The sequence below is a fragment of the Thioclava electrotropha genome (assembly GCF_002085925.2).
GTDB lineage: Bacteria > Pseudomonadota > Alphaproteobacteria > Rhodobacterales > Rhodobacteraceae > Thioclava > Thioclava electrotropha.
Genome location: NZ_CP053562.1, coordinates 3,798,864 through 3,853,067, shown reverse-complemented (window position 1 = coordinate 3,853,067; position 54,204 = coordinate 3,798,864). Strand labels below are relative to the sequence as shown.

Genomic DNA, 54,204 nt, shown 5'->3' with positions numbered 1-54,204 from the left:
CATGGGCTGGGCTTCGCGCGGTCTGGGCAACCAGATCGACGAGGCGCTGAAAGCCTATCGTCGTAACGGCGACCTGACCCCGGTTCGCGAGGCGATGAAGATCGGCTATGGCGACGAGACCTACGGCGAGATCATCGAAGGTATGGATGACGAGGCGTTCATCGAGAGCGCCGAAGCCGTCCGCACCGGCGTTCCGATCGCGACCCCGGTCTTCGACGGTGCCAAAGAGGCCGACATCAACGACGCGCTCAAGCGTGCGGGCTTCAACGAATCCGGTCAGTCGATCGTGTTCGATGGCCGCACCGGCGAGCAGTTCGCGCGTCAGGTCACGGTGGGTGTGAAGTACTTCCTGAAGCTTCACCACCTCGTCGATGACAAGATGCACGCCCGTTCGACCGGTCCGTACTCGCTCGTCACGCAGCAGCCGCTGGGTGGTAAGGCGCAGTTCGGTGGTCAGCGTCTCGGGGAGATGGAGGTCTGGGCTCTGGAAGCTTACGGCGCCGCCTACACCCTGCAGGAGATGCTGACGGTGAAGTCGGATGACGTGGCAGGCCGGACGAAGGTCTACGAGTCGATCGTCAAGGGCGAGGACAACTTCGAAGCCGGCGTGCCGGAATCGTTCAACGTTCTCGTCAAAGAGGTCCGGGGCCTCGGCCTCAACATGGAACTCCTGGACGCGGAGGATGACGAGTGAGGGCGCAGGCCCTCCTCTAAGCCCTTCCGCCCTCATTCAAGGATTTACAGATGAACCAGGAACTGACCCAAAACCCGTTCAACCCGCTCGCGCAGCCGAAGGCGTTTGACGAGATCAAGATCTCGCTCGCCTCGCCGGAGCGGATCCTGAGCTGGTCCTTCGGTGAAATCAAAAAGCCGGAAACCATCAACTACCGTACGTTCAAGCCCGAGCGTGACGGTCTGTTCTGCGCACGCATCTTTGGCCCGATCAAAGACTACGAATGCCTGTGCGGCAAATATAAGCGCATGAAGTATCGCGGCGTCGTCTGCGAGAAATGCGGCGTCGAAGTCACCCTCCAGAAAGTGCGCCGCGAGCGTATGGGCCACATCGAACTGGCCTCGCCCGTCGCTCACATCTGGTTCCTCAAGTCGCTGCCCTCGCGCATCGGCCTGATGCTGGACATGACGCTGCGCGACCTCGAGCGTATCCTCTACTTCGAAAACTTCGTGGTGATCGAGCCGGGTCTGACCGACCTGCAATACGGTCAGCTGATGTCCGAAGAAGAGTATCTCGACGCGCAGGACACCTACGGCGCGGATGCCTTCACCGCCAATATCGGCGCTGAGGCTATCCGTGAAATGCTTGCTGGCATCGATCTCGAAGCCACGGCCGAGCAACTCCGCGAGGAGCTGAAGGAAGCCACGGGCGAGCTGAAGCCGAAGAAGATCATCAAGCGTCTGAAGATCGTCGAGTCGTTCCTCGAGTCGGGCAACCGTCCCGAGTGGATGGTGCTGACCGTGCTTCCGGTGATCCCGCCGGAACTGCGTCCGCTCGTCCCGCTCGACGGTGGCCGTTTCGCGACTTCGGATCTCAACGACCTCTATCGTCGTGTGATCAACCGGAACAACCGTCTGAAGCGTCTGATCGAGCTGCGTGCGCCCGACATCATCGTGCGCAACGAAAAGCGGATGCTGCAGGAATCGGTCGACGCACTGTTCGACAACGGCCGTCGCGGTCGCGTCATCACGGGCACCAACAAGCGCCCGCTGAAGTCGCTCTCGGACATGCTTAAAGGTAAGCAGGGTCGCTTCCGTCAGAACCTTCTGGGTAAGCGCGTCGACTTCTCGGGTCGTTCGGTCATCGTGACCGGCCCGGAACTCAAGCTGCACCAGTGCGGTCTGCCGAAGAAGATGGCGCTCGAACTCTTCAAGCCCTTCATCTACTCGCGCCTCGAGGCCAAAGGCCTGTCGAGCACCGTGAAACAGGCGAAGAAGCTGGTCGAGAAAGAGCGTCCCGAGGTGTGGGATATCCTCGACGAGGTCATCCGCGAGCACCCGGTTCTGCTGAACCGTGCGCCGACGCTTCACCGTCTGGGTATTCAGGCGTTCGAACCGATGCTGATCGAAGGCAAGGCGATCCAGCTGCACCCGCTCGTCTGTTCGGCGTTCAACGCTGACTTCGACGGTGACCAGATGGCCGTCCACGTTCCGCTCTCGCTGGAAGCCCAGCTGGAAGCGCGCGTGCTGATGATGTCGACGAACAACGTTCTGTCGCCCGCCAACGGCGCGCCGATCATCGTTCCTTCGCAGGATATGATTCTGGGTCTCTACTACGTGACCATGGAACGCGAAGGCATGAAGGGCGAAGGCATGTCCTTCTCCTCGGTCGAGGAAGTGGAGCACGCGCTCAACTCGGGCGAAGTGCATCTGCACGCCAAGATCACCGCGCGGATCAAGCAGATCGACGAAACCGGCAACGAGGTCTACGAGCGTTTCGAGACCACGCCCGGCCGTGTGCGCCTCGGCGCGCTGCTGCCGCTGAACGCGAAAGCGCCGTTCGAACTGGTGAACCGTCTTCTGCGTAAGAAAGACGTGCAGAACACGATCGACACCGTCTACCGTTATTGCGGTCAGAAAGAGTCGGTCATCTTCTGTGACCAGATCATGGGCATGGGCTTCAAGGAAGCGTTCAAGGCTGGCATCTCGTTCGGCAAGGACGACATGGTTATCCCCGACAACAAGTGGGATATCGTCGAAACCGTCCGCGACCAGGTCAAGGACTTCGAACAGCAATACATGGACGGTCTGATCACCCAGGGTGAGAAGTACAACAAGGTCGTCGATGCATGGTCGAAGTGTAACGACAAGGTCACCGACGCGATGATGAACACCATCTCCGCGCCGAAATACGACGAGAACGGTGCCGAGCAGGAACCGAACTCGGTCTACATGATGGCCCACTCGGGCGCTCGTGGCTCGGTGACGCAGATGAAGCAGCTGGGCGGCATGCGTGGCCTCATGGCCAAGCCGAACGGCGAGATCATCGAGACGCCGATCATCTCGAACTTCAAGGAAGGTCTGACCGTTCTTGAATACTTCAACTCGACCCACGGCGCCCGTAAGGGTCTGTCGGATACCGCACTGAAGACGGCGAACTCGGGTTACCTGACCCGTCGTCTGGTGGACGTCGCTCAGGACTGCATCGTGCGCACGCATGATTGCGGCACCGACCGCGCGATCACCGCGTCTGCGGCTGTGAATGACGGCGAAATCGTCGCTCCGATCTCGGAGCGCGTGCTGGGCCGTGTCGCGGCGGATGACGTGACGGTTCCGGGCGAGGACGAGGTGATCGTCCGCGCCGGCGAGCTGATCGACGAGCGCAAGGCCGACGCGATCGAGCAGGCGGGCGTGCAATCCGTCCGTATCCGCTCGGCGCTGACCTGTGAGGCCGAAGAGGGCGTTTGCGCGCTCTGCTACGGTCGCGACCTCGCACGCGGTACGCTGGTGAACCAGGGCGAAGCGGTGGGCATCATCGCGGCGCAGTCGATCGGTGAACCCGGTACGCAGCTGACGATGCGGACCTTCCACTTGGGCGGTGTTGCTCAGGGTGGCTCGCAGTCGTTCCTCGAGGCCAGCCAGGAAGGCAAGATCGAGTTCCGCAACGCCAACATCATCCTCAACGAGATGGGCGAGCAGATCGTCATGGGCCGGAACATGCAGCTCGTGATCGTGAACGATCAGGGTGAAGAGCTTGCCTCGCACAAGATCGGCTACGGCACCAAGGTCTTCGTGAAGGATGGCGAGGCAGTCGGTCGCGGCGACAAGCTGATCGAATGGGATCCCTACACCCTGCCGATCATCGCCGAGAAGCCCGGTAAGGTTCGCTTCGTCGACCTGATCTCGGGTATCTCCGTGCGCGAGGATACCGACGATGCGACCGGCATGACCCAGAAGATCGTGTCCGACTGGCGCGCTGCGCCCAAGGGCAACGAGCTGAAGCCGGAAGTTCTGATCCTCGGCGAGGATGGCGAGCCGGTCCGCAACGAAGCGGGCAACCCGGTGACCTATACCATGTCGGTGGACGCGATCCTCTCGGTGGAAGACGGTCAGGACGTGAAGGCGGGTGACGTCGTTGCGCGTATTCCGCGCGAAGGCGCGAAGACGAAGGACATCACCGGCGGTCTGCCGCGTGTGGCCGAACTCTTCGAAGCACGTCGTCCCAAGGATCACGCGATCATCGCCGAAATCGATGGCTATGTGCGCTTCGGCAAGGACTACAAGAACAAGCGTCGGATCGCGATCGATCCGCGTGATGATGGTCTGGAGCCGGCAGAGTACATGGTGCCGAAAGGCAAACACATCCCGGTGCAGGAAGGCGACTTCGTGCAGAAGGGTGACTACATCATGGACGGCAACCCGGCGCCGCATGACATCCTGCGCATCATGGGGATTGAGGCTCTGGCCGACTACCTCATCAACGAGGTACAGGACGTCTATCGACTGCAGGGCGTGAAGATCAACGACAAGCACATCGAGGTGATCGTTCGCCAGATGCTGCAGAAGATCGAGATCCTCGATTCCGGCGATACGACGCTTCTGAAAGGCGAGAATGTCGACAAGGCAGAGTTCGACGAGGAGAACGACAAGGTTGCAGCCCGTGGTGGGCGTCCGGCGCATGGCGAGCCCGTGCTGCTCGGCATCACCAAGGCCTCGCTGCAGACCCGGTCCTTCATCTCGGCGGCCTCCTTCCAGGAGACGACCCGCGTTCTCACCGAGGCTTCGGTGCAGGGCAAGCGCGACAAGCTCGTGGGCCTCAAGGAGAACGTCATCGTCGGCCGTCTGATCCCGGCGGGTACCGGTGGCGCGACCACCAAGGTCCGCAAGATCGCGACCGAGCGTGACTCCAAGGTCATCCAGCAGCGTCAGGCCGAGGCGGAAGCCGCGGCAGCGCTGGCGGCTCCGGCCGAGGCAGAGGCTGATTTCGGTCCGGTCGAGACGCCGGAAAGCCGCGATTGATCCACCTCCGGTTGGAGACGATCTGAAGCATCCCCCCGCGCGAGAGATCGCGCGGGGGTTTTTCTTTGCGCGAACCCGATCTCTGAGGCAGGGTAACGTCGAAAAGGCGAGAGCCTGTTTGCCGGAGGAGGGACCCCGATGATCCGCTTTGTCACCCCGTTCGCGCTGAGCGCGCTGATCGCCATGCCTGCCTTTGCGGGCGCCTATCAGGATGCGGAGGCGCAGCTGCGCAAGGCCTATGGCGACTACCGCGCGGCGCTGTTCCTGTCGAACCAGGGCAAGCAGCCGGAAACCAAGGCCGCGCTCGATCGCTTCGTCGGCGAGTGGCAGACGCTGTCCGACGCTTGGACCGCCGAGCCGCCGCCGCAATATGCCGATGACGCGGTTCTCGGCGCGACCTTCGACAAGGTCAGCGAGCTTGCGGCGAAGGCCGAGGAAGAGGTGGCCGCCGGGAACCTGCCCGAGGCGCATGAGACCCTCGAAGGGGTGCGCGACAGCATCGGCGATCTGCATATCCGCAATGGTATCGTGGGCTTCTCGGATCGGATGAACGCCTATCACGCGGAGATGGAAGAGGTGCTCGCGCGCGATTACGCCGGGATGGGCGGCGAGGGCGCACGCCAGTTGATCGCGGATGCCTCGCTGCTGAGCTACCTCGCGGCGCAGATCGTCAAGCATCCTGCGCTGGAGGCCGACACCGACATGGCCTATCAAAAGCTCGTGGACGGTTTCGCGGTCTCTGTTGCGTTCTTCTACGATGCGGCGATGGCGGGTGACATGGAACGTGCAATGGAGATGCGAAACGCCCTCAAGCCGAGCTATTCGAAGCTATTCGCGAAATTCGGCTGATCCGCCACAGGGACGCGGCTGCCCCGGGATGATCCGTTTACAAGACCGGGTGGCGGGTCTAATAGAGCCGCACCTTCGGCGCCATCCCGGCCCAGCGACAAGAGAGTTCCGGCACCCATGCCCGAGATTTCAATCGTGATCCCCGCGAAGAACGAAGCGCCGAACATCGCGGGGCTTCTCGACGAGATCGACACTGCCTGCGCGCCGGTCTGCGATTACGAGGTGATCGTGGTCGATGACGGCTCGGATGACGGGATGGACCAGATCCTGCGCGAGCGGATGAAGACGCATCCGAACCTGCGCCTGCTGCAGCACAAGAATGCGGCGGGTCAGCGGGCGTCGGGCGGTCAAAGCGCGGGCGTCCATTCAGGCGTTCGGGCCGCGAAGGGCAGCATCATCTGCACGCTGGACGGCGACGGTCAGAACCCGCCCTCCGAGCTTCCCGCCCTGATGGCGCCGCTGCGCGCGGCGAATTCCGAGAAGATCGGGCTGGTGGCGGGCCAACGCGTTGGGCGGCAGGACACGATGTCCAAGAAGCTGGCCTCAAAGGCGGCAAACAAGATCCGCGGCGCGATCCTGAAAGACGGCACCCGCGACACCGGCTGCGGCCTCAAGGCTTTCCGGCGCGAGGCGTTCCTCGCGCTGCCCTATTTCGACCATATGCACCGCTACCTCCCCGCGTTGTTCTCGCGCGACGGGTGGCAGGTGGCCCATGTCGACGTCGCTCACCGTTCGCGCGGCGGCGGCAGCTCGAATTACAACAACCTGCAGCGCGGTCTCGTCGGCATCGTCGACCTGATGGGCGTCGCGTGGCTTCTCCGTCGGCGCAAGAAAGCGCAGCCCGGCGAAGTGATGCGCGAGGAGTAACGCCTATGGACTGGCTGATGGATATGCTTCACGCGGATAGCGTTCTCGAGCTGTGGTGGGTCCTCTTCGGCCTGCTCGCGCAGCTCATGTTCACGGGGCGGTTTCTCGTCCAGTGGATCGCGTCCGAGCGCAAAGGCGAATCCGTGGTGCCGGTCGCATTCTGGTATTTCTCGCTCGCCGGCGGCGTGATGCTGCTGACCTATGCGCTCTATCGCAAAGACCCGGTCTTCGTTCTCGGCCAGTCGCTCGGCGTGTTCATCTACGGGCGCAATCTGTGGCTGATCCATGCCAAGCGTAAACGCGAAGCTTGAACGCAGGGTGGATCGGGACGGCTGGCTCGTCCCGGCCCTGATCGTCGTCGCCGCAGTCACCGCGCTGCGGCTGGTACTTCTTGCGTTCAACAAGACCGATCTCTTCGTCGATGAGGCGCAATACTGGCTCTGGGGCCAGCATCTCGATTTCGGCTATTACTCGAAACCGCCGCTGATCGGCTGGCTGCTGCGGGCGGTGACCGATCTGGCAGGCTCCGACGCGCCGTCCTGGGTGCGGATGCCGGGCGCTGTGCTGCACGGTATCACGGCGCTGGTGCTTGGCGCCTTGGGCGCCCGGATCGCGGGCCGTTCGGTCGCGATCTGGTCGGCGGCGATCTATGTCACGCTGCCCTTCGTCGCGGTCGGCTCGGTGCTGATCTCGACCGATACGGTAATGGCCCCGTTCTACGCGCTGAGCCTTTTGTTCCTGCATCGTACCGGCGAGAGCCGCCGCTGGTCGGACGCGCTCGCTGCGGGCGTGGCGGCGGGGCTAGCCTTCATGGCGAAATACGCCGCGATCTACCTGATCCCCGGTCTGGCGCTGGCAGCCCTTGTTGCGCCAGCGTGGCGGATCGGCTGGCGTAATATGGTGATTGCGGCGCTGGCCTTCGGACTGGTGATCGCGCCGAACGTGGTCTGGAACCTGAATAACGGGCTGACCACGGTCTCGCATACGATGGACAATGTCGGCTGGGTCCGCGAAGGGGCCGCGCTCAATTTCGGCTCGATGGCCGAGTTCGTCGCCTCGCAATTCGCGGTCTTCGGGCCGGTGACGATGGTGGCGCTGCTGATCGGCTATGCGGGCTGGGGCGATCCGGACAAGCGCGGGCTGGCGATGCTCTCGGTGCCGCCGCTGGTCGCGGTGACGATCGAGGCGCTGCTCGACCGCGCCTATGCCAATTGGGCGGTCGCGGCCTATTTCGCAGGGACGGTGCTGGCGGTGATCGTGCTGCGCGGCATCTGGCGCTGGATCGCGATCGTGATCAACGGTCTGATCGCGCTGTCGATCCCGCTGCTGACCGTTCTCGCGCCGTATCCGCAGAAGGATGGCGCGCCGCTTCTGAAGCGGTGGCTGGGGCAGGCCGATCTGAGCCGCCAGATCCTGACACTCGCGAAAGCGACCGACGTGCCGGTCTACACGGGCAATCGCGCGATCCTCGCCGATCTGTTCTATACCGGGCAGGATGCGGGCGTGACCGTCTACGCGCCGAAGCCTGTCGTGCGCGCCGACAGCTATTACGAGCAGATGTGGCCCTTGCCACAGGACTATTATGGTCGTTTGCTGGTGATCGCCAATAGCGCGCCCGATTGCGGCAGCGGTCCGGTTACCCCCGAGGCGCAGCTCGACGCGACGGGGACCTGGGCGGGCAAAGGCTATGCGGCTTATCTGGTGGAGGCGCGCTGTGTCCGTTCCGAAAATTGACATGATATTCGCGGGCCGCCTGTTGCTGGCGGCGTGGATCGGGGGCTTTCTGCTGTTCCGCTTCGTGCCGGAACTCGATCTCGGCGTCGCCGGGCTGTTCTACCGGGCAGGGGAGGGGTTCTCGGTGATCACCAATCCGCTCTGGGAGTGGCTGCGCCAGCGGATCTGGGATGTCTCGATCGTGCTGTTCCTCGTCTCGCTCGTGGCCTGGCCCTGGGCGGGGCTGCGCCATCGCACGGTGCTGCGCCTGCCGGCGCGGATCTGGGCCTTCGTCTGCCTGCTCTACCTGCTCGGCCCGATCGTGGTGGTGAACGGGGTCCTCAAGGCCAATTCGGGACGCGCGCGCCCGGCCGATGTCGATCTCTTCGGCGGCGCGCATCATTTCAGTCTTGCGGGCACCTTCACCGATCAATGCTCGCGGAACTGCTCGTTCGTATCGGGCGAGGTGGCGGCGGCGGTGGCGCTGGGGCTGCTGATCTGGCTCGGCGCGGAGCTGTCGCGGCTACGCCTCCCGCGCTGGGGATTGCTCTATCTGCGGGCCATCGGCGTCTTCGTCGCGGTCTTCATCATCGTGCAGCGGGTCGGCACCGGGCGGCACTTCCTGTCGGATACCTATTTCGCCGGGCTGGTGAGCCTTACGGTGGCCTGGCTGCTCTGGGGGATCCTCTTTGCGGGGTGGGGCGCGCAGCTCCTCGCACGGACCCGCCGCGAGAGTTGACAACCCAAACGACTCCCCCTATACGCCGCGCTACCTGACGGGCGAAGTCTGCCCGGAGGGTCGCCGATTTCTAGTGGTCATGATCCGGGCCTTCGCCCCGATCCTCTGGAATTCAACGCATTCGCCGCGGTCCTCGGGCCGGGGAGGAATGCGATTTGGCGTTTTCGCGAATCCGCGCGGAAACGCGTCGAGAAGTGGCGCCTCCGGAAACGGGGCGAGTATTGACAGCAGAACGGGGAACCGAATGCCGACGATCCAACAGCTGATCCGCAAACCGCGGCAGCCCAAGGTGAAGCGCTCTAAGTCGCAACACCTCCAAGAGTGCCCGCAAAAGCGTGGCGTTTGCACGCGCGTCTACACGACGACGCCGAAGAAACCGAACTCCGCTATGCGTAAGGTCGCCAAGGTGCGCCTGACGAATGGCTTCGAGGTCATTTCCTACATCCCGGGCGAAAAGCACAACCTCCAGGAGCACTCCGTTGTGCTCATCCGTGGCGGCCGTGTGAAAGACCTTCCGGGCGTTCGTTACCACATCCTGCGCGGTGTGCTCGATACGCAAGGTGTTAAAGACCGTCGTCAACGCCGTTCGAAATACGGCGCGAAGCGTCCGAAGTAAGGAGATCTCGAGATGTCTCGTCGTCACGCCGCTGAAAAGCGCGAAGTCCTGCCCGACGCCAAATATGGCGATCGCGTGCTGACCAAATTCATGAACAACCTGATGATCGACGGCAAGAAGTCCGCCGCCGAGAAAATCGTCTACAACGCGCTCAACCGCGTTGAGGGCAAGCTCAAGCGTGAGCCCATCGAGGTGTTCCACGAAGCCCTCGACAACGTGAAGCCTTCGGTCGAAGTGCGTTCGCGTCGTGTGGGTGGTGCCACCTACCAGGTTCCGGTCGAAGTGCGCCCGACCCGCCGCGAAGCGCTGGCTATCCGCTGGCTCATCGCTGCCGCCAAGTCCCGCAACGAGAACACCATGGAAGAGCGCCTCGCTGGCGAGCTTCTGGATGCGGTGAACTCGCGTGGTTCCGCGGTCAAGAAGCGCGAAGACACCCACAAGATGGCCGACGCGAACAAAGCGTTCAGCCATTATCGCTGGTAATAACGGAAGGACGCCACAATGGCTCGCGAATATCCCCTAAAGCGTTATCGCAACTTCGGGATCATGGCGCATATCGACGCTGGTAAAACCACGACGACCGAGCGCATCCTGTTCTACACCGGCAAGTCGCACAAGATCGGCGAAGTGCACGACGGTGCTGCTACCATGGACTGGATGGAGCAAGAGGCCGAGCGCGGCATCACCATCACCTCGGCAGCAACGACGACTTTCTGGCAGTGGCAGGAAGATCCGACCGCCGAAGGTACGGATGATACCAAGTTCCGTATGAACATCATCGACACCCCCGGCCACGTCGACTTCACCATCGAGGTGGAGCGTTCGCTGGCCGTGCTCGACGGCGCTGTTGCGCTGCTCGACGGGAACGCCGGTGTTGAGCCGCAGACCGAGACCGTGTGGCGTCAGGCTGACCGCTACAAGGTTCCGCGCCTCGTCTTCGTCAACAAGATGGACAAGATCGGCGCGGACTTCTTCAACTGCGTGAAGATGATCAAAGACCGCACCGGTGCGACCCCGGTTCCGGTGAACTTCCCGATCGGTGCCGAAGATCAACTCGAAGGCATCGTCGACCTGGTCACCATGGAAGAGTGGGTCTGGAAAGGCGAAGATTTGGGCGCTGCCTGGGTTCGTCAGCCGATCCGTGACGATCTGAAAGCGACTGCGGACGAATGGCGTTCGCACCTCATCGAGAACGCCGTCGAGCAAGACGACGACGCGATGATGGCCTATCTCGAAGGCGAAGAGCCCGATATCGCAACGCTGCGCAGCCTGATCCGTAAGGGCACGCTGTCGCTGTCCTTCGTTCCGGTTCTGGGTGGTTCGGCCTTCAAGAACAAGGGTGTCCAGCCGCTGCTCAACGCCGTGGTCGACTTCCTGCCCTCGCCGCTCGACGTGCCCGCCTACATGGGCTTCTCGCCGGACGACGAGACGGAAACCCGGAACATCGCGCGTCACGCCGATGACGAAGAGCCGCTCTCGGGTCTCGCCTTCAAGATCATGAACGACCCCTTCGTGGGCTCGCTCACCTTCACGCGCCTCTACTCGGGCACGATGAAGAAGGGCGACTCGATCCTGAACGCGACCAAAGGTCGTAAAGAGCGCATCGGTCGTATGATGATGATGCACTCGAACAACCGGACCGAGATCGAAGAAGCATATGCAGGCGACATCATCGCGCTGGCCGGTCTGAAAGAGACCACCACCGGTGACACGCTGTGCGACCCGAACAACCAGGTCGTTCTCGAAACGATGACCTTCCCTGATCCGGTGATCGAAATCGCCGTGGAGCCGAAGTCGAAAGCCGACCAGGAGAAGATGGGCCTCGCCCTTCAGCGCCTGGCAGCCGAAGACCCGTCCTTCCGCGTCGAGACCGATATCGAGTCGGGTCAGACCATCATGAAGGGCATGGGCGAACTTCACCTCGACATCCTGGTCGACCGCATGAAGCGCGAGTTCAAGGTTGAGGCGAATATCGGTGCTCCGCAGGTGGCCTATCGCGAGACGATCAGCCACGCGACCGAGATCGACTACACGCACAAGAAGCAGACCGGCGGTACCGGTCAGTTCGCGCGCGTCAAGCTCGAGATCACGCCGACCGAGCCGGGCGAAGGTTATTCGTTCGAGAGCCGCATCGTTGGTGGTGCTGTTCCGAAGGAATACATCCCGGGCGTCGAAAAGGGCATCAAGTCGGTCATGGACTCCGGTCCGCTGGCAGGCTTCCCGGTGATCGACTTCAAGGTTGCGCTGGTTGACGGTGCTTTCCACGACGTCGACTCCTCGGTGCTCGCCTTCGAAATCGCTTCGCGTGCCGCGATGCGTGAAGGTCTGCGCAAGGCTGGCGCGAAGCTGCTCGAGCCGATGATGAAAGTCGAAGTGGTGACCCCGGAAGAATATACCGGTGGCATCATTGGCGACCTGACCTCGCGTCGGGGCCAGGTGCAAGGTCAGGACACCCGCGGTAACGCGGTCGTCGTGAACGCCTTCGTGCCGCTCGCCAACATGTTCGGCTACATCAACAACCTGCGTTCGATGTCCTCGGGCCGTGCGGTCTTCACGATGCTCTTCAGCCATTACGAAGCCGTGCCGCAGAACATCTCGGACGAGATCCAGAAGAAATACGCGTAAGGGACGTGCGCCGGGGCAACCCGGCGCCTTTCCAATCCAACGCACTGACAGGAGGCCATCATGGCAAAGGAAAAGTTTGAACGTAACAAACCGCACGTCAACATCGGCACGATTGGCCACGTTGACCACGGCAAGACGACGCTGACGGCTGCGATCACGAAGTATTTCGGTGATTTCCGCGCGTATGACCAGATCGACGGCGCGCCGGAAGAGAAAGCCCGCGGCATCACGATCTCGACCGCGCACGTGGAGTACGAGACCGAGTCGCGTCACTACGCGCACGTCGACTGCCCCGGCCACGCCGACTACGTGAAGAACATGATCACGGGTGCAGCGCAGATGGACGGCGCGATCCTGGTTGTGAACGCAGCTGACGGCCCGATGCCGCAGACCCGCGAGCACATCCTGCTCGGCCGTCAGGTCGGCATCCCGGCGATGGTCGTGTACCTGAACAAGGTTGACCAGGTCGACGACGAAGAGCTGCTCGAGCTCGTGGAAATGGAAGTTCGCGAACTTCTGTCGTCCTACGACTTCCCCGGCGACGATATCCCGATCATCAAGGGTTCGGCTCTGGCCGCGATGGAAGGCCGTGATCCGGAAATCGGCGAGAACTCGATCCGCGCGCTGATGGAAGCTGTCGACAGCTACATCCCGACGCCGGAGCGCGCCGTGGATCAGCCCTTCCTGATGCCGATCGAAGACGTGTTCTCGATCTCGGGCCGTGGTACGGTTGTGACCGGCCGCGTCGAGCGTGGCGTGATCAACGTCGGCGACGAACTGGAAATCGTGGGTATCCGCGACACCTCGAAGACGACCTGCACGGGCGTCGAGATGTTCCGCAAGCTGCTGGACCGTGGTGAAGCTGGCGACAACATCGGCGCGCTGCTGCGCGGTGTGGACCGTGACGGCGTTGAGCGTGGTCAGGTTCTGTGTAAGCCGGGTTCGGTTAAGCCGCACACGAAGTTCGAGGCAGAAGCCTACATCCTCACCAAAGAGGAAGGTGGCCGTCACACCCCGTTCTTCGCGAACTACCGTCCGCAGTTCTACTTCCGCACGACGGACGTGACCGGCACCGTGACCCTTCCCGAGGGCACCGAGATGGTGATGCCGGGCGACAACCTGAAGTTCGAAGTCGAACTGATCGCTCCGATCGCGATGGAAGACGGTCTGCGCTTCGCAATCCGCGAAGGTGGCCGCACCGTCGGCGCCGGCGTCGTCTCCAAAATCATCGCGTGATCGATGGTTTCGGAGCCCTCTCCGGGGCCCCGAAAACGACAGTTGGAAAGAATTTGAATGGTGCGCCGAAAGGCGCGCCATTCGCTCTTGACAGACTCAGAGTGACGCCATAGAGGACGCGCCTGATCTGCCAAGATTTTCAGGTTCGATGCAGGCGCTACATTCGGTGCCGTCTGCCTCTCAACCTTCACGCCATGCGAAGAGGCATGACATATGACCGGCCAAAATATCCGCATCCGGCTCAAGGCGTTCGATTACCGCGTGCTGGACGCCAGCACCCAGGAAATCGTGAACACCGCGAAGCGCACGGGTGCTCAGGTTCGCGGGCCCATCCCGCTCCCGAACAAGATCGAGAAATTCACGGTTCTGCGTGGTCCGCACATCGACAAGAAGTCGCGCGACCAGTGGGAAATCCGGACGCACAAGCGTCTTCTCGACATCGTCGATCCGACCCCCCAGACCGTGGACGCGCTGATGAAGCTCGACCTCGCAGCGGGCGTCGACGTCGAGATCAAGGTGTAAGGAGGGCATTATGCTGCGGACTGGTGTTATCGCCAAGAAGCTGGGCATGACCCGGCTCTTCCTTGAGGACGGCAAGCAGGTTCCTGTGACCGTTCTCCAACTCGACAAGCTTCAGGTGGTGGCTCAGCGCACTTCCGAACTCGACGGCTACACCGCCGTTCAGCTCGGCGCTGGTGAAGCCAAGGCCAAGCGTACGACCGCCGCTCTGCGTGGTCACTTCGCGAAAGCCAATGTCGCCCCGAAGCGCAAAGTCGCGGAATTCCGCGTCGCTGAAGAAAACCTGATCGAAGTGGGCGAGGAAATCACCGCGAACCACTATTTCGAAGGTCAGTTCGTGGATATCGCGGGCACCTCGATCGGTAAGGGTTTCGCCGGTGCTATGAAGCGTCACAACTTCGGCGGTCTGCGCGCCACGCACGGTGTGTCGATCTCGCACCGCTCGCACGGTTCGACCGGTCAGTGTCAGGACCCGGGCAAAGTGTTCAAGGGCAAGAAGATGGCAGGTCACCTCGGTGCCGTGCGCGTCACGACCCAGAACCTTCAGGTCGTCAAGACCGATGCCGACCGTGGCCTGATCATGGTCAAGGGTTCGGTGCCGGGCGCCAAAGGTGGCTGGGTGACGGTCAAGGATGCGGTCAAGAAGCCGCTCTCCGAGAACATCATCTACCCCGCCGCGCTGAAGTCGGCTGCCGAAGCCGCTGCGAAAGCTGCTGAAGAAGCCGCTGCCGCTGCTGCTGCCGAGGCTGAAGCCGAAGCTCAGCGTCTCGCCGAGGAGCAGGCCGCTCAGGAAGCTGCTGCGCTGAAGGAAGCTGAAGAGTCGATCGAAGCCGACAAAGGCGAAGACGGCGGCGAAGCGCCCGAAGGAGACAAGCAATGAAACTCGATGTGATCAAGCTCGACGCCGGCAAAGCCGGTTCGATCGACCTCGCCGACGAGATCTTCGGGCTCGAGCCGCGTGCGGACATCCTGCATCGCGTCGTGCGCTGGCAGCGCGCGAAGGCTCAGCAGGGCACCCACTCGGTTCTCACCCGCTCGGAGGTCAGCTACTCGACCAAGAAGATCTACCGTCAGAAGGGCACCGGTGGCGCACGTCACGGCTCCCGCAAGGCGCCGATCTTCCGCAAGGGTGGTGTCTACAAGGGCCCGACCCCGCGCAGCCACGCTCATGACCTGCCCAAGAAGTTCCGGGCTCTGGGTCTGAAGCACGCGCTGTCGTCGAAAGCCGCCGCTGGCAAACTGATCGTCCTGGAGGACGCGCAGCTCGCCGAAGCCAAGACCAAGCTGCTGGCGAAAGCCGCCAAGGAGCTGGGCTGGAAAAAGGTGCTGGTGATCGACGGGGCCGAGGTGAACGAGAACTTCGCCCAAGCCGCGCGCAACATCGACGGCATCGATGTGCTGCCTTCGATGGGCGCCAACGTGTATGACATCCTCAAGCGTGACACGCTCGTGCTCACGAAGGCGGGTGTCGAAGCTCTGGAGGCTCGTCTGAAATGAGCGCGAAACCCGAACATTACGACGTGATCGTCAAGCCGATCATCACCGAAAAGGCCACCATGGCCTCGGAGAACGGCGCTGTTGTTTTCGAAGTTGCTAAAGACGCTTCGAAGCCGCAGATCAAAGAAGCTGTTGAGACTCTCTTCGGCGTCAAGGTGAAGGCGGTCAACACCACCATCACCAAAGGCAAGACCAAGCGCTTCCGGGGCACCCCCGGCCGTCGCTCGGACTTCAAGAAAGCCTACGTGACGCTGGAAGAAGGCAACACGATCGACGTCACCACCGGTCTGTAATCCGGTAGGACAGAGAAATTGAGAAGGCCCTCGCTGATGCGGGGGCCTTTTCGTTTGCCGTGTCGGGGGGGAGGGAGCGCTTGCCGCTCATGGAGTGCCCGGGCGGCCAGCCTGGGCAGCGCCAGCGCCTCACTTCTCGCGCAGGTAGCTCTCCGAGACATAGCCGCGCAGGTTGCGGGCGACGTCGAGCGAGACGTTGCACCAGCGGGTATTGCCGCTGCGCTCGCAGCTGCGCACATGGACGAGCGCGCCGTTCGGAAGCCCCAGGATCACCTTGTAGCCGGTGCCGGGGCCTGCGCGCAGTTTCAGCATGTCCTCGCCTTTCACCCCGGCGACCTCATAGGTGCCGCGCCATGCGTCGGCGAGGGTGGGGGTGGCGAGGGTCGCTGCCGCGCAAAGCGCGGCTGCAAGGAGGATTGCTCGGGTTGGACGCATTGGTTGCTCCTGTTATGTCTTCTGCCTCGAGAGCCATTTTGCCCGCCCGGACGACGAAGCGCCAGTTGCTTGGTCCGTCGCGCGCAAAAACAGGCCAAGCCTATAGACTCACCCCCGCATCCCTGCTACATCGCGCCAGTCTCGCGGCCTCGGATTCGTTCCGGGGCCCGTGATTTTTGAATTCGGGGACCTTCGGGGCCCTATACACACAGACAGGCGGGGCAACTCGCCGCAAACCAACGGAAGACAGAAAGCATGGCACTCAAGTCGTATAAGCCGACGACGCCGGGCCAGCGTGGGCTGGTTCTGATCGACCGTTCGGAGCTTTGGAAAGGCCGTCCGGTCAAAGCCCTCACGCAGGGTTTGACCAAGTCGGGTGGCCGGAACAACACCGGGCGGATCACGATGTGGCACAAGGGTGGTGGCGCGAAGCGTCTCTACCGCATCGTCGATTTCAAGCGTCGCAAGTTCGATGTTCAAGGCACCGTCGAGCGGATCGAATACGATCCGAACCGGACCGCCTTCATCGCGCTGATCAACTATGAAGATGGTGAGCAGGCCTACATCCTCGCACCCCAGCGTCTCGCTGTCGGTGACAAGGTCGTTTCGGGCTCGCGTCACGACGTCAAGCCGGGCAACGCGATGCCGTTCTCGGGCATGCCGATCGGTACCATCGTCCACAACGTCGAACTGAAGCCCGGCAAGGGTGGCCAGATCGCACGCGCCGCGGGCACCTACGCCCAATTCGTCGGCCGTGACGGTGGCTACGCTCAGCTGCGTCTTTCGTCGGGCGAACTGCGCCTCGTGCGTCAGGAATGCATGGCGACCATCGGTGCCGTGTCGAACGCCGACCACTCGAACCAGAACCTCGGTAAAGCCGGTCGTAAGCGCCACATGGGCGTCCGTCCGACCGTCCGCGGTGTCGCGATGAACCCGATCGACCACCCGCACGGTGGTGGTGAAGGTCGTACCTCGGGTGGCCGTCATCCGGTTACGCCGTGGGGCAAGCCCACCAAGGGCAAGCGCACGCGCGTCAACAAGAAGACGGACCAGTATATCCTGCGTTCGCGTCACGCGAAGAAGAAGGGTCGCTAACATATGTCTCGTTCTGTTTGGAAAGGCCCCTTCGTTGATGCCTACCTGCTGAAAAAAGCAGAGAAGGCTCGCGAGTCGGGCAAAGGCGACGTCATCAAGATCTGGTCGCGTCGCTCCACCATCCTGCCGCAATTCGTTGGTCTGACCTTTGGGGTCTACAACGGCCACAAGCACATCCCGGTGAACGTCACCGAGGAAATGATCGGTCAGAAGTTCGGTGAATATTCGCCGACCCGCACCTATTACGGGCATGCGGCCGACAAAAAAGCCAAGAGGAAGTAATCGTCATGGGTAAGGAAAAGAATCCGCGCCGCGTGGCGGAGAACGAAGCGATGGCGAAGACCCGCATGCTTCGCACCTCGCCGCAGAAACTGAACCTCGTCGCCGCGATGATCCGTGGCAAGAAGGTCGACAAGGCCCTTTCGGACCTGACCTTCTCGAAGAAGCGCATCGCGCTCGACGTGAAGAAGTGCCTTCAGTCGGCAATCGCCAACGCTGAGAACAACCACGGCCTGGACGTGGACGAGCTCGTCGTGGCGGAAGCCTGGGTTGGCAAGAACCTGGTGATGAAGCGTGGCCGTCCGCGGGCACGTGGTCGCTTCGGCAAGATCATGAAGCCGTTCTCGGAAATCACCATCAAGGTGCGTCAGGTTGAGGAGCAAGCGTAATGGGTCAGAAGGTTAATCCGATCGGCATGCGCCTCCAGGTCAACCGCACCTGGGATAGCCGCTGGTATGCCGACAGCAAAGACTACGGCGACCTGCTGCTCGAGGACATCAAGATCCGCGAGTTCATCCACGAGGAAGCCAAGCAGGCCGGCATCAGCCGTGTCATCATCGAGCGTCCGCACAAGAAGTGCCGTGTGACCATTCACGCAGCACGTCCGGGCGTCATCATCGGCAAGAAGGGCGCTGACATCGAAGCGCTCCGCAAGAAGCTGGCGAACTTCACCGACAGCGAGCTGCACCTGAACATCGTCGAAGTCCGCAAGCCGGAACTCGATGCGCAGCTCGTCGCCGAGTCGATCGCACAGCAGCTCGAGCGTCGTGTCTCGTTCCGTCGCGCCATGAAGCGCTCGGTGCAGAACGCGATGCGTATGGGTGGTCTTGGTATCCGTGTGAACGTCGCTGGCCGTCTGGGCGGCGCCGAGATCGCACGTACCGAGTGGTATCGCGAAGGTCGCGTTCCGCTGCACACCCTGCGTGCCGATATCGACTATGCGCTGTCCGAAGCGTCGACCCCCTACGGGATCATCGGCGTGAAGGTCTGGATCTTCAAAGGCGAGATCATGGAACATGATCCGCAAGCTCGTGACCGCAAGCACGCTGAAGCCCAAGAGGGCCCGGCACCGCGCGGCCCGCGTCGCGATCGCTGAGGGAGTAGATAGTTATGCTGCAACCGAAACGGACGAAGTTCCGCAAGATGCACAAAGGCCGGATTCACGGTGAAGCCAAAGGTGGTTTCGACCTGAACTTCGGTCACTTCGGCCTCAAGGCAGAGGCGCCCGAGCGCGTTACCGCCCGTCAGATCGAAGCTGCGCGTCGTGCGATCACCCGCCACATGAAGCGTCAAGGCCGTGTCTGGATCCGGATCTTCCCGGATACCCCGATCACCGCGAAACCCACCGAAGTCCGTATGGGTAAAGGTAAGGGTTCGGTCGACCGTTGGGCCGCCAAGGTCAAGCCCGGCCGCGTGATGTTCGAGATCGACGGCGTCAACGAAGAGACCGCTCGCGAGGCTCTGCGCCTCGGCGCGGCCAAGCTTCCGGTCGCCTGCCGTATCGTCGAGCGTCAGGACTGGTAATCCCGGTCTGACTGCTTAAGACAAACGAAAGCCCCGCCAGAGATGGCGGGGCTTTTGCTTTGGGAGGATGGGCGGTCAGGCGCCGTCGGAGATCCAGCCGTCGATCAGCGCATCGAGCGCCTCCCAGTCGGTATATTCGATATCGGCGTCGAGATCGGCATCGGGGTCCTTCTTCGCCACGATCCGGCGCATCACGAACCGCCGGAAGACATCGTATTTCGACGGCAGGTAAGCGCCCGCGATCTGTTCCGTCAGATCCGGCGTCCAGCCGGTAGCGGCCTCGAAATCCTTGAGGATCTTGTCGAGGGCGCGCCAGTCCTCCGCGTCGTGACCGGCGGCGGCCAGGGACACGGAGAGGAAGAGGCTCGGGCGGTTCCGGATGATGTCGCGTTGCTCTGCGACGAAATCGGCGAAGCGGCCCTGATAATGTCCGACATGGATAGAGGCCGCGAGGATGATCCGGTCGAACCGGTCGAGGTCCATCCCCTCGGCTTCCTTAGTGGAAATCAATTCGGCGGAATGGCCCAATTCGGAGATCCGGTCGGCGACGTGCCGCGCGATCTTGCGGGTTTGCCCCTCGCTGGAGGCATAGGCGACGAGTGTTTTCATGCTGCGCTCCCGTTATCTGGTTGCGCAGCAAGGAAATCAGGTGAGACCCGGTTTGGCTATGATTGCGATCAAAGCGTAGGGCTCAATCCACCCATTTGTAATTGAAGCTCACCGAGATGCGCTCGTCCTCGGCCATGTTCATCGGCACCTCGTGGCGCAGCCAGCTTTCCCAGAGCAGCACCTCGCCGGGTTCGGGGGCGATGTAGATGAAGGGCTGCAGCTCGCGCCGGGCGGTCTTGAGGCGGGTAGGGGCCGCCATCATCCGGGCGCTGCGCGGGTCTTCCAGCTTCAGCGCAGAGGCGCCGTCGGGCATCGCGACATAGGTCGTGCCCGAGATCACCGAATGGGGGTGGAGGTGCGAACTATGGGTGCCGCCTTCGGGCAGGATGTTGATCCAGAGGTCTTCGAGCACCAGCTTGCCCTCGCCCAGATCGAATTGCAGATCCTCGGCGAAGGCCGCGACGTGCTTGTCCAATGCCTTCACCATGTCCGCGAAGATCGGGAAGCGCCAGGGCAGGTCGGTGAGCGAGGCGTAGGAGGTGTAACCCGGATAGCCGTTCTCCTCGCACCAGTCCTGACCGGCCTCGTCATCCTCGGCGATGGCATAGCACGAGGCTTCCAGTTCGCCCGTATCGACCTTGGGGCCGAATGCGGATAGAGAGGCGCGGTAGAGGCGGGTGACGAAGAGGGACTCGATCTGGGTCTTGGGCTCGGACATTAGGGCTCTCGCAACTGGGCGTGGATTTATCCCCCTGTTACGCCAAAGCGGCCCGAAGGCCAAACAATCCTTGCCATATTCGATTCGCTCTGATATTGGCCCCAAGTTCCTGAAATCAGGACCGACATAACCCATCAGAAAGCAGGGTCACCCGCGAGGGGCCCTCTGATGCCAAGAAAGGACCCGGGATGAACGCCCAAGAACTCAAGGCGAAGACGCCTGATGAGCTGCGTGATCAGCTCGTCTCGCTGAAGAAAGAAGCCTTCAACCTCCGCTTTCAGCAGGCCACGAACCAACTCGAGAACACCGCGCGCATGCGCACCGTTCGTCGGGACGTTGCACGTATCAAAACCGTGCTGAACCAAAAAGCCGCTGAAGCCGCGAAGTAAGGAGAGCTTCCTATGCCCAAACGCATCCTGCAAGGTACCGTGACGTCGGACAAAAACGACCAGACCGTAACCGTTTCGGTCGAGCGCCGCTTCACGCATCCGGTTCTCAAGAAGACGATCCGGAAGTCCAAGAAATACCGCGCCCATGACGCGGAAAACCAGTTCAAGACCGGTGACATTGTTCGCATCGAAGAGTGCGCGCCCGTCTCGAAGACCAAGCGCTGGCGGGTTGTGGTTTCGGCGTAAGCCGGGGCCATCCGTCAGTATTCGAAACCCTGGGGCCCTTACTGCATAGGCGTCCCCAAAGGTCGGGAGTAACCCCATGATCCAGATGCAGACCAATCTGGATGTTGCTGACAACTCCGGCGCTCGCCGGGTTCAGTGCATCAAGGTCCTCGGCGGCTCGCACCGCCGTTACGCATCCGTGGGCGACATCATTGTGGTGTCGGTCAAGGAAGCGATCCCGCGCGGCCGCGTGAAGAAAGGTGACGTCCGTAAGGCCGTCGTCGTGCGCACCGCCAAAGAAGTTCGTCGCGACGATGGCACCGCCATCCGTTTCGACCGCAACGCCGCCGTCATCCTGAACAACGCGGGCGAGCCGGTCGGCACCCGTATCTTCGGGCCGGTCGTGCGTGAGCTGCGTGCGAAGAACTTCATGAAGATCATCTCGCTTGCTCCGGAGGTGCTGTAATGGCTGCTAAGCTCCGCAAAGGCGATAAGGTCGTCGTTCTCGCTGGCAAGGACAAGGGCAAGCAGGGTGAGATCACCTCTGTCGACCCGAAAGCCGGCAAAGCTGTCGTCGACGGCGTGAACGTTGCGATCCGCCACCAGCGTCAGACCCAGTCCAACCAAGGCGGTCGCCAGCCCAAGGCTATGCCGATCGACCTGTCGAACCTGGCTCTGATGGACGCAAACGGCAAAGCCACCCGCGTCGGCTTCCGCGAGGAAGACGGCAAGAAGGTGCGTTTCGCCAAGACCACGGGGGATGCGATCTGATGCTCGATCAAGCAACCTACACTCCGCGTCTTCGCGCTCTTTACCGCGACACCATCAAGGCGGCGCTGAAAGAAGAGTTCGGCTACAAGAACGACATGATGATCCCGAAGCTCGACAAGATCGTGCTGAACATGGGCGTCGGCGAAGCCGTGAAAGACACCAAGAAGGTCAAGCAGGCCGCCGAAGAGCTCTCGCTCATCGCTGGTCAGAAGGCCGTGATGACCAAGGCGAAGAAGTCGATCGCTGGCTTCCGCGTCCGGGAAGAGATGCCGCTGGGTACGAAAGTGACCCTGCGCGGTGACCGGATGTACGAATTCCTCGATCGCCTGATCAACGTTGCTATGCCGCGCGTTCGCGACTTCCGCGGCGTGAAGCCGTCCTTCGACGGTCGTGGCAACTTCGCAATGGGCCTCAAGGAACACATCGTGTTCCCCGAGATCGACTTCGATAAGGTCGATGAGGTTCTGGGTATGGACATCATCATGGTGACCACGTCTGACGTGGATGCCGAAGCGAAGGCGCTGTTGAAGCATTTCAACATGCCCTTCAACGCCTGATCGCGGAGGAACGAAACTTATGGCTAAGAAATCCATGGTTGCGCGCGAAGCGAAGCGCCAGCGTCTTGTGAACAAGTACGCTGACAAGCGGGCCGCGCTCAAGGAAATCATCAACGACCAGGAGCGCCCGATGGAAGAGCGCTTCAAGGCGTCGCTGAAACTCGCGGAACTCCCGCGCAACTCGTCGGCGGTCCGGCTGCACAATCGTTGCCAGCTCACGGGTCGTCCCCACGCTTACTACCGTAAGCTCAAACTCTCGCGGATCATGCTGCGTGACCTGGCCTCCTACGGTCAGATCCCCGGCATGGTGAAGTCGAGCTGGTAAGGAGGGCGACATGTCTGTGAACGATCCTCTCGGCGATATGCTGACCCGCATCCGCAACGCACAACTGCGTGGCAAATCCACCGTCCGCACCCCGGCCTCCAAGCTCCGCGCTTGGGTTCTCGACGTGCTGGCTGACGAAGGCTACATCCGTGGTTACGAGCAGGCGACGTCTGCTGCCGGCCATCCGGAGCTGGAAATCAGCCTCAAGTACTACGAGGGCACCCCGGTCATCCGCGAGCTGCAGCGCGTCTCGACCCCCGGTCGCCGCGTGTACATGGCCGCGAAAGACGTTCCGTCGGTCCGTCAGGGCCTCGGCGTCTCGATCGTCTCGACCTCGAAGGGCGTGATGTCGGATGCAAACGCACGATCCGCCAATGTTGGCGGCGAAGTGCTCTGCACCGTGTTCTAAGGAGGGCTCAATGTCTCGTATTGGTAAGAAACCGGTCGAGCTTCCCAGCGGCGTTTCTGCGCAGCTGTCGGGCCAGACCATCGAAGTGAAGGGGCCGAAAGGCACCCGTACCTTCACCGCGACCGACGACGTGACCCTCGCTGTCGAGGACAACGCCGTCACCGTCACCCCGCGTGGCCAGTCGAAGCGCGCGCGCCAGCAGTGGGGTATGACCCGCTCGCAGGTCGCGAACCTCGTCCAGGGCGTGACCGAAGGCTTCAAGAAGGAGCTGGAGATCCAGGGTGTTGGTTATCGCGCGCAGATGCAGGGCAACGTCCTGAAGCTGTCGCTCGGTTATTCGCACGAAGTCAACTTCGAGGTTCCGGAGGGCGTGACTGTCACCGCTCCGAAGCAGACCGAGATCGTTGTGGAAGGTTCTGACCAGCAGCAGGTGGGCCAGGTCGCGGCAAATATCCGCGAATGGCGTGCTCCCGAGCCCTATAAGGGCAAGGGCATCCGCTACAAGGGTGAGTATATCTTCCGCAAAGAAGGTAAGAAGAAGTAAGGAACGCGAAAATGGCAAACAGCAAACGGGATCTGTTCCTCAAGCGCCGCCTGCGCGTCCGGAACAAGCTTCGCAAGATGGCCGCTGGTCGCGCCCGTCTTTCGGTGCATCGTTCGTCGAAGAACATCAGCGTTCAGCTGATCGACGACGTCAACGGTCGCACTCTGGCCGCCGCTTCCACGCTCGAGAAAGATCTCGGTGTGGTCGGCAAGAACAACGTCGAAGCGGCAGCCAAAGTTGGCGCCGCGATCGCCGAGCGTGCGAAGAAGGCCGGTGTCGAAACCTGCTACTTCGACCGCGGTGGCTTCCTGTTCCACGGGAAGATCAAGGCGCTCGCCGACGCAGCCCGCGAAGGCGGTCTGAAGTTCTAAGACTGGTGGGGGACGTTCGCGTCCCCCCGATGATCCGGGCCGCGCCCTTCGGGGTGAGGCACCTGGATTGAGACAAACGGCGTGAGACCACGCCATCACGAGAAGGAATGCCTCATGGCAGAACGTGACAACCGCCGGGGCCGCCGCGACGACCGCGACGAAAACCCGGAATTCGCCGATCGCCTCGTCGCGATCAACCGCGTGTCGAAAACCGTGAAGGGTGGTAAGCGCTTTGGCTTCGCAGCCCTCGTGGTCGTCGGCGACCAGCGTGGCCGTGTCGGCTTCGGCAAAGGCAAGGCCAAAGAGGTTCCGGAAGCGATCCGCAAAGCCACCGAGCAAGCGAAGCGCAACCTGATCCGCGTCCCGCTGCGCGATGGCCGCACGCTGCACCACGACATCGAGGGCCGTCACGGCGCTGGTAAGGTCGTGATGCGCACCGCACCGGAAGGTACCGGGATCATCGCCGGTGGTCCGATGCGTGCCGTGTTCGAGATGCTGGGCGTGAAGGACGTCGTGTCGAAATCGACCGGCACCCAGAACCCCTACAACATGATCCGTGCCACGCTGAACGGTCTGACCCGCGAAGCAAGCCCCCGTCAGGTGGCTGCGCGCCGCGGCAAGAAAGTGGCCGACATCCTCAAGAAGCCCGAGGCTGAGGCAACTGCCGAAGCCACGGAAGCGTAAGGAGAGCGATCAATGGCTACCATCGTCGTCAAGCAGATCGGTTCGCCGATCCGTCGCCCCGCCATCCAGCGTGCCACGCTGAAAGGTCTGGGTCTGGACAAGATGAACCGTACCCGTGAGCTGGAAGATACCCCGGCCGTGCGCGGTATGGTCGCGAAGATTCCGCACCTCGTCGAAATCGTCGAAGAGCGCGGCTGAGCCGACCGGTTCGTCTGAATAACGAAACGCCCCGACCGAAAGGCCGGGGCGTTTTGCATTCGTGGGTTTCGCCTTCGGGGGCAGGGCACTTCAGTTCCAAGTGGGGCCTCTGCCGCCGCCATAGCCGCGCCCTTGGCCGCCCATGCCGCGCTCCTGCATCTGCCCACCGCCGCCGCAGCGCTGGAAGGCGGGCAGGTGTTTGGTCTGAGAGGCATCGCGCAGGCGCGTCAGGATCTGGGTAAGCTGCGCATTCCCGGTGACCGCCGGCAGGAGCCGCCCGTCATAGAGCCCGGAATTGGCCATCTCCGCCTGCACGCCAAGCGCACAAGCCTCGGCCAAGGTGCCCGGCACCGGGGCTAGAGGCTTCCCCCCACTCAGATAAGGGTTCGCGGGGACGGGTAGCCCGTTCTGCCGCAGCACAGCGATCAGCGCCGCGGCATGGGAAATCTCGGCCCGCTCGATATTCGAGAAGGGGCGCACGGCGCCAAACCTCTCCATGATCGCCCGATAGGTGGCCTGCGCGTGATACTCGTCATCCAGCGCCGCGAGCACCGCCCTATGTTCCGCCGAGGTGAGCGCCGCTTGTGCGGGTAGGGCCGTGCCTAAAACGACCGCGATCACGGTGACTATCGCGCCAAGTCTTGTTCCAAGTGAGCTGTGAAAACGCATCGCTCTCTCCTTCCTGAGCCAACTGGAAGTGATACGTCCGCGCAGGACGGAATCCGGCGCCGATGTGACCGCGCGCCGCAGGCCCCGAGGCAGGCATGTCATTTCTTTAATTTTTCTTCACGAAATCCGGAACCGAATGTGACACACTGGGTTGGTTGGATATCGTTGCATCCTGCAATAGGGTGCTGCGCTTCAAGACTGAGGGACGGATCGATATGTTTGAAAAAATCATGGTTCCGGTCGACCTGCGTCATGTCGAGAAGATGGGCAAGACGTTGAAAGTCGCTTCGGAAATCGCAGCGAAACACGACGCAGAAGTTGTTTTCATAGGTGTCACTAGCCAAGAGCCGAGCGAATTCGGCCACAATGCCAAGGAATATGCCGCGAAACTGGACGATTTCGCGCAGAGCCATGCCAACGAGTTTGGGCATAAGGGGTCGTCGAAGGCAGTCATCGTGCCCGACCCGGCCGTTGATCTCGACAAGACGTTGCTGAAGACGGCTGATGATCTTGGGGCCGATCTGGTGGTGATGGCCACGCATGTGCCCAACGCGGCCAACTATCTCTTTGCGTCGCATGGCGGCCACCTCGCCGCGCACAGCGATGCGTCGGTGTTTCTCGTACGCGGATAACGCGGACCAATATAACCAATAAGGACAGGAGGACGGCATATGGCCGAACCTGAAGAAGTTCAGGGCATCCCTGCCCCCGAAGGGGACACACAACTGATCGAGACCGACTATGAGATCGGTCAAGACAACCTCGAAGGGCAGGTAGGGCCCTTCGGTTTCGACATTCACAACCCTGTTTTCATGATCTCGGCGTTGTCCATCGTGGCCTTCGTCTTCTATGCGCTGGCTCTGCCGGAGCAGGCGAGTTCGCTGTTTGGCGCGATGCGCCCGTGGCTGACCTCGACCTTCGACTGGTTCTTCATGAGCGCCGCGAACATCTTCGTCATCTTCTGCCTTGCCCTGATCGTCTCGCCCTATGGCGCAGTGCGTCTGGGCGGCACGGATGCGGAGCCGGACTTCACCTATATGGGGTGGTTCGCGATGCTTTTCGCGGCCGGTATGGGCATCGGCCTGATGTTCTTCGGCGTGCTCGAGCCGGTCTATCACATGGCGGTCTCGCAGCCTCTGGGCACGCCTTCGCCCTTCGATGCGGATGGCAACCTGATCCCGGAGAATGTCGCACGGGCCAAGGAAATGGGCCTCGCCGCGACGATCTATCACTGGGGTCTGCACCCTTGGGCGATCTATGCGGTCGTGGCGCTCGCGCTGGCGCTGTTCTCCTATAACAAGGGTCTGCCGCTGACGATCCGTTCGGCCTTCTACCCGATCTTCGGTGAGAAGGTCTGGGGCTGGACCGGGCATATCATCGACATCATCGCGGTGTTCGCGACGCTGTTCGGCCTTGCGACCTCGCTCGGCTTCGGTGCCCAGCAGGCGAATGCGGGTCTCAACCACGTGTTCGGCGTTCCGATCGACACGACGGTGCAGGTCATCCTGATCACGCTGATCACCGGCGTTGCGCTGTTCTCGGTGCTGCGCGGCCTCGATGGCGGCGTGAAGCTGCTCTCGGAGATCAACATGGGCATCGCGGCGCTGCTGTTGCTCTTCGTGCTCTTCGCGGGCCCGACGCTGATGATCTTCACCGATTTCGGTCAGGGGCTTCTGGCCTATGCGAAAGACATCATCCCGCTGTCGAACCCAATCGGACGCACGGATGACAGCTATCGCGACGGCTGGACCGCGTTCTACTGGGCGTGGTGGATTTCCTGGTCGCCCTTCGTCGGCATGTTCATCGCCCGCGTGTCGCGTGGCCGTACCGTGCGCGAGTTCATCATCTGCGTTCTGCTGATCCCGTCGCTCGTCTGCGTGCTGTGGATGGCGGTCTTCGGTGGTGTTGCGATCGATCAGGTGATCTCGGATCCGTCCGGTTCGCTGGTAAAGGCGCAGGTCATCGATAGCTACAACCCGCCGCTGTCGCTCTTCGCGATGCTGGAGGGGCTGCCGCTGGCCTCGATCACCTCGGTCATCGCGATCGTCCTGGTCATCGTGTTCTTCGTGACCTCGTCGGACTCCGGCTCGCTCGTGATCGATACGATCACCGCAGGCGGCAAGGTCGACGCACCGGTCCCGCAGCGTGTGTTCTGGGCCACTTTCGAGGGCGCGGTCGCGATCGTGCTGTTGATCGGCGGCGGTCTGAGTGCGCTACAGGCGATGGTGATCTCCACCGGTCTGCCCTTCACGCTGGTTCTGCTGGTGATGTGTTGGGCGATCTGGAAGGGTCTGCGGACCGAGCCCCGGTAAGCTGACCACGCTTTGAGACAAAGGCGCGCGGGGGAAACCCCGCGCGCCTTTCGCTATGTGCAGGGCGTCTGGAAACGCGGCGCGTCTGCGTATATGACCCGGCGCATGTCTGACGGCGCGACCCAAACCTCCGCGAGCCATATCGCGATCTCCGATCTCGGCCACGATCTTGACGGTCGTCCGGTGCTGGAGGGAATTTCGCTGGAGACCCGCGCGCGGCGCATCGGCGTGGTGGGGCGCAACGGGTCGGGCAAATCCACCCTGTCGCGACTGATGGCCGGGCTGATCGCGCCGAGCCGGGGCAGTCTGCGGATCAACGGCCACGATCTGGCCGCCGACCGGAAGGCAGCGCTCCGCGAGGTCGGTATCCTGTTCCAGAACCCCGATCATCAGATTATCTTCCCGACCGTGATCGAGGAGATTTCCTTCGGGCTGCGTCAGCAGGGGATGAAAAAGCCCGAGGCCGAAGCTGCGGCCGATCGCACCCTGGAGCAGTTTGGCAAGGCGGCGTGGCGCGACGCCTATGTAACGACGCTCAGCCAAGGCCAGAAGCAGCTTCTGTGCCTCATGGCGGTGAGCGCGATGGCCCCGAACCTGCTGATCCTCGACGAGCCCTTCTCGGGCCTCGACATTCCGACCAAGGCGCAGCTGGGCCGGGCGCTGACGCTCTATCGCGGGACGCTGATGCAGGTGACGCATGACCCGCGCGAGCTGGAGCATTACGACGAAATCCTCTGGCTCGACCAAGGACGGCTGCGGATGCATGGCGCGGCGCGCGAGGTGCTGCCCGTCTACGTCGAAGAGATGACCCGCGCGGGAGAGGCCGATGATATCGCTCAGCTCTCCCCTTAAGACAGCCGCCCATGACTGGCCTGCGGGTCTGAAGCTCGCAGCGCTCTGCGTGGCGACCGTGGGGCTGTTCTATATCGAAAATCCGCTCATCCTTGCGGGCGTCGTGACCGCGATCCTGATCGCCTACGCTCTGCCGGGCCGCGCCTTCCTGCGCGCGGGGCTGGCGGCGCTGAAACTGCTCTGGCCCTTCATCGTGATCGTCGCGATCTGGCAGGCGGTGATCGGCGAGCTGGTGCAGGGCGCGGTGATCGTGATGCGGATGATCTCTGCCGTGGCGCTGGCGAACCTCGTGTCGATGACGACGCGGTTGAGTGATATGATCGCGGTCGTGCGCTGGCTGACGACGCCTTTGCGTCGCTTCGGGCTGTCGACCGCCGCGCTGGAGATCGCAATCGCGCTGGTGATCCGTATGGTTCCGGTGCTGACCAGCAAAGGGGGGCGCCTCACCGAGAGCTGGCGCGCCCGGGCCACCCGGCGGCCAAGCTGGCGGCTGGTGCTGCCCTTCACGCTTCTTGCGCTTGACGATGCCGACCATGTCGGCGATGCGCTACGGGCCCGGGGAGGGCTCACATCCGAGAGGGAGACTTGAGATGGAAAAGAATGTCGCGCTGATCGCGCTGTTTGCGGCCCTGATTGCAGTGCTCGCGCTGATCCCGAAAATCACGCTGGGCTTCGGGGTGCCGATCACGGCGCAGAGCCTTGGGATCATGCTGGCCGGCGCCGTGCTGGGATCGAAGCGCGGTGCGCTCGCGGTCCTGCTGTTCCTGCTGCTGGTAGCCGTGGGTCTGCCGCTGCTGGCCGGTGGTCGTGGGGGGCTTGGCGTCTTCTTCGGTCCGACGGGCGGCTTCCTGTTCAGCTGGCCGCTGGCCGCGTGGCTGACCGGCTTCGTCGTCGAGAAGTGGCGCTCGGTGCCGCTGGGTGCCTCGGTCTTCGTGGGGGCGATCCTTGGCGGGATCGTGCTGTCCTACGCGATGGGGATCGTCGGGCTGTCGCTGGCGCTCGGCAAGAGCCTGATCGAGAGTACCTCGCTGATGCTAGTCTTCATCCCGGGTGACATGATCAAGGCGCTGGTCGTGGCTGCGCTGACGGTGTCGCTGTCGCGCGCGCGGCCTTCCAGCGTCCTGTCGCGGCACTGAGACGCGTGGCGTGGCGCTGCTTCTGATCCATACGGGCGGGACGATCGGCATGGTAGCCTCGGACGCGGGATTTGTGCCGCAGCAGGGCGTGGTCGAGGAGTTCCTCGCCACCTTGCCCGAGGGGCGCGAGGTCGAGACCCTGCGCCTCGACCCGCTGATCGACAGCGCAAATGCCACGCCTGCTGACTGGGACCGGATTGCCGAGACCATTGCCGCGCATCACGACCGATACGACGGGGTGATCGTGACCCATGGCACCGATACGCTGGCCTATACGGCGGGGGCTTTGTGCTTCGCGCTCGAAGGGTTGGGCAAGCCGGTGATCGTGACGGGCTCGATGCTGCCGCTGTCGGTCGAAGGCAATGACGGCGCGCGCAATCTGAGCGACGCGATTGCGGCGGCAGGGCAGGCGGAGCCCGGCGTCTGGGTGCAATTCGCAGGACGCCTGCTGCATGGCGCGCGGGTCCGCAAAAGCCATTCGCGCGCCTTCGACGCCTTTGCCGCCGATCCCTCCGACATCCCGCCCTGTCAGCCGGGGTCGCGCCTGACCCGCCATCCGATCCGGCCCGCACGGATCGCCGTTCTGGCTGTGGCGCCGGGCGCGGAGGAGAGCCTTCTCGACCATGCCGGCAAGACCTGCGACGGGCTGGTGCTGCGTTGCTACGGCTCGGGGACTGCACCCGACACGCCCGGCCTGCGCGCAGCACTTGCCACTGCGCAAGAGCGCGCGATCCCCGTCATCGCGGTCAGCCAATGCCCCGAGGGCGGCATGGCGCTTGGCACCTATGCGGCGGGGGCGATCCTGCGCGATCACGGGGTGATCGACGGGCGCGACATGACGCCCGAGGCGGCCTATACCAAGCTCGCCCATGTCCTCTCGCTCGACGATCCGCAGGCGCGGGCCGCGCGCCTGTCCCGCGCGCTCTGCGGAGAATACACGCCCTGATCTGAGGTGTTCACGCCGGTTTTTCGGAACGTCTTCGCCCGCCTTTCCGTTAGGAGAGCGAACCCCGAAAAGGAGCACCTCCCATGGCCGAAGGCAACAACAAGCCGAAATCTTCCAATTCGAAAGCGCAAAGCCCGAAGCGGTCGCGCAAGGCCACCGGGGTCGCGCCCGTCGAACAGCTCCAGAGCCGGGTCGAGGCCTATCGCGAGCTTGCCGAGGCCTATGTGAAATATCCCTGCGTGATGCGTCCGGGCGACCTGACCGGGCTCGCGCGTCGCCTGCATGTGCGCTCTACGATCATCGAGGACCACGCGGTGCGGATCGACGAGAAGGCCGAGGGCGCGGGCGAGAAATTCGAGGAACTGGCGGATTCGCTGTTCTCCTTCTTCCGCGGCACCTCGCTTCTGTTCCACCGCGACATGCTGGGCGAGGATGAGCGGATGCCGACGGTGCTGGCGCTCGGCGACGTTCACCCCGAGAATTTCGGGATCATGCCCAATGCCGATAACGTGCCGATCTTCGGTGTGAACGATTTCGACGACGTGCTGTACGGGCCCTTCACCTGGGATCTGAAGCGCGGGATCACGGGCTTCCTGATCGCGGCCAAGGAAGAGGGCGATCAGAAGAAAAAGCACCGCGAGAAGATCGTGCGAAAATTCGTCGAGGGCTATCGCGAGGGGATGGAGTTCTACGCGCGCCACGACAAGGAGGCGAGCCAGCAGATGCGCCCCGATAACAGCCCGAAGGTGATCCAGCGGATGTTCAAGAAGGCGCGCAAGAGCCGGAAGAAATGGCTCTGGGATCGCTATCTCAACGAGACCGGGCGGGGCTTCCGGGCGAATGACGAGCTGACGCCGATCTCCAGCCGGATCGCTGAGTTTCAGCGATACATCAATGACGTGGCCAAACAGAACGGGATCGATCCGGGTGGTCGCGCGGGCGAGCTGAAGGTGAAGGATGTCTGCATCCGCCACGGGCAGGGCATGGCGTCGCTGGGTCTGCCGCGCTACTATTGCCTGATCGAAGGGCCGAGCAAGGATGCCAGCGACGATCTTATCATCGAGTTCAAGCGCGCCCGCCAATCCGCGCTGGAAGGCCTCGTGCCGGAGAATGATTTCGTCGCCGGCGACAAAGGCGACCGGATCGCGCATGGCCAGCGGGTCCATCTGGCGCAGGGCGACGTGTTCTACGGCAGCGTGGAGATCGACGAGATGAGCTTCATGTCGCGCGAGCGGGCGCCCTTCCGCGACGACATCGATCTCGACGATCTGTCGAAGGGGAGCTGGCGCGACTATGCCCATGCCTGCGGTCAGGCGCTGGCGCAGGCCCATGCACGGTCTGACGATGCGGGCGAGTTGGACTACCGGATCGAGCCGCGCATCATCGAGGCGATGCAGCCTTTCGATCTGTTCGTTGACGACTTGCTGTGTTTCGGACGCGAGGCGGTGAAGCGGCTCAAGCGCGACCACAAGTTCTTCAAGATGGATCTGAAGCGCGGCGCCTTCGACATGACGCAGAAGCACTACCGCTAGGGTCTCGCCTCTGGGCAGCGATTGGCGCGGCGAATCTGTCGTGCTTGCGTGATCGCCTTCGTGTCGTTACTCCGCGATTATGGCGGTCAAGCGTACGACATTGATGGATGTGGCGCGGGCGGCGGGCGTGTCCCGCGCGACCGCCTCTCTTGTCATTCGTGGCTCCGATCTGGTTGCCGACAAGACGCGCGAGAAGGTCGAGAAGGTCATCGCCGAGCTCGACTACGTGCCCAATAGCGGGGCAGCCCGACTGCGCGGCCAGAAAAGCCGCACGGTCGGCGTCATCATCCCGAACCTGGTAAACAGCTTCTTCTCGGAATTCGTCGAGGGGATCGAGGCGGAGCTGGATGAGCAAGGCTATCAGGTCATGCTCGCCAGCTCGCGCGACGATCCGGAGCGGCAATCGGGGTTGCTGCGCCGGTTGCGTGAGCACGATGCCGAAGGGATCATCCTCTTTCCCGCCGAGGGGACCGAGCCGGACACGATAGAGAAACTGGTCGCAGCAGGCGTGCCGCTGGTGCAGGCGATGCGCCATGTCGGGCGCGATCTGAGCGATTTCGCCGGGTCCGACCACGGCCTCGCGGTGCGGCTGAGCGTGCGGCATCTGCGCGATCTCGGCCATCGGCGGATTTCCTTTGTCTCGCTCGCCGGGAAGGTGTCGACGCGGGAAGAACGTCTCGGGGCCTTCGAAGAGGAGTTGCGTGCGCAGGGGCTCGTCAGTGCCGGGGTGATCGACGTGCCGCTGGAGTGGGACGGCTCGCCGCAATCGGCCGCGATGCTGATGGCGCTGGAACCGCGCCCGACTGCCGCGATCTGTTTCAACGACATCCTCGCCTCGGGTCTGCTGCGAGGGTTGTTCGACCTCGGCCTGATGCCGGGGCGCGACCTCTCGGTGGTGGGGCACGATAACCTGTCCTTCATCGATCTCGGCGCGCCACCGCGCCTGACGACGGTGCAGGTTTTTCCGCGCCAGATCGGGGCGGCCTCGGCCAAGCTGCTGCTGCGGCGGATCAAGGACCCGAGCGCAGAGCTCAAATCCGAGATCGTGACGCCCCGCCTGCGGGTGCGAGACACCTCCGGCCCCGTCGACTGATCCCCAACAAAGGCCATCACGCATCCGTGATTTGCGACTCAGGATTTAGATCGCTCTAATTAGATCGATCTAAAAATTCATATGTCCAATCGTTGAGGAGCGGAGGGGCATGTGGTTACACGCAGGGGAGGCGACGTGTATCACTTCAATTTCACGCCCGTATTCGAGAATTTCGACCTGCTGCTCTATGGCGCATGGTTGACCATCCGCCTGTCTTTCGCGGCGATGATCCTGGGGCTGATCGTATCGGTGCTCGGGGCTGCCGCGCGCACCTCGCATTCCAAGGTGCTGCACGCCATTGTCGGCGCCTATGTCGAGATCATCCGCAACACGCCTTTCCTCGTGCAGATCTTCTTTCTGTATTTCGGGCTGCCCGCGATCGGGATCTCGCTCGATCCCAATGTCGCGGCGCTGATCGCGCTGGTGATCAATGTCGGCGCCTACGGGACCGAGATCACGCGCGCCGGGATCGAATCCGTGCCCCACGGCCAGATCGAGGCCGGGCGCGCGCTGGGTCTCGGGCCGATCCAGATTTTCCGTTACGTGATCCTGAAACCGGCCCTGCGCAACGTCTATCCGGCGATGACGAGCCAGTTCATCTACCTGATGCTGACCTCGTCGGTCGTCTCGACGATCTCGGCGAACGATCTGGCCTCCATCGGCGCGGATCTGAACGCCAAGACCTTCGCCAGTTTCGAGATCTACCTCGTCGTGACCGGCATCTACCTCGTCCTTTCGCTGCTGTTCTCGGGGCTCTTCAAGCTCATCCAGAACGCCGTATTCAACTATCCTGCGAGCCGCTGACATGATCCGCCAATTCGGACCTTCCGACATCCTGTTCATCATCGAGGCCGTGCGCTGGACTCTGTTGCTGTCGATCATCGCTTTCATCGGCGGCGCGATCGGCGGGCTGTTCGTGGCGCTGGCGCGCAGCTCTGGCTCGAAAGCGCTGCGCCGGATCAGCGCCGGGTTCATCCGCATCTTCCAGGGCACGCCGCTCCTGATGCAGCTGTTCCTGTTCTATTTCGGGCTGACCGTGCTGAACCTGCCGATCAACCCGCTTCTGGCGGCGGCGATCGCGCTGACCTTCCATGCCAGCGCCTATCTGGGCGAGATCTGGCGCGGCTCCATCGAGGCGGTGCCGTCCGGCCAGACCGAGGCCGCGACCGCGCTGTCGCTGAGCTATCGCGACCGGATGCAGCATGTGGTTCTGCCGCAAGCGGCGCGGATCGCCGTGGCCCCGACCGTCGGCTTCCTCGTGCAGCTGATCAAGGGCACCTCGCTGACCTCGATCATCGGCTTCACCGAGCTGACCCGCGCCGGTCAGATCGTCAACAACGCGACCTTCGATCCGTTCGTCGTCTTCGGGCTGGTGGCCGCGATCTACTTCATCATCTGCTGGCCGCTGTCGCTGTATGCGCGCCGGTTGGAAGGGCGGATGCGCCTCGCATTCACCCGCTGATTTTTCACCCGCTTCAGGTTTAGGAGGAGTAATCCATGAAGTTTCTCAAGACAGTTGCAACGGCGGCCCTGACGGTCGGCGCATTGATGGCAGGCCAGGCGCAGGCCACCACGCTCGATCAGGTCGAGAAGGCCGGCGTGCTCAAAGTCGGCATGCTCGTCGATTTCCCGCCCTTCGGTCTGATGGGCACCACCGGCAAGCCGGAAGGCTATGACGCCGATACCGCCAAGGCGCTCGCCGATTACCTCGGCACCAAGATCGAGATCGTGCCGGTGACCGGCCCGAACCGCATCCCCTACCTGCTCTCGGGTCAGGTCGACGTGCTGGTCGCCTCGCTGGGCATCACGCCCGAGCGCGCCAAGCGGGTCGATTTCTCGCGCCCCTATGCCGGGATCGAGATCATGGTCTATGGCAAGAAGGATGAGAAGGTTTCCAAGCCGACTGATCTGTCGGGCGAGTCGGTCGGCGTCGTGCGCGCCTCGACGCAGGATGCGGGCGTGACCAAGGTGGCCCCGGATGATGCAACGATCCGCCGCTTCGACGACGACGCGGGTGCGGTGCAAGCGCTGCTTTCGGGTCAGGTGCCGCTGATCGGCGTATCGAACGTCGTGGCAGCCCAGATCGAGAAGGCCGCGCCGGGTCGCTTCGACGAGAAGTTCCCGCTCTCGAGCCAGGTTCAGGGCATCGCGGTCGAGCCGGGCGCAGACAAGCTTCTGGCGAAGATCAACGAGTTCGTCGGTTCCGCAATGAAAGACGGCACGATGGACAAGATCTCCGAGCAGTGGCTCGCGACGGACATCCCTGATTTCGTCCGCAACGGCTCGGCCGAGGAGGCCGCGACGCCGAAATCGGCCACGAACTGATCTCATCCCACATCCGGCGCAGCCCCGCGCTGCGCCGGATCACCCTACAAGGCATCCCATGACACAAGCACAGCAGCCCGCCGTCGAGATGCGCGGCGTCACCAAGTTCTTCGGTGCGTTTCAGGCGCTGAAGTCGATCGATCTGACGGTCGAACAAGGCGAGCGGATCGTGGTCTGCGGTCCGTCCGGCTCCGGCAAGTCGACCCTGATCCGCACGCTCAACCAGCTCGAAGAGATTCAGGACGGCAAGATCACCGTCGACGGGATCGAATTGACGGCTGGCGGCGAGAACGTCGCCAAGGTGCGTCGCGATGTCGGGATGGTCTTCCAGCAATTCAACCTGTTCCCGCATCTGACGGTTCTGCAGAACTGCACGCTCGCGCCGCTTAAAACGGGACGTGCGGACAAGGCCACGGCAGAGGCGACCGCGCGCAAATATCTGGAGCGCGTGAAGATCCCGGAGCAGGCCGACAAGTTTCCCGCCCAACTCTCCGGCGGCCAGCAGCAGCGAGTCGCGATTGCGCGCGCGCTCTGCATGGAGCCGCGGATCATGCTGTTCGACGAGCCGACCTCGGCGCTCGATCCCGAGATGGTCAAGGAAGTGCTCGACACGATGATCGATCTGGCCCGCGAAGGCATGACGATGCTCTGCGTCACCCACGAGATGGATTTCGCCCGCGCCGTTGCCGACCGCGTGATCTTCATGGAGCAGGGCGCGATTATCGAGGAAGGGCCGCCAGCGGAGTTCTTCGGCAATCCGAAATCCGAGCGTCTGCGCAACTTCCTGGGGCAGATCTCATGAAGGACGAGGCCAAAGCGAACCCGTCGATCCTCGCGCTGATCGAGTTGAAGCCCGCCGACATGATGGAAGCGTTCTGCGCCGAGCATCCGGTCACCCGCGATGCCGAGGCCCGCGACGGCATCGAGGTCGTGCTGACCAGCGGCGCGCGCGGTCTCTCGGGCGAGGAGATCGACGAATTTCCCGACCTGCGCCTGATCGCGGTCAATGGCGTTGGAACCGATGCGGTCGATCTGGATACGGCGGTCGCGCGCGGCATCCATGTGACGACCACGCCCGACGTGCTGTCGGAGGCAGTGGCCGAACTGGCCCTGGGTCTTGCGATTTCGGTACGGCGCCGGATCGGCGAGGGCGAGCGGCTGCTGCGCTCCGGCGGTTGGTCGAACGGACAGAAACCGCGGCTGGGTCAGGCGCTGACCGGTTGCCGGGCGGGTATCCTCGGCTATGGCCGGATCGGGCGGGCGCTGGCGGATATGCTCCGCGCGCTGGGGGTCGAGGTGATCTACCACGCGCGCAAGCCCCATGATGACGCCCCCGAGGCATGGCGCCCCGACGCCCGGACGCTGGCCGCCGAAAGCGATGTCCTGTTCGTCACGCTCTCAGCCACGCCCGAGACGCGGTATATCGTCGATGCGCCGGTGCTGGAGGCGCTGGGCTCCGAGGGCACCTTGGTCAATGTCGCGCGCGGCTCGGTCGTCGATAGCGCGGCGCTGGCGGCGGCCTTGCATGGCGGCACGCTGGGCTCGGCTGCGCTCGACGTCTTCGAGGTCGAACCTGTCGCGCCCGATGGGGCGGAGGACGGTCTTCTGCGCGCGCCCAATACGCTCTTCACGCCGCATATCGCCTCGGCCACGAACGAGGCGCGGCGCGCGATGGCGGAGCTGGTGATCGCCAATATCGACGCCTATCTGGCCGGAAGCCCGCTTCCGAGCCCGGTAACGCCTGCCTGACCGGAGCCTCACATGCTGGACTTTCTCTGCATCGGCGAGCCTCTCGCCGAATTCACCAACGATCCCGCAACGCCCGATCTGTTCCATCGTCGCCTCGGCGGCGACACGCTCAACGCGGCGATCTATCTCGCGCGGTTGCGTCCCGATCTGCGGGTCGGTTATCTCTCGCGGCTGGGCGAAGACGGGATGAGCCGCTGGATGCGCGACACGATTGCGCAGGAGGGTGTCGAGATCGAGGCTATCGGGGCCGAGGTCAATGGCAGCCCGGGGCTGAGCTTCATCGCCACCGATGCCACGGGCGAACGCAGCTTCACCTATTGGCGCGATCAGGCGCCGGCGCGCCGGATGTTCGGCGCGGAAGGGACTGAAGTCGCGGCGCTCGGTCAGGCGCGCGTTCTGCTGTTCTCCGGTATCACTTTGGCGATCCTTCCCGAGGAGGCGCGCGCGCGGCTGCTGGCGGAGCTCGATGCGCTGCGCCAGCGTGGCGTCACCGTCGCCTATGACACGAATTATCGCCCGCGGCTCTGGCGCGACCGGGCCGAGGCGGCGGAGTGGACGGAGCGCGCCTTGGCGGTGACGAGCCTCGCGTTGCCGTCTTTCGACGATCTCGCGGCCCTTTGGGACGAGACCGATCCCGAGGCGGTCATGGCGCGCTGCGAGACACATGCGCCAGGGATGATCGTGCTGACGACCGGCGGCGGCACCGTGCTGGCGCGCGATGCTTCGGGTGCGGCGCTGCGGGTTGCGTTGCCCGAGCCCGTTGCGGCCGTCGACACCACCGCCGCAGGCGACAGTTTCGACGCCGCGCTTCTCTCTGCCCTGCAACGCGGCAAGCCGTTGGAGGCAGCAATTCTCGATGGCGCACGGCTCGCAAGCTGCGTCGTCCGCTATCCCGGCGCGGTCATCCCGCGCGAAGCTATGAAAGAAGAGATTGCACATCATGCAGCGTGACCAAATCGCAAGCGCAGCAGAAGCTCTGGCCGCCGCGAATGACGGCGAGACGCTCGATGCGCTGAACCCGCTCCCCGAAAGCCCGGCGGAGGCCTATGCGGTGCAGGCCGAGAGCCTGCGCCATCTCGGTCCGGTGGGCGGCTGGAAACACGCGCTTCTGGGCGGGCGCGACCTCTCTTGCGCGCCGGTTCTGGATCGAGCGATCCACCCGTCGGGGACGACCCTCGCCGTCGCACCCCATGCCCGGCTTGAGCTGGAAATCGCGGTGCGGCTGCGCGCCGATATTTCGCCCAAGGCAAAGCCTACCGAGATTTTGGAGGCGATCGGCAGCGTTCATGTCGCTTTCGAGGTACTGCAGTCGCGCTTCACTACGCTCGAAAAGCAGCCACCGCTGGCGCAGATGGCGGACCGGTTCTCGAACCAGGCGATCGTTCTGGGCGACGAGGTCCCGGATTGGCAGAGCCGCGATCTGACGCGCCTGCCGCTTGCGATCGGCACGCCTTCCGATCCGCCCACGATGGCCGCGGGCATGTCGCTCTCCGAGATCGTGTGCTTCCTCAGCTTCCTTGCCGAGCGGGCCGCCGTCATCGGGCCGGGGCTGCGGGCGGAGGATTGCATCGTCACCGGCGCGCGCATCGGTCCGCAACCTTTGCCCGCCGGGGCGGAGGTGCGTGGCGGGCTAGAGGGCTGTCAGGTTTCGATGACGACGCGCCCGCTCTGAACGCTCAAGCACGCGGTGGTTGGTCGGCGGCAAAAAAGCCAGTCGCCGGGGATCGAGCGCCGCCTCAACGTCTGAGGAAAAAGCGCCGGCCTGTCACTCAGACCCGCGCCACCTTTAGCCCGCGATCAGCGCCTTGGCGCGCGCAACGATCGCATCTTTGGTGATACCGAACTCGGCATAGAGCCGCTCTGCCGGAGCCGAGGCGCCGAAGCCCGGCATGCCGATCACATCCGCCTCGCGCGCGACGTAGCGGGTCCAGCCGAAGGCCGACGCGGCCTCGACAGCGATCCTCGGCACGGTGCCGAGAACTTCGGCCCGGTACTCCTCGGACTGCGCGTCGAACAACTCCCAGCACGGCATCGAGACCACAGCGACATTGACGCCGTCCGCATGCAGCGCCTCTGCGGCCTCCACGGCCAGCGCCACCTCGGTCCCGGTCGCGAGAAGCGTCACATCGCGGCCTTCCCCGAAGGAGCGGATCACATAGGCGCCGCGCGCGGTCAGGTTCTCATCCCCCGCGCCGCGCAGCTGCGGCACCCCTTGTCGCGACAGCGCCAGCAAAGACGGCGTGCCCGTCGACCGGATCGCGATATCCCACGCCTCCAGCGTCTCCACCGCATCCGCGGGGCGGAACACGTTGAGGTTCGGGATCGCGCGAAGCGAGGCCAGATGTTCGACCGGTTGGTGGGTGGGGCCGTCCTCGCCCAACCCGATGGAATCGTGGGTCATCACATATGTCACGCCCAGCCCCATCAGCGCCGACAGGCGGATCGCGTTGCGCGCGTAATCCGAGAACACGAGGAACGTGCCGCCATAGGGTTTGAAGCCGCCATGCAGCGCGAGACCGTTCATCGCCGCCGCCATGCCGAACTCGCGCACACCGTAGCCGATATAGCGACCCGGTTTGGCGGCGGTGTACGACGAGTCGACGGCGGCGACGCGCGTCAGGTTGGAGCCGGTGAGATCGGCGCTGCCGCCGATCATCGCAGGCACCGCCTTAGCGAGATGCTCCAGAGCGATCTGGGAGGCTTTGCGGGTCGCGACAGATTGCGGGGTCTCGAACAGCTCGGCGCGCGCAGTCTCGACGGCGGCGGCGTAGCCTTCGGGCAGCTTGCCCTCGACACAGGCGGTGAACTCTTCGGCCTTGCCGGAGGCCGCGAGCGCGTCTTCCCATTCCGCGCGGGCCTGCGTGCCACGGGCCCCGATGGCGGCCCAGGCTGCGGCGAGGTTCTCGGGAATTTCAAAGGGCGCAGCCTCCCAACCGAGCGCCTGCTTGGCCAGCGCGCCTTCCTCGTCTCCCAGCGGGGCGCCATGCGCCTTCGCCGTGCCCGCCCGATTGGGCGAGCCGAAGCCGATCACCGTCTTCATCGCGATCAAGCTGGGCCGCGCGGTCTCGGCCTTCGCGGCCGCCATCGCCTCGTCCAGCGCCTTGGCGTCATGGCCGTCGCAGCGGATCACATGCCAGCCGCAGGCCGCAAGCCGCGCCGGAACGTCTTCCGAGAAGGACACGGAGGTCGGCCCGTCGATGGTGATGTCGTTGTCGTCGTAAAGCAGGTTGAGCTTGCCCAGCCCGAGATGCCCCGCAAGCGAGATCGCCTCTTGTCCGATCCCTTCCTGCAGACAGCCGTCGCCCAGCATCACCCATGTGCGGTGATCGACGAGGCCGGGGAACTCGGCGGCGAGCGCGCGCTCGGCCAGCGCCATACCGACGGCGGTTGCCAAGCCCTGACCCAACGGACCGGTCGTGGTCTCGACGCCCTTCGCATGGCCCCATTCCGGATGGCCGGCCGTGATCGACCCCCACTGCCGGAAATTGCGAATCTGGTCGCGCGTCATGTCTTCGTAGCCGGTCAGATGCAGCAGTCCGTAGAGCAGCATCGAGGCATGCCCATTGGACAGCACGAAGCGGTCGCGATCGGGCCAGTCGGGGGCCGAGGCGTCGAATTTCAGGTGGTTGCGAAACAGCACGGTGGCCGCATCCGCCATGCCCATCGGCGCGCCGGGATGGCCGGAATTGGCGGCATTCACCGCGTCGATGGCCAACGCCCGCAGACAATTGGCGAGGGCAAAGTTTTCAGGGTCGATAGCGGCTTTGGCCGCAACTTGAGCGTGATCGAGCATGGGATCCTCCTATGGCGCGGACGCTAGCAGTGGTCACAGGTTCTAACAATTAAAAATCACAAAGTAACAAAAATAATGTTGAAACTAACGTGGCGCATGTTATTTAACCTCAACACGACGGAGGAGCGTTCGACATGCCCGAGGTTTGGATCGGCACCAGCTGGAAGATGAACAAAACCCTGTCCGAGGCGATGGTCTGGGCGGATGGCCTCGCGGCCGCGACCCTGTCGCCGCGTATCCAGAGCTTCGTCATTCCGCCCTTCACCGCGACCCGGCAGGTCAAGGCCGCGCTGGCGGAGACGCCCGCGCTGGTCGGCGCGCAGAATATGCATTGGGCCGATGCCGGCGCCTGGACGGGCGAAGTGTCCGCGCCGATGCTGGTCGATTGCGGTCTCGACATTGTGGAGCTCGGCCATTCCGAACGCCGCGCTCATTTCGGCGAGACCGACGAGACGGTCGGCCTCAAGACGGAGGCTGCGGTGCGCCACGGGCTGATCCCGCTCATCTGCATAGGCGAGACGCTCGAGGATCGCGAAGAGGGGCGGGCGGCGGAAGTGCTGGCCACGCAGGTGCGCGGCGTGCTCTCGAAGCTGTCGGACAAACAGAAACAGGCCGAGATCTGGCTCGCCTACGAGCCGGTCTGGGCCATCGGTGAAAACGGTATTCCTGCCACCGCCGATTACGCCGATGCGCGCCAAGCCGAGATCATCGCTGTGGCGCAAGAGGTGACGGGCCGCCGCGTGCCTTGCCTCTATGGCGGCTCGGTCAATCCCGACAACTGCGCGGAGCTGATCGCCTGCCCGCATATCGACGGGCTGTTCATCGGTCGTTCGGCTTGGGACGTGGCCGGATATCTCGACATTCTCGCGCGCTGCAACGCCGCGCTGGACGCCCAAGTCAAAACGGAGGAACTGTCATGAAAATCGCAGTGGCCGGCGACAGCGCCGGCGAACCGCTCGCCAAGATTCTGGCCGAATATCTCAGCCAGAACCCGGATTACGAGGTGGCCGAGGCTTCGCGCACCGAGGCCGGGCCGGACGACTTCTACGCCAATCTCGCGGATCGCGTCGCATCGGCTGTGAAGGACGGAACCTATGACCGCGCGATCCTGTGCTGCGGCACCGGGATCGGCGTCTGCCTCTCGGCCAACAAGGTGCCGGGGATTCGCGCCGCGCAAACCCACGACACCTATTCGGCGGGCAAAGCGGCGACCTCGAACAACGCGCATATCATCACGATGGGCGCGCGGGTCGTGGGTGCGGAGCTCGCGAAAGACATCGCCGATGCCTTCCTGTCCTCGTCCTTCGACCCCGAGGGGAAATCGGCGGGCAACGTTCAGGCCATTGACGCGGTCGACGCCAAGTATCACACGACGGCCTGAGCGAACTCCCGAGGGTCGGGCGGTTCGCCGCCCGGTCCCAACTCACTGACGGAATTCCCACATGCTGACCTTGCCGAACGACCGTCCCTCGCAGGCGGCGTACCTGCGTGACTGCCTGCCTGCTGGCGGGCTTGGAGAGATTATCGCCGCGCTGGCCGCCGCCTTGCCCCCGATCGAGCAGCGGCTCGCGGCGGGTCGGTTGCCCGGCGATCCTGCCGCGCCCTGCGGTCAGAACGAAAGCGGCGATGTGCAGAAGGCGCTCGATGTCGGCGCGCATGACCACATCCTTGCGGCGCTCGCCGGGCTGGGCGTGCGGCACATGCTGTCGGAAGAGGCCGAAGAGGTCGAGTTGCTCGACCCGGAGGGCCAATTCGACCTCGCGATCGATCCGATCGACGGGTCGGGCTCGATCGGTATCGGCGCGCCGCTCGGGATGCTGTTCGCGATCTATCCGACCGGGCCCGCCGATTTCCGGCGTCCGGGTTCGGAGGCGGTCGCGGCGGGTTATGCCTCCTTCGGGCATTCGCTGGATTTCGGGTTCGTGGCCGGGCAGGGGGTGCAGATCGCGACCTATGATGGCAGCGATTTCCGCATGACGGCGCAGGATGTCCGGCTGTCGGCTAAAGCGTCGACCATCGCTTACAACGCCTCGAACGAGCGCCATTGGAGCCCGGGGCTGCAACGCTGGGCCGCCGAGCTGCGCGCCGGTGCGGATGGTCCGCGCGGGCGCGATTTCAACATGCGCTGGCTGGCGGCGGCGGTCGGTGAACTGCACCGTATCCTGCTGAAAGGTGGCGCGTTCCTCTATCCGGCGGACCGGCGCGAGGGCTATCGCGAAGGGCGGTTGCGGCTGGCCTATGAGGCGGTGCCGATCGCCTGCCTGATCGAAGCGGCGGGCGGGCACGCCACCGATGGCACCACGCGCATTCTCGATCTCGTGCCGGACGCGCCGCACCAGAACGTGCCGCTCGTGTTCGGCGCGGCGGAAGAGGTCGACATCATCAAGACATATCTATCGGAGGAGACCTGACCTATGGCCCGCATCACCCTGCGCCAGTTGCTCGATCACGCGGCGGAGAACGGCTATGCCGTGCCCGCCTTCAACATCTCGAACATGGAGATGGGGCTCGCGATCATGACCGCCGCGCGCGAGGCCGATGCGCCAGTGATCCTTGCCGCCTCGCGGGGCGCGCGGGCCTATGCGGGGGATCGCTTGCTGGCGCGGCTGATCGACGGGCTGGTCGAGACCTTCCCCGAAGTTCCGGTCTGTATGCATCTCGATCACGGTAGCGATCTGGCCACCTGCGCCACTGCGATCCAGCACGGGTTTACCTCGGTGATGATGGACGGCTCTCTGCTGGCCGATGGCAAGACGCCCGCCGATTACGCCTATAACCGCGATATCACCGCGCGCGTGGTCGAGATGGCGCATGCCTGCGGCGTCTCGGTCGAAGGCGAGCTAGGCGTGCTCGGCTCGCTCGAGACCGGCATGGGCGATCAGGAAGACGGCCACGGTGCGACCGAGAAGCTCTCGGAAGAGCAGCTGCTGACCGATCCCGAAGAAGCCGAACGCTTCGTGCGCGAAACGGGCGTCGATGCGCTCGCGGTCGCGATGGGCACGAGCCACGGCGCCTACAAGTTCACGCGTCAGCCCGATGGCGACATTCTCGCGATGAATGTCATCGAAGAGATCAACCGCCGTCTTCCGAATACACATCTGGTCATGCATGGCTCGTCCTCCGTCCCCGAGGATCTGCGGCAGATGATCAACAGCTATGGCGGCGATATGCGCCCGACCTGGGGCGTGCCGGTCGAGGAAATTCAGCGCGGTATCCGCTCGGGCGTGCGCAAGGTGAATATCGACACCGACAACCGTATGGCGATGACGGCAGGCGTCCGTAAGGTCCTCTCCGAGACGCCCGGTGAATTCGATCCGCGCAAATACCTCACCGAGGGCAAGGCGCTGATGCAGCAGCTCTGCAAGGCGCGGTTCGAGGCTTTCGGCACCGCCGGTCACGCCTCGCGGATCACGCCGCTGCCGCTGGAGGCGATGGCGGCGCGCTGAGCGCGCCGCCCTCTGCAGAACAAAGAAAAAGGGCACCCGCGCGGGCGCCCTGTCTTCGTTGCGAGGTCGCGTTTGGCGTGACGTTCCCGAACTCCCCAGGCACCTGTCAAAACGAAAAAAGGGGGCCGCGCGGCCCCCTTTCCAGTGTCCCGTTACGCAGGATCAGGAGGATTGATCCAGGGTGAACGGGCCGGTGTAGGAGCCGACATTGCTCGAGTCGATCAGCATGCAGTCGAAGAGTTGCTTCTCTTCCGAGACTTCCAGCTCGCCGGTCTGGATGAAGTGATCGGCCTGACGCACGGCTTGCTCGGCGAAGATCGCGACCGGCTGCAGCACGGTGTAGGTCATCTCGCCAGCCTTGACCGCGTCGACCGCATCGGGCGAACCGTCGAAGCCACCGACGACCATGCCGTCGAGCTTGCCTGCTTCCTTGAGCGCGGCGATCGCACCGAGCGCCATTTCGTCGTTGCCCGAGATCACGCCGGTGATGTCCGGGTTGGCCTGCAGCATCGACTGCATCTTGGAATAGCCCTGCGTGCGGTCCCAGTTGGCCACTTCCTGCGCCTTCTTGTCGAGGTCGGGATACTGGCTCAGCACCGTCTCGAAGCCGTTCGAACGGGTCTGCGCGTTGTTATCCGACGGAGCACCGAACAGCTCGACATAGGAGCCTTTCTCGCCCATCGCCTCGACCCATTTCATCGCGCCGAGTGCAGCGCCCTGCGCGTTGTTCGACACCAGCTGTGCCTTGGCGAGACCCGACTGGTTGATCTCGGCGTTGACGATGAAGACCGGGATACCGGCTTCGACCGCTTTCTTCACGGCGCCGACCGAACCGTCCGCGTTCGCCGGGTCGAGGATGATCGCCTTGGCCTTGTTGGTGATCGCGGTGTCGACGAGGTTGCTCTCGGTGTTGGTGTCACCCTTGTGGGCGGAGACGTTGGCGTCATAGCCAAGCTCTTCGGCGGTCGCCTTGGCGACCTCGCCCTCGGTGTACCAGTAGGGGTTCGAGGGATCGTTGACGATGATCGAGATCAGACCGTCAGCCATCGCGGCCTGTGCCATCAACGGCATCATTGCGACGGTCGCGAGAATGGTGCGCCTGGTGAATTTCATGTTGGGTTTCCTCCCGTTGGGTTGTTGTAGATGCCGGATAGATCCGGCGGGTATTCGGGCGCGGAACCTCCCTGTCCCGCGTCCTCGAAGTTTCAGCGCCGTGCGCGGCCGTATTGCAGGCTGTTGAGCAGCACGGCGAGCACGATCACGGCGCCGGTGAAGACGGTCTGCCAGTAGGCAGAGACGCCGATGATCACGAGCCCGTCGCTCAGGAAGCCGATGACGAAGGCGCCCAGCATCGTGCCGCGCACGTTGCCGCGCCCGCCGGTCAGGGCGGCCCCGCCGATCACGACGGCCGCGATGGCGGTCAGTTCGTAGGTGGTGCCTGCGGTGGGGCCTGCCGAGGTTAGCTGCGACGACAGCACGAGGCCCGCGATGGCGGCACAGATGCCCGACAGTACGTAGACCGAGATTTTCACGCTGCGGGTCGGCACGCCGGAGAGTTCCGCCGCGCGCTCGTTGCCGCCCGAGGCGTAGAGCCAGCGGCCGAACGCGGTGCGTGCCAGCACGAGGCCCACCGTCAGCGCGACCAGCGCCAGCACGATCACCCCGATCGGCACTCCCGCGATGCGGTTGAAGCCGAGCCAGCCGAAGCCGGTATTGCCCAGAGCTTCAGCGCCGCCAAGGTTGTTGTAGGTGAGGCCGTTGGTCATCAGCAGCGCGACGCCGCGCGCCACATAGAGCATCCCCAGCGTGGCCACGAAGGCGGGCACGTTGAAGAACGCGATCAGCACGCCGTTGATCAGCCCCACGAAGGCGCCCAGACAAATCGTCAGCACGACCACGGCCCAGACCGGCGGGTAGAGCACGACACCGGCGGCCGGTATTTCGACCCCCTGCATCAGGTAGCCCGCGACGACCCCGGCCAGACCCAGCGTCGAGCCCACGGACAGGTCGATGCCGCCGTTCAGGATCACCAGCAGCATGCCGATCGCCAGCAGCCCGAAGATCGCGACATGCGACGACATGATCAGGAAGTTGCCGATGCTGAAATAGACCGGCGACAGGATCGAGAAGACGGCGATGATCGCGACGAGGGCGAAGAATGCGCGGCCCTCCAGAAGGATCTTGCCGATGTTCAGGCCCATGCCGCCCGATCCGGGCTTGGAATTCGTAACGTCCGCCATGTTGGCCTCCCTTAGTGGTGCACGGCTTCGCCAGAGGCGGCCATGATCTGCTCTTTGGTTGCGGTGTGATCGAACTCGGCCGCGATCCGGCCTCTGTTCATCACGATGATCCGGTGGGCGATGCTCAGGCATTCGCCGACTTCCGAGGTCGAATAGAGTACGGCCAGCCCACGCTCCTGCGCGGTGCGCGCGAGCAGCTTGAAGACCTCGGCCTTCGCGCCGATGTCGATGCCGCGCGACGGCTCGTCGAGCAGAATCACCTCGGGCCGGGTGGCGAGCATTTTGCCGATCACTACCTTTTGCTGGTTGCCGCCCGAGAGCGAGCCGATCATCGCGCCGCCGCCATCGGTTTTCACGGTCACTTCGCGGATCGAGTCGTCGATCACCTTGCGCTCGTCCTTGCGGCTGGTGAACAGCCCGCGCGTGAAGGCGCCGATCGAGGAGAGCGACAGGTTCTGGCCGACCGTCATGGTCTGCACCAGCCCGTCGCGCTGCCGATCCTCAGGGACGAGCACCAGCCCAGCCTCGATGCGCTCGGCGATCGACATATGCGAGATGTCGCGCCCGTGCAGCTTCACCGCGCCGCTTTTCGCGCGCAAACGCCCGGCGGCGCATTCCATCATTTCGGTGCGCCCGGCGCCCATCAGACCGTAGATGCAGACGATCTCGCCCGCGCGCACGCTGAGGCTCATGTGATCGACCACCAGCCCGTGACCCGACGGGTCGGGGACGCAGAGGTCTTCGACGATCAGCGAGGGTTCACCCATCTTGCTGTCGGGAGGCGCGCCGAGGTCGAACCCTTCGCCGACCATGTTGCGCACGATCCATTCGAGGTCGATCTCGTTGCGCGGCGCATAGGCGGTCATTTCACCGTCGCGCAGCACCACTGCATGATCGGTCACTTCCAGCGCCTCTTCGAGGTGGTGCGAGATATAGACGATGCTGACGCCCTTCGCAGTGAGGTCGTTGATCACCTTGAACAGCACTTCGACTTCCGAGGCCGACAGCGCCGAGGTGGGCTCGTCCATGATCAGGATACGGCTTTTCGCCTGAAGGGCGCGCGCGATCTCGACGATCTGCTGCTGCCCGAGACGCAGTTCCTCCACCGGGGTGAGGGGGTCGATCTCTTCTTCCAGCTCTTCCATCAGCGCGCGCGTGACCCGCTCTTCCTCGGCGAAATCGACGCCGCGGCGGGTGCGGATTTCGCGCCCCATGAAGATGTTGTCCCGCACGTTCAGGTTCGGCGCGAGAGCGAGCTCCTGGTGGATGATCGAGATGCCCTGCGCGAGGGCGTCATTCGCTCCGTTGAAGGTGACCGGTTCGCCGTCGAGCAGAATCTGCCCCGAGGTCGGCGTCACGATCCCGGCGAGGATCTTCATCAGCGTCGATTTGCCCGCGCCGTTCTCGCCGAACAGCGTCGTCACCTGACCGCGATGGATGTCGAAATTCACGCCCTTGAGGGCCTTTACCGCACCGTAATGCTTGGCGACGTGGCGGGCCGACATGACGACCTCGCCGGTCCCTCGCGGGGCGTCGGGACGAATGCTTTGCTGCACCGTCATTGGACTTTCACCTCGACCGGGGTGATCAGCCACATCTTCGGATTGATCAGCTTGAAGGCGCCGGTGACGGTCACCGTCTTGCCGGTCAGGTTGGAGGTGTCGATTCCGTCGAGCACCTCGGCCTTCATCGCACGGTTAATGCCCGCGCCCGCATCCTGGTATTCGATCTGGTTCTTGAAGGCGCCGAAGGAGATGTCGCCGGGCGCGTCGCGCAGGTCGGTGCCGTTGATCGCGGGGCCGGTCTGGACGCGGATGCGCACGTTGTCGAGCCCGTCGACATTGATATCGTAAATGCCCGATTTGCCGTCGCCGACCGTTCCGGTCACGCGCACGGGCAGCACAGGCATCGCGCCGCCGGTGCCGTATTTCTTGGCGGCTGCGGATTTGTCCTCGGCCAGTGCGGCGGCGAGCGTCTTGGCGTCGACGGCGCGCTTGGCCACATCGTCGCGGATGCGGGGGAATTCCTTGGCGCCATAGGCATCAGGGGAGAACCCGTCGACGCGGGTATCCTGCTCGGAGCCGATGGTGACGACGGTGGTGTCGAGCCCGATCGCGACTAGGGTGCACAGCGCCACGGCGCCGACAATGACGCCCCGCCGGCCGATACGCGGTTTCATGGAAATATCGGTGGCATTCATGGCCTGTCGCTCCTCCCCTCGGGCCCCGGCGGGGCCTGTTGATCCTGTCTCGGGAGATGCTGCACCCGGCGACAAATGACACCGGCTCGCTCGATCCTGGCGCGCTTGAGACCAGCACCTGTTGCGCGCCGCGCGGGCGGCGTCGTCAGGGTGCGTGTCGCGGCTGAGATCTCGCGCGGCCCATCTGGATGCAGGCCGCCATCCTCCCGTTTCGCAAGACGAATCGTGCCATGGCGCATTTCGTCTGCCGCTTGCCGAAACCACCTGATTTGCCTGCCTTTTCCTCCGTCTGGCGGGCGGTAGTGTTCGGTTCGTGTCCCTCACCATAACTGAAAAAAATTACAAAGAAAGAAAAAAAATACACTCGACATGTGGTCGGGCTTAGCTATGCTTGGGGCGTCCCGAGGGCAGATTTGTCCCCGAGAAGACCGCATTGGCTGGAGGGGCCGCGGTCGCAAATCAAGGGAGGAGGTCGCATGGCACAAGCGCCTTGCGTAGCTCGCCATCTGCGTCCCGAAACGGTGCAGCATGGCTGATCGCGACATCATTATCGGCATCGATGCGGGGACCTCCGTTATCAAGGCCGTGGCCTTCGATCTGTCAGGGCGGCAGATCGCTGCGGCGGCCGTGCCGAACCGCTACGACAGCGGCCCGAACGGGGCCGCGACCCAGAATATGGACCGCACATGGGCCGATTGCGCGAGTGCGCTGCGCAGCCTTGGCGAACGTGTCGACGGGCTCGCCCGCCGCACCGCCGCGCTGGCCGTGACCGCGCAGGGCGATGGTACGTGGCTCGTAGGGCAGGGCGATCGCCCGGTCGGTGATGCCTGGCTCTGGCTCGATGCGCGCGCGGTGGAAACCACCCGCAGGCTGGCCGGGCATGGCCGCGACGCGGCCCGCTTCCGCGCTACTGGCACCGCGCTCAACACCTGCCAGCAAGGCGCGCAGATGGCGCATATGGATCGCCATTGCCCTGAGCTGCTGGATCGCGCCGAGGTGGCGCTGCATTGCAAGGACTGGCTCTATCTGAACCTCACGGGCGTCCGCGCGACCGATCCCTCCGAGGCGAGCTTCACCTTCGGTGATTTCCGCACCCGCAGCTATTCCGATCTCGTGATCGAGGCGCTGGAATTGCGCGGTCGCAGCCATCTTTTGCCGCCGATCCTCGACGGCAGCTGCGAGACCCATCCGCTGAGCGACGCGGCCGCTGAGGCGACGGGCCTGCTGGCCGGCACGCCCGTCAGCCTCGGCTACGTGGATATGGTGATGACCGCGCTCGGTGCGGGCGTCCATACCGGCACGCCGGGGGCGGCTTGTTCCACTATCGGCTCGACCGGGGTGCATATGCGTGCGGTGCGCGACGAGGACGTCACGCTCAACGGGCGCTCGGGCTATGTGATCTGCCTTCCGGCAGAGGGCATGGTCACGCAGGTCCAGACGAACATGGCCGCCACGCTGAACATCGACTGGGCGCTGCGCGTCGCAGCCGATCTGATGAGCGAGACCGGCCATCCGCATGACTACGCCGATCTGGTGGCGCGGATCGACGGCTGGCTCGCCCGATCCGAGCCGGGCGCGCTGCTCTATCAACCCTATGTTTCCGAGGCGGGCGAGCGCGGGCCGATGGTCAACGCCAATGCCCGCGCCGGATTTATCGGCCTCTCCGCAGGTCACCGTTTCCCGGACATGATCCGCGCCGTGGTCGAAAGCCTCGGCATGGCCGCGCGCGATTGCTACGGCGCGATGGGAGAGTTGCCGCGCGAGTTGCGACTGACCGGCGGTGCCGCGCGCTCCGGCGCGTTGCGTGGAATCCTTGCCGCGTCTGTCGGCGCCCCGGTGCGGGTGTCGGCGCGCGAGGAGGCGGGCGCCGCTGGCTGCGCCATGATGGCCGCCGTCGCGATCGGTGCCTATCCGGACATGGAAAGCTGCGTCGCCGAATGGGTCACGCCGCTTCTGGGCGAGGCCGAAGCGCCGGACCCGGCGCTTCAGACCTCCTATGCAGACCTTTACCCCGCCTATGCCGAAGCCCGCGAGGCGCTCGAACCGGTCTGGGACCGGCTCGCAGAGCATCGCGACCGGCGGACCACCCCCGAAATCGATGCGCCGCGCACCGCGCAAGGAGGATCGTGACATGAGCACGCAGGAACTGGATCTTTTCGTCATCGGAGGCGGCATCAACGGCGCGGGCTTTGCGCGCGACGCGGCGGGCCGTGGCCTCAAGGTGGCGCTGTGCGAGAAGGACGACCTTGCCGAGGGCACCTCGTCGCGCTCGGGCAAGCTGGTGCATGGCGGGCTGCGCTATCTCGAATATTACGAGTTCCGGCTCGTGCGCGAGGCGTTGATCGAGCGCGAAGTGCTGATGAACGCCGCGCCGCATATCATCTGGCCGCTGCGCTTCGTGCTGCCCCATTCGCCGCAGGATCGCCCGGCCTGGCTGGTGCGGCTGGGGCTGTTCCTCTACGACCATCTCGGCGGGCGCAAGAAGCTGCCGGGGACGCGCACGCTCGATCTGCTTCGCGATCCCGAGGGGGCGCCGCTCCTCGACAAATATACGCGCGGTTTTGAGTACTCCGATTGCTGGGTCGACGATGCCCGTCTCGTGACGCTCAATGCGCTCGATGCGGCGCAGCGCGGGGCCATCGTGATGACCCGCTCGCCCGCGATCAGCGCGCGGCGCGAGGACGGTAAATGGCGGGTGGTGACGCAGAACACCCTGACCGGAGAAAAGCGTGAATTCCTCGCCAAATGTCTGGTGAATGCCGCTGGGCCCTGGGTGACCGATGTGCTGACCCGGGTGGCAGGCGCCAATTCGACCCGCAACGTCCGGCTGGTCAAAGGCAGCCATATCATCGTGCCGAAATTCTGGGAGGGGCCGCATAGCTACCTCGTGCAGAATACCGACAAGCGGGTAATCTTCATCAACGCCTACGAGGGCGACAAGGCGCTGATCGGGACGACCGATATTGCCTATGAAGGCCGGGCCGAGGATGTCTCGATCGACGACGGCGAGATCACCTATCTGCTCGACTGCGTGAACCGCTACTTCAAGGAGAAGCTGCGGCGCGAGGATATTCTCGAGACCTTCTCGGGGGTGCGACCGCTCTTCGACGACGGCAAGGGTAACCCTTCGGCGGTGACCCGCGACTATGTCTTCGATCTCGACGAGACCGGCGGCGCGCCGCTCCTGAACATCTTCGGCGGCAAGATCACCACTTTCCGCGAGCTGGCCGAACGGGGCATGCACGAGATTCGCCATGTCTTCCCGAAGATGGGCGGCGACTGGACTGAAGAGGCGGCGCTGCCGGGCGGCGACATGCCGGGGGCGGATTACGACGCGTTCCGCGAGACGCTGAAGGCCGAATATCCGTGGATGTCCCGGGACTTGCGCGAATATTACGGACGTCGCTACGGGACGCTCACGCATCGGATCGTGGGCACGGCCAATGACCCCAAGCGGCTCGGGCGTCACTTCGGCGGGCATCTTTATGAGGCCGAGGTGACGTGGCTGGTCGAGAACGAATGGGCGGCCACGGCGGAGGATATCCTCTGGCGGCGCACCAAGCACCGGCTGACCATGTCCGAGGCCGAGATTTCTGCCTTCACCGAATGGTTCGACACGGCGCATGCGGTGGCTGCCTGATGGGACTGACGCTGTCTTTGAACACCAATCCGCTGGTGAACCGCTTCGCCGATCCGGATGACCTGATCGATTGCGTCGCCCGCGATCTGCGGATTCGCGACCTGCAACTGACGCATGAGTTCATCAACCCGTCCTGGCCCGCGCCGGTGACACGTCGCCTGACCCGGCAGATGGCGGCGGCACTGTCGCGGACCGGGGTGCGGGTGACCTCTGGGATGACGGGGCCTTACGGGCGGCTGAACCATTTCGGCCATCCCGACCGCGACGTGCGGCGCTATTATGTCGACTGGTTCAAGACCTTCGCGGATATCACCGCCGATCTCGGCGGAACGTCTGTGGGCACACAATTCGCCATCCTGACCTATCGCGAGCAGGACGACCCGGCCAAGCGCGAAGAGATGATCCGGATCGCCATCGACTGCTGGGCCGAAGTGGCCGAGCACGGCAAAGCCGCCGGGCTGGCTCATGTCTTCTGGGAGCCGATGAGCGTCGCGCGCGAATTCGGCGAGACGCTCTCCGAATGCATGGCGCTGCAGGACCGGCTGACCGCGGCGAATATGGCGATCCCGATGTGGATGATGGCCGATATCGACCATGGCGACGTGACGAGCGCCAACCCGGACGATTTCGACCCTTATGCCTGGGCGCGGGCCGTGCCGAAGGTTTCTCCGATCATCCACATCAAGCAAAGCCTGATGGACAAGGGCGGGCATCGGCCCTTCACGGCGGAGTTCAACGCACGCGGCCGCATCCAGCCCGAGCCGCTGCTCAAGGCCTTTGCCGAGGGCGGCGCGGCAGACAATGAGATCTGCCTCGAGCTGTCCTTCAAGGAACGCGAGCCCAACGACCGCGAGGTGATCCCGCAGATTGCTGAGAGCGTGGCGTTCTGGGCGCCGCATATCGACACCGGAGCCTCCGACCTCAAGGTCTGAGGTCCGGGCAACGCGGCGGGGCTTCCCTAGGCCTCGCCTGCGCCTTATCAATAACGCCGCGCAACGATCTTGCGCGGCCCGAGCCGAAGGACAGCATGAACGACACTGATGAAACACTCGCCATCCGCGCAGCGTGGATGCACTACGTGGGCGGGCTCACGCAGGCCAAGGTCGCCAAGCGGCTGGGGCTGCCGTCGGTCAAGGCCCACCGGCTGATCGCCAAGGCGGTGGCCGACGGTAGGGTGAAAGTGTCGATCGAGGGCGATATCGTCGAATGCGTC

63 protein-coding genes (2 of these 63 running past the window's edge) are annotated in these 54,204 nt (G+C 63.8%); 54 read left to right on the top strand and 9 right to left on the bottom strand.

What is annotated here, in order from left to right; genetic code table 11:
• From rpoB to AKL02_RS18295, 15 genes are all read left to right on the top strand, one after another.
• On the top strand, positions 1-694 hold the end of the coding sequence (rpoB, locus tag AKL02_RS18365; RefSeq protein ID WP_083079896.1) for a DNA-directed RNA polymerase subunit beta. Its footprint begins 3,443 nt before the window's first position; 694 of the gene's 4,137 nt are visible here — the last part of the coding sequence; the start codon falls outside the window, past its left edge; the stop codon is at positions 692-694.
• Between the two features lie 50 nt (positions 695-744).
• Positions 745-4,971: a DNA-directed RNA polymerase subunit beta' gene (rpoC, locus tag AKL02_RS18360; RefSeq protein WP_083079898.1), complete on the top strand. Its 4,227-nt coding sequence runs from the start codon at positions 745-747 to the stop codon at positions 4,969-4,971.
• Between the two features lie 138 nt (positions 4,972-5,109).
• Positions 5,110-5,820, top strand: coding sequence for a hypothetical protein (locus AKL02_RS18355; RefSeq protein ID WP_083079900.1), 711 nt, complete (start codon positions 5,110-5,112; stop codon positions 5,818-5,820).
• A gap of 117 nt (positions 5,821-5,937) precedes the next feature.
• Complete coding sequence (locus AKL02_RS18350) at positions 5,938-6,687, top strand: glycosyltransferase family 2 protein (protein ID WP_083079902.1); 750 nt, start codon at positions 5,938-5,940, stop codon at positions 6,685-6,687.
• A gap of 5 nt (positions 6,688-6,692) precedes the next feature.
• On the top strand, positions 6,693-6,998 hold the full coding sequence (locus AKL02_RS18345; protein ID WP_108722451.1) for a lipid-A-disaccharide synthase N-terminal domain-containing protein: 306 nt from the start codon (positions 6,693-6,695) through the stop codon (positions 6,996-6,998).
• Positions 6,973-8,421 carry an ArnT family glycosyltransferase gene (locus tag AKL02_RS18340; RefSeq protein WP_083079904.1) on the top strand — a complete coding sequence of 483 codons (1,449 nt, stop codon included), beginning with the start codon at positions 6,973-6,975 and terminating at the stop codon, positions 8,419-8,421. Before AKL02_RS18345 ends, AKL02_RS18340 begins: the two co-directional genes overlap by 26 nt.
• Complete coding sequence (locus AKL02_RS18335; protein WP_165757054.1) at positions 8,402-9,139, top strand: phosphatase PAP2 family protein; 738 nt, start codon at positions 8,402-8,404, stop codon at positions 9,137-9,139. The genes AKL02_RS18340 and AKL02_RS18335 overlap by 20 nt, the downstream gene beginning before the upstream one ends.
• Positions 9,140-9,383: 244 nt before the next feature.
• On the top strand, positions 9,384-9,755 hold the full coding sequence (gene rpsL, locus AKL02_RS18330; protein WP_038074720.1) for a 30S ribosomal protein S12: 372 nt from the start codon (positions 9,384-9,386) through the stop codon (positions 9,753-9,755).
• A 12-nt stretch (positions 9,756-9,767) separates the two neighbouring features.
• Complete coding sequence (gene rpsG / locus AKL02_RS18325) at positions 9,768-10,238, top strand: 30S ribosomal protein S7 (protein WP_075773836.1); 471 nt, start codon at positions 9,768-9,770, stop codon at positions 10,236-10,238.
• Between the two features lie 18 nt (positions 10,239-10,256).
• Entirely contained in the window at positions 10,257-12,380 is a 2,124-nt protein-coding gene (gene fusA, locus AKL02_RS18320; RefSeq protein ID WP_083079907.1) for an elongation factor G, read from the top strand.
• A 60-nt stretch (positions 12,381-12,440) separates the two neighbouring features.
• The gene (gene tuf / locus AKL02_RS18315) at positions 12,441-13,616 is read left to right on the top strand and encodes an elongation factor Tu (RefSeq protein WP_078571262.1); all 1,176 of its coding nucleotides are present in this window, start codon (positions 12,441-12,443) and stop codon (positions 13,614-13,616) included.
• A 213-nt stretch (positions 13,617-13,829) separates the two neighbouring features.
• Positions 13,830-14,138 carry a 30S ribosomal protein S10 gene (gene rpsJ / locus AKL02_RS18310; RefSeq protein ID WP_036639457.1) on the top strand — a complete coding sequence of 103 codons (309 nt, stop codon included), beginning with the start codon at positions 13,830-13,832 and terminating at the stop codon, positions 14,136-14,138.
• A gap of 10 nt (positions 14,139-14,148) precedes the next feature.
• Positions 14,149-15,015, top strand: coding sequence for a 50S ribosomal protein L3 (gene rplC / locus AKL02_RS18305; protein ID WP_078542383.1), 867 nt, complete (start codon positions 14,149-14,151; stop codon positions 15,013-15,015).
• Positions 15,012-15,632, top strand: a complete 621-nt coding sequence (rplD, locus tag AKL02_RS18300) for a 50S ribosomal protein L4 (RefSeq protein WP_075773839.1) — start codon at positions 15,012-15,014, stop codon at positions 15,630-15,632. The genes rplC and rplD overlap by 4 nt, the downstream gene beginning before the upstream one ends.
• Positions 15,629-15,925, top strand: coding sequence for a 50S ribosomal protein L23 (locus tag AKL02_RS18295; RefSeq protein WP_078521296.1), 297 nt, complete (start codon positions 15,629-15,631; stop codon positions 15,923-15,925). Before rplD ends, AKL02_RS18295 begins: the two co-directional genes overlap by 4 nt.
• 129 nt (positions 15,926-16,054) lie before the next feature.
• On the opposite strand, the gene AKL02_RS18290 is transcribed toward AKL02_RS18295, so the two are convergent.
• The gene (locus AKL02_RS18290) at positions 16,055-16,360 is read right to left on the bottom strand and encodes an SH3 domain-containing protein (RefSeq protein WP_083078219.1); all 306 of its coding nucleotides are present in this window, start codon (positions 16,358-16,360) and stop codon (positions 16,055-16,057) included.
• A 255-nt stretch (positions 16,361-16,615) separates the two neighbouring features.
• Here AKL02_RS18290 and rplB point away from each other — a divergent pair, with 255 nt between their 5' ends.
• From rplB to rplP, 5 genes are read left to right on the top strand one after another with little or no spacing between them, the layout of a single operon-like run.
• Positions 16,616-17,455, top strand: a complete 840-nt coding sequence (gene rplB, locus AKL02_RS18285; RefSeq protein WP_078521293.1) for a 50S ribosomal protein L2 — start codon at positions 16,616-16,618, stop codon at positions 17,453-17,455.
• A gap of 3 nt (positions 17,456-17,458) precedes the next feature.
• Entirely contained in the window at positions 17,459-17,737 is a 279-nt protein-coding gene (gene rpsS, locus AKL02_RS18280) for a 30S ribosomal protein S19 (RefSeq protein ID WP_078521291.1), read from the top strand.
• A 5-nt stretch (positions 17,738-17,742) separates the two neighbouring features.
• Positions 17,743-18,123, top strand: coding sequence for a 50S ribosomal protein L22 (gene rplV / locus AKL02_RS18275; RefSeq protein WP_078521290.1), 381 nt, complete (start codon positions 17,743-17,745; stop codon positions 18,121-18,123).
• Complete coding sequence (gene rpsC, locus AKL02_RS18270; protein ID WP_078521288.1) at positions 18,123-18,830, top strand: 30S ribosomal protein S3; 708 nt, start codon at positions 18,123-18,125, stop codon at positions 18,828-18,830. Before rplV ends, rpsC begins: the two co-directional genes overlap by 1 nt.
• 14 nt (positions 18,831-18,844) lie before the next feature.
• Positions 18,845-19,258, top strand: a complete 414-nt coding sequence (gene rplP, locus AKL02_RS18265; protein ID WP_078542381.1) for a 50S ribosomal protein L16 — start codon at positions 18,845-18,847, stop codon at positions 19,256-19,258.
• Positions 19,259-19,333: 75 nt separating this feature from the next.
• Here the strand turns inward: rplP and AKL02_RS18260 are convergent, their stop codons facing one another.
• Both AKL02_RS18260 and AKL02_RS18255 read right to left on the bottom strand, forming a co-directional pair.
• On the bottom strand, positions 19,334-19,867 hold the full coding sequence (locus tag AKL02_RS18260) for a flavodoxin domain-containing protein (RefSeq protein ID WP_083078220.1): 534 nt from the start codon (positions 19,865-19,867) through the stop codon (positions 19,334-19,336).
• Positions 19,868-19,949: 82 nt separating this feature from the next.
• Complete coding sequence (locus tag AKL02_RS18255; RefSeq protein WP_078549284.1) at positions 19,950-20,585, bottom strand: 2OG-Fe(II) oxygenase family protein; 636 nt, start codon at positions 20,583-20,585, stop codon at positions 19,950-19,952.
• A gap of 188 nt (positions 20,586-20,773) precedes the next feature.
• Between AKL02_RS18255 and rpmC the strand changes: the two genes are divergently transcribed.
• The 11 genes from rpmC (at position 20,774) to rpmD (ending at position 25,058) form a co-directional block, all read left to right on the top strand.
• Positions 20,774-20,974: a 50S ribosomal protein L29 gene (gene rpmC, locus AKL02_RS18250; protein WP_075773849.1), complete on the top strand. Its 201-nt coding sequence runs from the start codon at positions 20,774-20,776 to the stop codon at positions 20,972-20,974.
• A 12-nt stretch (positions 20,975-20,986) separates the two neighbouring features.
• Entirely contained in the window at positions 20,987-21,220 is a 234-nt protein-coding gene (gene rpsQ / locus AKL02_RS18245; protein WP_078521280.1) for a 30S ribosomal protein S17, read from the top strand.
• Positions 21,221-21,296: 76 nt separating this feature from the next.
• Entirely contained in the window at positions 21,297-21,665 is a 369-nt protein-coding gene (gene rplN / locus AKL02_RS18240; protein WP_075773851.1) for a 50S ribosomal protein L14, read from the top strand.
• Positions 21,665-21,970, top strand: coding sequence for a 50S ribosomal protein L24 (rplX, locus tag AKL02_RS18235; protein ID WP_078521279.1), 306 nt, complete (start codon positions 21,665-21,667; stop codon positions 21,968-21,970). Before rplN ends, rplX begins: the two co-directional genes overlap by 1 nt.
• Positions 21,970-22,527 (top strand): 50S ribosomal protein L5, encoded by a 558-nt coding sequence (rplE, locus tag AKL02_RS18230; RefSeq protein ID WP_078549282.1) that lies wholly within the window; start codon positions 21,970-21,972, stop codon positions 22,525-22,527. The genes rplX and rplE overlap by 1 nt, the downstream gene beginning before the upstream one ends.
• Before the next feature lie 19 nt (positions 22,528-22,546).
• A complete protein-coding gene (gene rpsN, locus AKL02_RS18225) occupies positions 22,547-22,852 on the top strand; it encodes a 30S ribosomal protein S14 (RefSeq protein WP_075773854.1) in 306 nt (101 codons plus the stop codon).
• A 10-nt stretch (positions 22,853-22,862) separates the two neighbouring features.
• Entirely contained in the window at positions 22,863-23,261 is a 399-nt protein-coding gene (gene rpsH, locus AKL02_RS18220; protein WP_152845393.1) for a 30S ribosomal protein S8, read from the top strand.
• A gap of 10 nt (positions 23,262-23,271) precedes the next feature.
• A complete protein-coding gene (rplF, locus tag AKL02_RS18215) occupies positions 23,272-23,805 on the top strand; it encodes a 50S ribosomal protein L6 (protein WP_078521275.1) in 534 nt (177 codons plus the stop codon).
• Positions 23,806-23,816: 11 nt separating this feature from the next.
• The gene (gene rplR, locus AKL02_RS18210) at positions 23,817-24,176 is read left to right on the top strand and encodes a 50S ribosomal protein L18 (protein ID WP_075773856.1); all 360 of its coding nucleotides are present in this window, start codon (positions 23,817-23,819) and stop codon (positions 24,174-24,176) included.
• A gap of 114 nt (positions 24,177-24,290) precedes the next feature.
• Positions 24,291-24,860: a 30S ribosomal protein S5 gene (gene rpsE / locus AKL02_RS18205; protein ID WP_078549280.1), complete on the top strand. Its 570-nt coding sequence runs from the start codon at positions 24,291-24,293 to the stop codon at positions 24,858-24,860.
• A gap of 12 nt (positions 24,861-24,872) precedes the next feature.
• Positions 24,873-25,058, top strand: coding sequence for a 50S ribosomal protein L30 (gene rpmD / locus AKL02_RS18200; protein ID WP_075773858.1), 186 nt, complete (start codon positions 24,873-24,875; stop codon positions 25,056-25,058).
• A 90-nt stretch (positions 25,059-25,148) separates the two neighbouring features.
• On the opposite strand, the gene AKL02_RS18195 is transcribed toward rpmD, so the two are convergent.
• The gene (locus tag AKL02_RS18195; RefSeq protein ID WP_198453215.1) at positions 25,149-25,727 is read right to left on the bottom strand and encodes a ferritin-like domain-containing protein; all 579 of its coding nucleotides are present in this window, start codon (positions 25,725-25,727) and stop codon (positions 25,149-25,151) included.
• Between the two features lie 215 nt (positions 25,728-25,942).
• Between AKL02_RS18195 and AKL02_RS18190 the strand changes: the two genes are divergently transcribed.
• The 15 genes from AKL02_RS18190 (at position 25,943) to AKL02_RS18120 (ending at position 39,344) form a co-directional block, all read left to right on the top strand.
• Positions 25,943-26,359 carry a universal stress protein gene (locus AKL02_RS18190; RefSeq protein ID WP_078521656.1) on the top strand — a complete coding sequence of 139 codons (417 nt, stop codon included), beginning with the start codon at positions 25,943-25,945 and terminating at the stop codon, positions 26,357-26,359.
• Between the two features lie 39 nt (positions 26,360-26,398).
• On the top strand, positions 26,399-28,039 hold the full coding sequence (locus AKL02_RS18185; RefSeq protein ID WP_078521273.1) for a BCCT family transporter: 1,641 nt from the start codon (positions 26,399-26,401) through the stop codon (positions 28,037-28,039).
• A gap of 105 nt (positions 28,040-28,144) precedes the next feature.
• A complete protein-coding gene (locus AKL02_RS18180) occupies positions 28,145-28,891 on the top strand; it encodes an energy-coupling factor ABC transporter ATP-binding protein (protein ID WP_232621670.1) in 747 nt (248 codons plus the stop codon).
• Positions 28,866-29,480, top strand: coding sequence for an energy-coupling factor transporter transmembrane component T family protein (locus AKL02_RS18175; protein ID WP_083078222.1), 615 nt, complete (start codon positions 28,866-28,868; stop codon positions 29,478-29,480). Before AKL02_RS18180 ends, AKL02_RS18175 begins: the two co-directional genes overlap by 26 nt.
• Position 29,481: 1 nt before the next feature.
• Positions 29,482-30,027, top strand: a complete 546-nt coding sequence (locus AKL02_RS18170; RefSeq protein WP_083078223.1) for a biotin transporter BioY — start codon at positions 29,482-29,484, stop codon at positions 30,025-30,027.
• A gap of 10 nt (positions 30,028-30,037) precedes the next feature.
• Positions 30,038-30,973: an asparaginase gene (locus AKL02_RS18165; RefSeq protein ID WP_083078224.1), complete on the top strand. Its 936-nt coding sequence runs from the start codon at positions 30,038-30,040 to the stop codon at positions 30,971-30,973.
• Positions 30,974-31,056: 83 nt separating this feature from the next.
• Positions 31,057-32,505, top strand: coding sequence for a DUF2252 domain-containing protein (locus AKL02_RS18160; RefSeq protein WP_083078225.1), 1,449 nt, complete (start codon positions 31,057-31,059; stop codon positions 32,503-32,505).
• A 127-nt stretch (positions 32,506-32,632) separates the two neighbouring features.
• Positions 32,633-33,598, top strand: a complete 966-nt coding sequence (locus AKL02_RS18155; protein WP_232621669.1) for a LacI family DNA-binding transcriptional regulator — start codon at positions 32,633-32,635, stop codon at positions 33,596-33,598.
• A 135-nt stretch (positions 33,599-33,733) separates the two neighbouring features.
• Entirely contained in the window at positions 33,734-34,402 is a 669-nt protein-coding gene (locus tag AKL02_RS18150; protein WP_078600727.1) for an amino acid ABC transporter permease, read from the top strand.
• A 1-nt stretch (position 34,403) separates the two neighbouring features.
• Positions 34,404-35,060, top strand: a complete 657-nt coding sequence (locus AKL02_RS18145; RefSeq protein WP_083078227.1) for an amino acid ABC transporter permease — start codon at positions 34,404-34,406, stop codon at positions 35,058-35,060.
• Positions 35,061-35,095: 35 nt separating this feature from the next.
• Positions 35,096-35,923 (top strand): transporter substrate-binding domain-containing protein, encoded by an 828-nt coding sequence (locus AKL02_RS18140; RefSeq protein ID WP_083078228.1) that lies wholly within the window; start codon positions 35,096-35,098, stop codon positions 35,921-35,923.
• A gap of 88 nt (positions 35,924-36,011) precedes the next feature.
• Positions 36,012-36,725: an amino acid ABC transporter ATP-binding protein gene (locus AKL02_RS18135; RefSeq protein ID WP_408648143.1), complete on the top strand. Its 714-nt coding sequence runs from the start codon at positions 36,012-36,014 to the stop codon at positions 36,723-36,725.
• On the top strand, positions 36,722-37,672 hold the full coding sequence (locus AKL02_RS18130; protein WP_083078229.1) for an NAD(P)-dependent oxidoreductase: 951 nt from the start codon (positions 36,722-36,724) through the stop codon (positions 37,670-37,672). The genes AKL02_RS18135 and AKL02_RS18130 overlap by 4 nt, the downstream gene beginning before the upstream one ends.
• A gap of 12 nt (positions 37,673-37,684) precedes the next feature.
• The gene (locus AKL02_RS18125; protein WP_232621668.1) at positions 37,685-38,623 is read left to right on the top strand and encodes a sugar kinase; all 939 of its coding nucleotides are present in this window, start codon (positions 37,685-37,687) and stop codon (positions 38,621-38,623) included.
• The gene (locus AKL02_RS18120; protein ID WP_083078230.1) at positions 38,613-39,344 is read left to right on the top strand and encodes a hypothetical protein; all 732 of its coding nucleotides are present in this window, start codon (positions 38,613-38,615) and stop codon (positions 39,342-39,344) included. Before AKL02_RS18125 ends, AKL02_RS18120 begins: the two co-directional genes overlap by 11 nt.
• Before the next feature lie 114 nt (positions 39,345-39,458).
• On the opposite strand, the gene tkt is transcribed toward AKL02_RS18120, so the two are convergent.
• Positions 39,459-41,465, bottom strand: coding sequence for a transketolase (tkt, locus tag AKL02_RS18115; RefSeq protein ID WP_083078231.1), 2,007 nt, complete (start codon positions 41,463-41,465; stop codon positions 39,459-39,461).
• Positions 41,466-41,599: 134 nt separating this feature from the next.
• Here tkt and AKL02_RS18110 point away from each other — a divergent pair, with 134 nt between their 5' ends.
• The 4 genes from AKL02_RS18110 to fba all read left to right on the top strand — a co-directional run bounded on the left by AKL02_RS18110 (position 41,600) and on the right by fba (position 44,911).
• Positions 41,600-42,385 carry a triose-phosphate isomerase gene (locus AKL02_RS18110; RefSeq protein ID WP_083078232.1) on the top strand — a complete coding sequence of 262 codons (786 nt, stop codon included), beginning with the start codon at positions 41,600-41,602 and terminating at the stop codon, positions 42,383-42,385.
• Positions 42,382-42,846, top strand: coding sequence for a D-erythrulose-4-phosphate isomerase (gene derI, locus AKL02_RS18105; protein ID WP_083078233.1), 465 nt, complete (start codon positions 42,382-42,384; stop codon positions 42,844-42,846). The genes AKL02_RS18110 and derI overlap by 4 nt, the downstream gene beginning before the upstream one ends.
• 61 nt (positions 42,847-42,907) lie before the next feature.
• Positions 42,908-43,876 carry a class 1 fructose-bisphosphatase gene (locus tag AKL02_RS18100; RefSeq protein ID WP_083078234.1) on the top strand — a complete coding sequence of 323 codons (969 nt, stop codon included), beginning with the start codon at positions 42,908-42,910 and terminating at the stop codon, positions 43,874-43,876.
• Positions 43,877-43,879: 3 nt separating this feature from the next.
• Complete coding sequence (gene fba, locus AKL02_RS18095) at positions 43,880-44,911, top strand: class II fructose-bisphosphate aldolase (RefSeq protein WP_078521238.1); 1,032 nt, start codon at positions 43,880-43,882, stop codon at positions 44,909-44,911.
• 162 nt (positions 44,912-45,073) lie between these two features.
• Here the strand turns inward: fba and AKL02_RS18090 are convergent, their stop codons facing one another.
• The 4 genes from AKL02_RS18090 to AKL02_RS18075 form a co-directional block, all read right to left on the bottom strand.
• Positions 45,074-46,024, bottom strand: a complete 951-nt coding sequence (locus tag AKL02_RS18090) for a D-ribose ABC transporter substrate-binding protein (protein WP_078542362.1) — start codon at positions 46,022-46,024, stop codon at positions 45,074-45,076.
• 92 nt (positions 46,025-46,116) lie between these two features.
• Positions 46,117-47,151: an ABC transporter permease gene (locus tag AKL02_RS18085; protein WP_083078235.1), complete on the bottom strand. Its 1,035-nt coding sequence runs from the start codon at positions 47,149-47,151 to the stop codon at positions 46,117-46,119.
• A gap of 11 nt (positions 47,152-47,162) precedes the next feature.
• Positions 47,163-48,713 (bottom strand): sugar ABC transporter ATP-binding protein, encoded by a 1,551-nt coding sequence (locus AKL02_RS18080; RefSeq protein WP_083078236.1) that lies wholly within the window; start codon positions 48,711-48,713, stop codon positions 47,163-47,165.
• A complete protein-coding gene (locus AKL02_RS18075) occupies positions 48,710-49,351 on the bottom strand; it encodes a DUF2291 family protein (protein ID WP_083078237.1) in 642 nt (213 codons plus the stop codon). Before AKL02_RS18075 ends, AKL02_RS18080 begins: the two co-directional genes overlap by 4 nt.
• 528 nt (positions 49,352-49,879) lie before the next feature.
• Between AKL02_RS18075 and AKL02_RS18070 the strand changes: the two genes are divergently transcribed.
• The 4 genes from AKL02_RS18070 to AKL02_RS18055 form a co-directional block, all read left to right on the top strand.
• Entirely contained in the window at positions 49,880-51,481 is a 1,602-nt protein-coding gene (locus AKL02_RS18070) for an FGGY-family carbohydrate kinase (protein ID WP_083078238.1), read from the top strand.
• Position 51,482: 1 nt separating this feature from the next.
• Positions 51,483-52,991 carry a glycerol-3-phosphate dehydrogenase gene (locus AKL02_RS18065; RefSeq protein WP_083078239.1) on the top strand — a complete coding sequence of 503 codons (1,509 nt, stop codon included), beginning with the start codon at positions 51,483-51,485 and terminating at the stop codon, positions 52,989-52,991.
• Positions 52,991-53,923 carry a sugar phosphate isomerase/epimerase family protein gene (locus AKL02_RS18060; RefSeq protein WP_083078240.1) on the top strand — a complete coding sequence of 311 codons (933 nt, stop codon included), beginning with the start codon at positions 52,991-52,993 and terminating at the stop codon, positions 53,921-53,923. Before AKL02_RS18065 ends, AKL02_RS18060 begins: the two co-directional genes overlap by 1 nt.
• Positions 53,924-54,018: 95 nt before the next feature.
• Positions 54,019-54,204 carry the start of a sugar-binding transcriptional regulator gene (locus AKL02_RS18055; protein WP_078521221.1) on the top strand. Its footprint extends 750 nt past the window's final position, so only the first 186 of its 936 coding nucleotides appear in the window; the start codon lies at positions 54,019-54,021; its stop codon lies beyond the right edge, outside the window.

Excerpts from the sequence above, each read along its gene's own strand:
- rplP (WP_078542381.1), top strand. The coding sequence starts at position 18,845 with ATGCTGCAACCGAAACGGACGAAGTTCCGCAAGATGCACAAAGGCCGG.
- tkt (WP_083078231.1), bottom strand. The coding sequence starts at position 41,465 with ATGCTCGATCACGCTCAAGTTGCGGCCAAAGCCGCTATCGACCCTGAA.
- AKL02_RS18145 (WP_083078227.1), top strand. The coding sequence starts at position 34,404 with ATGATCCGCCAATTCGGACCTTCCGACATCCTGTTCATCATCGAGGCC.
- AKL02_RS18135 (WP_408648143.1), top strand. The coding sequence starts at position 36,012 with ATGCGCGGCGTCACCAAGTTCTTCGGTGCGTTTCAGGCGCTGAAGTCG.
- AKL02_RS18255 (WP_078549284.1), bottom strand. The coding sequence starts at position 20,585 with ATGTCCGAGCCCAAGACCCAGATCGAGTCCCTCTTCGTCACCCGCCTC.
- rplD (WP_075773839.1), top strand. The coding sequence starts at position 15,012 with ATGAAACTCGATGTGATCAAGCTCGACGCCGGCAAAGCCGGTTCGATC.
- AKL02_RS18170 (WP_083078223.1), top strand. The coding sequence starts at position 29,482 with ATGGAAAAGAATGTCGCGCTGATCGCGCTGTTTGCGGCCCTGATTGCA.
- derI (WP_083078233.1), top strand. The coding sequence starts at position 42,382 with ATGAAAATCGCAGTGGCCGGCGACAGCGCCGGCGAACCGCTCGCCAAG.
- rpsG (WP_075773836.1), top strand. The coding sequence starts at position 9,768 with ATGTCTCGTCGTCACGCCGCTGAAAAGCGCGAAGTCCTGCCCGACGCC.
- rplX (WP_078521279.1), top strand. The coding sequence starts at position 21,665 with ATGGCTGCTAAGCTCCGCAAAGGCGATAAGGTCGTCGTTCTCGCTGGC.
- AKL02_RS18110 (WP_083078232.1), top strand. The coding sequence starts at position 41,600 with ATGCCCGAGGTTTGGATCGGCACCAGCTGGAAGATGAACAAAACCCTG.
- rpsN (WP_075773854.1), top strand. The coding sequence starts at position 22,547 with ATGGCTAAGAAATCCATGGTTGCGCGCGAAGCGAAGCGCCAGCGTCTT.
- fusA (WP_083079907.1), top strand. The coding sequence starts at position 10,257 with ATGGCTCGCGAATATCCCCTAAAGCGTTATCGCAACTTCGGGATCATG.
- AKL02_RS18065 (WP_083078239.1), top strand. The coding sequence starts at position 51,483 with ATGAGCACGCAGGAACTGGATCTTTTCGTCATCGGAGGCGGCATCAAC.
- rplE (WP_078549282.1), top strand. The coding sequence starts at position 21,970 with ATGCTCGATCAAGCAACCTACACTCCGCGTCTTCGCGCTCTTTACCGC.
- rpmC (WP_075773849.1), top strand. The coding sequence starts at position 20,774 with ATGAACGCCCAAGAACTCAAGGCGAAGACGCCTGATGAGCTGCGTGAT.
- tuf (WP_078571262.1), top strand. The coding sequence starts at position 12,441 with ATGGCAAAGGAAAAGTTTGAACGTAACAAACCGCACGTCAACATCGGC.
- fba (WP_078521238.1), top strand. The coding sequence starts at position 43,880 with ATGGCCCGCATCACCCTGCGCCAGTTGCTCGATCACGCGGCGGAGAAC.
- AKL02_RS18345 (WP_108722451.1), top strand. The coding sequence starts at position 6,693 with ATGGACTGGCTGATGGATATGCTTCACGCGGATAGCGTTCTCGAGCTG.
- AKL02_RS18190 (WP_078521656.1), top strand. The coding sequence starts at position 25,943 with ATGTTTGAAAAAATCATGGTTCCGGTCGACCTGCGTCATGTCGAGAAG.
- rplC (WP_078542383.1), top strand. The coding sequence starts at position 14,149 with ATGCTGCGGACTGGTGTTATCGCCAAGAAGCTGGGCATGACCCGGCTC.
- rpsJ (WP_036639457.1), top strand. The coding sequence starts at position 13,830 with ATGACCGGCCAAAATATCCGCATCCGGCTCAAGGCGTTCGATTACCGC.
- AKL02_RS18355 (WP_083079900.1), top strand. The coding sequence starts at position 5,110 with ATGATCCGCTTTGTCACCCCGTTCGCGCTGAGCGCGCTGATCGCCATG.
- AKL02_RS18100 (WP_083078234.1), top strand. The coding sequence starts at position 42,908 with ATGCTGACCTTGCCGAACGACCGTCCCTCGCAGGCGGCGTACCTGCGT.
- rpmD (WP_075773858.1), top strand. The coding sequence starts at position 24,873 with ATGGCTACCATCGTCGTCAAGCAGATCGGTTCGCCGATCCGTCGCCCC.
- rpoC (WP_083079898.1), top strand. The coding sequence starts at position 745 with ATGAACCAGGAACTGACCCAAAACCCGTTCAACCCGCTCGCGCAGCCG.
- AKL02_RS18340 (WP_083079904.1), top strand. The coding sequence starts at position 6,973 with ATGCCAAGCGTAAACGCGAAGCTTGAACGCAGGGTGGATCGGGACGGC.
- AKL02_RS18080 (WP_083078236.1), bottom strand. The coding sequence starts at position 48,713 with ATGACGGTGCAGCAAAGCATTCGTCCCGACGCCCCGCGAGGGACCGGC.
- rpsL (WP_038074720.1), top strand. The coding sequence starts at position 9,384 with ATGCCGACGATCCAACAGCTGATCCGCAAACCGCGGCAGCCCAAGGTG.
- rplR (WP_075773856.1), top strand. The coding sequence starts at position 23,817 with ATGGCAAACAGCAAACGGGATCTGTTCCTCAAGCGCCGCCTGCGCGTC.
- AKL02_RS18120 (WP_083078230.1), top strand. The coding sequence starts at position 38,613 with ATGCAGCGTGACCAAATCGCAAGCGCAGCAGAAGCTCTGGCCGCCGCG.
- AKL02_RS18290 (WP_083078219.1), bottom strand. The coding sequence starts at position 16,360 with ATGCGTCCAACCCGAGCAATCCTCCTTGCAGCCGCGCTTTGCGCGGCA.
- AKL02_RS18085 (WP_083078235.1), bottom strand. The coding sequence starts at position 47,151 with ATGGCGGACGTTACGAATTCCAAGCCCGGATCGGGCGGCATGGGCCTG.
- AKL02_RS18125 (WP_232621668.1), top strand. The coding sequence starts at position 37,685 with ATGCTGGACTTTCTCTGCATCGGCGAGCCTCTCGCCGAATTCACCAAC.
- rpsH (WP_152845393.1), top strand. The coding sequence starts at position 22,863 with ATGTCTGTGAACGATCCTCTCGGCGATATGCTGACCCGCATCCGCAAC.
- AKL02_RS18130 (WP_083078229.1), top strand. The coding sequence starts at position 36,722 with ATGAAGGACGAGGCCAAAGCGAACCCGTCGATCCTCGCGCTGATCGAG.
- AKL02_RS18195 (WP_198453215.1), bottom strand. The coding sequence starts at position 25,727 with ATGCGTTTTCACAGCTCACTTGGAACAAGACTTGGCGCGATAGTCACC.
- rpsQ (WP_078521280.1), top strand. The coding sequence starts at position 20,987 with ATGCCCAAACGCATCCTGCAAGGTACCGTGACGTCGGACAAAAACGAC.
- AKL02_RS18175 (WP_083078222.1), top strand. The coding sequence starts at position 28,866 with ATGATATCGCTCAGCTCTCCCCTTAAGACAGCCGCCCATGACTGGCCT.
- AKL02_RS18350 (WP_083079902.1), top strand. The coding sequence starts at position 5,938 with ATGCCCGAGATTTCAATCGTGATCCCCGCGAAGAACGAAGCGCCGAAC.
- AKL02_RS18090 (WP_078542362.1), bottom strand. The coding sequence starts at position 46,024 with ATGAAATTCACCAGGCGCACCATTCTCGCGACCGTCGCAATGATGCCG.
- AKL02_RS18140 (WP_083078228.1), top strand. The coding sequence starts at position 35,096 with ATGAAGTTTCTCAAGACAGTTGCAACGGCGGCCCTGACGGTCGGCGCA.
- AKL02_RS18180 (WP_232621670.1), top strand. The coding sequence starts at position 28,145 with ATGTCTGACGGCGCGACCCAAACCTCCGCGAGCCATATCGCGATCTCC.
- AKL02_RS18260 (WP_083078220.1), bottom strand. The coding sequence starts at position 19,867 with ATGAAAACACTCGTCGCCTATGCCTCCAGCGAGGGGCAAACCCGCAAG.
- AKL02_RS18070 (WP_083078238.1), top strand. The coding sequence starts at position 49,880 with ATGGCTGATCGCGACATCATTATCGGCATCGATGCGGGGACCTCCGTT.
- rplF (WP_078521275.1), top strand. The coding sequence starts at position 23,272 with ATGTCTCGTATTGGTAAGAAACCGGTCGAGCTTCCCAGCGGCGTTTCT.
- rpsC (WP_078521288.1), top strand. The coding sequence starts at position 18,123 with ATGGGTCAGAAGGTTAATCCGATCGGCATGCGCCTCCAGGTCAACCGC.
- rpsE (WP_078549280.1), top strand. The coding sequence starts at position 24,291 with ATGGCAGAACGTGACAACCGCCGGGGCCGCCGCGACGACCGCGACGAA.
- rplN (WP_075773851.1), top strand. The coding sequence starts at position 21,297 with ATGATCCAGATGCAGACCAATCTGGATGTTGCTGACAACTCCGGCGCT.
- AKL02_RS18185 (WP_078521273.1), top strand. The coding sequence starts at position 26,399 with ATGGCCGAACCTGAAGAAGTTCAGGGCATCCCTGCCCCCGAAGGGGAC.
- AKL02_RS18075 (WP_083078237.1), bottom strand. The coding sequence starts at position 49,351 with ATGAATGCCACCGATATTTCCATGAAACCGCGTATCGGCCGGCGGGGC.
- rplB (WP_078521293.1), top strand. The coding sequence starts at position 16,616 with ATGGCACTCAAGTCGTATAAGCCGACGACGCCGGGCCAGCGTGGGCTG.
- rplV (WP_078521290.1), top strand. The coding sequence starts at position 17,743 with ATGGGTAAGGAAAAGAATCCGCGCCGCGTGGCGGAGAACGAAGCGATG.
- AKL02_RS18060 (WP_083078240.1), top strand. The coding sequence starts at position 52,991 with ATGGGACTGACGCTGTCTTTGAACACCAATCCGCTGGTGAACCGCTTC.
- rpsS (WP_078521291.1), top strand. The coding sequence starts at position 17,459 with ATGTCTCGTTCTGTTTGGAAAGGCCCCTTCGTTGATGCCTACCTGCTG.
- AKL02_RS18160 (WP_083078225.1), top strand. The coding sequence starts at position 31,057 with ATGGCCGAAGGCAACAACAAGCCGAAATCTTCCAATTCGAAAGCGCAA.
- AKL02_RS18295 (WP_078521296.1), top strand. The coding sequence starts at position 15,629 with ATGAGCGCGAAACCCGAACATTACGACGTGATCGTCAAGCCGATCATC.